The sequence below is a fragment of the Enterobacter cloacae complex sp. IR53030 genome, from assembly GCF_049238365.1.
GTDB lineage: Bacteria > Pseudomonadota > Gammaproteobacteria > Enterobacterales > Enterobacteriaceae > Enterobacter > Enterobacter kobei.
Window position 1 is genome coordinate 57,448 of record NZ_JBMKHA010000014.1, and the last position, 56,780, is coordinate 114,227.

The following is a 56,780-nucleotide window of genomic DNA, read 5'->3' on the forward strand; positions in this document are numbered from 1 at the left end:
TGGTGCCCAGCTATGGCGGTGGCGGTACGGCAGGCGCCGTGCCTCGCCAGGTGATCCGCTTTCTTAACGATCCGCATAACCGCAGGCTTATCCGTGGCGTGATCGCGGCAGGCAATCGCAATTTCGGCGATGCCTTTGGCCGCGCCGGGGATGTCATCTCTCAAAAATGCGGCGTGCCGTATCTCTATCGCTTCGAACTGATGGGGACACAGCAGGACGTAGAAAATGTGCGAAAAGGAGTGAACGAATTTTGGCAACGACAACCGCAGAACGGATAATCCAGGCAACACCTGATTACCACGCATTAAACGCAATGCTTAACCTCTATGATCGGGAGGGGCGCATTCAGTTTGGCAAAGATCATGAGGCGGTGGAGGCCTTTTTCGCCGCCCACGTCCGTCCAAACAGCGTCGTTTTTGGCAGCCAGCAGGAACGCCTCGATTTTCTGGTTAAAGAGGGCTATTACGAGGAGCGCGTGTTGACCCGCTACGACCGCGCCTTCGTGGTGAAGCTTTTCGAGCGCGCGCATGCGAGCGGTTTTCGTTTCCAGACCTTCCTCGGCGCGTGGAAGTATTACACCAGCTACACCCTGAAAACCTTCGACGGTAAACGCTACCTGGAACATTTTGAAGATCGCGTCGTGATGGTGGCGCTGACCCTTGCCCAGGGCGATGAAGCGTTGGCTGAACGGCTGATGGAGGAGATCCTCGCCGGGCGCTTCCAGCCCGCCACGCCAACGTTTCTCAACTGCGGTAAGGCCCAGCGCGGCGAGCTGGTCTCCTGCTTCCTGCTGCGCATCGAAGACAATATGGAGTCGATTGGCCGTGCGGTAAACTCGGCGCGTCAGCTTTCCAAACGCGGCGGCGGCGTGGCGTTTATGGACTCGAACCAGCGTGAAGCGGGCGCGCCGATCAAGCGCATTGAAAACCAGTCTTCCGGCGTGATCCCGGTGATGAAGATGCTGGAAGATGCATTCTCCTACGCCAACCAGCTTGGCGCACGCCAGGGCGCCGGGGCGGTTTACCTGCACGCGCATCATCCCGATATTCTGCGTTTTCTGGATACCAAACGCGAAAATGCCGACGAAAAAATCCGTATCAAAACCCTGTCGCTGGGGGTGGTGATCCCGGATATCACCTTTAAACTGGCAAAAGAGAATGCCGAGATGGCGCTCTTTTCGCCGTATGACGTTGAGCGTATTTACGGCAAACCCTTTGGCGACGTAGCCATCAGCGAGCGCTACGAGGAGCTGGTAGCCGACGAGCGCATCCGCAAAAAAACCATCAACGCCCGCGATTTCTTCCAGACGCTGGCAGAAATCCAGTTTGAGTCTGGCTATCCGTACATCATGTACGAGGATACGGTAAACCGCGCGAACCCGATTGCCGGACGCATCAACATGAGCAACCTGTGCTCGGAGATTTTGCAGGTCAACAGCGCGTCAACATACGACGAGAACCTGGACTACGCGGCTATCGGCAAGGATATCTCCTGTAACCTCGGGTCGCTGAATATCGCCCACACCATGGATTCCCCTGACGTCGGCCGCACGGTGGAGACGGCCATTCGCGGACTGACGGCGGTATCGGACATGAGCCACATCCGCAGCGTGCCCTCCATCGAAGCGGGTAACGCAGCATCGCACGCTATCGGCCTGGGGCAGATGAACCTTCACGGCTACCTGGCACGCGAAGGCATCGCCTACGGCAGTCCGGAAGGGCTGGATTTTACTAACCTCTATTTCTATACCATTACCTGGCATGCGCTGCACACCTCAATGATGCTGGCGCGCGAGCGCAACCAGCGGTTCGCGGGATTTGAACAGTCGCGCTACGCCAGCGGGGAATATTTTAGCCAGTATCTTGAAGGTGAGTGGCAGCCGAAAACCGCAAAAGTGCGCGATCTCTTTGCCCGCGCGGGGATAACCCTGCCGACGCGCGAGATGTGGCAGCAGCTGCGTGATGACGTGATGCGCCACGGTATCTATAACCAGAACCTCCAGGCCGTGCCGCCAACCGGGTCTATCTCGTATATCAACCATGCCACGTCGAGCATTCATCCGATTGTGTCGAAAATTGAAATTCGCAAGGAAGGCAAGACCGGACGCGTTTACTACCCTGCCCCGTTTATGACCAACGACAACCTGGCGCTGTATCAGGATGCGTATGAAATCGGCCCGGAAAAAATCATCGATACCTACGCCGAAGCGACAAAACACGTGGATCAGGGGCTGTCGCTGACGCTCTTCTTCCCGGATACCGCCACCACGCGGGATATCAACAAAGCGCAGATCTACGCCTGGAAGAAAGGCATCAAAACGCTTTACTACATTCGCCTGCGCCAGCTTGCGCTGGAAGGCACCGAAATCGAAGGCTGCGTGTCCTGCGCGCTGTAAGGAGAAAGGATGAAACTGTCACGCGTGAATGCCGTTAACTGGAACAAAATCCAGGACGATAAAGATCTGGAGGTATGGAACCGCCTGACCAGCAACTTCTGGCTGCCGGAAAAAGTCCCGCTCTCCAATGATATTCCGGCCTGGCAAACCCTGAGCCACGCCGAGCAAAAGCTGACGATCCGCGTCTTTACCGGCCTGACGCTCCTGGACACCATCCAGAACACCGTTGGTGCCCCGGCGTTGATGGCTGACGCGCTGACACCGCATGAAGAGGCGGTGATGTCGAACATCAGCTTTATGGAGGCGGTGCACGCCCGCTCTTACAGCTCGATTTTTTCCACGCTGTGCCAGACCAAAGACGTGGATGCGGCTTACGCCTGGAGTGAAGAGAGCGCGTCATTGCAGCGCAAGGCTGCGCTGGTGCTTGAGTATTATCGGGCCGACGAGCCGCTGAAAAAGAAGGTCGCCAGCGTGTTTCTGGAATCCTTCCTCTTCTACTCTGGCTTCTGGCTGCCAATGTACTGGTCGAGCCGGGGCAAGCTCACCAACACCGCCGACCTGATTCGGCTCATCATTCGGGATGAAGCGGTGCACGGGTATTACATCGGCTATAAATACCAGAAAGGTCTGGAGAAAATCAGTACGGAAAAACGCGATGAACTAAAAGGGTTTGCGCTCGATTTGCTGATGGATCTGTACGATAACGAGCTGAGCTATACCGAAGAGCTGTACGCCGGAACGGGCTGGGAAGAAGACGTCAAAGCGTTCCTCTGCTACAACGCCAACAAGGCGCTGATGAACCTTGGTTACGAGGCGCTGTTCCCGCCGGAGATGGCGGAAGTGAACCCGGCAATTCTGGCGGCGCTGTCGCCTAATGCCGACGAAAACCACGATTTCTTCTCCGGGTCCGGTTCATCGTATGTGATGGGCAAAGCGGTGGAGACGAAAGACGAAGACTGGGATTTTTAATGAGTGAATTAACGTTCATTAATTAAATATAAATCCCTTTATTTCTACCAGAATATTTCCCTGGGAACTACACTGTAATTCCTCCGTCATATTCGCCTGAATCATACCGATTCAGGCGAAATTCCCCGATTCAGCAGCAAAAATTTAAGAAAAACTCAAATGACGCTCAGCCCTTTACTCATGGGAAATTCAGCCGTTTCGCTTACCTGAAAATCCCCACCATAAGCAAACGCAGGGTTGTCTCAGATTCTCAGTATGTTAGGGTTATGCCCGTTAACAATTTACCATGGTAATCATATTGGCATAAACAAATAACAGGACACTCTCTATTGCATGGCAATTAAATTAGAAGTGAAAAATCTTTATAAAGTATTTGGCGAGCATCCACAGCGCGCATTCAAATATATTGAAAAAGGCCTTACGAAAGAGCAAATTCTGGAAAAAACCGGGCTATCGCTTGGCGTTAAAGACGCCAGTCTGGCCATTGAAGAAGGCGAGATTTTTGTCATCATGGGGTTATCCGGTTCGGGTAAATCCACTATGGTTCGCCTTCTCAATCGCCTGATTGAACCCACCCGCGGACAGGTGCTGATTGACGGCGTGGATATCGCCAGAATATCAGACGCAGAGCTCCGCGAGGTGCGCAGAAAGAAGATTGCAATGGTGTTCCAGTCATTCGCGCTAATGCCGCATATGACGGTGCTGGATAATGCCGCTTTCGGTATGGAATTAGCGGGCGTTGCTGCGCAAGAACGTCAGGAAAAAGCGCTTGATGCGCTGCGTCAGGTTGGGCTCGAAAATTATGCTCACGCCTACCCGGATGAACTTTCCGGCGGGATGCGTCAGCGTGTGGGTTTAGCCCGCGCATTAGCCATTAATCCAGACATATTATTAATGGATGAAGCCTTCTCCGCGCTCGACCCGTTAATTCGCACCGAGATGCAGGATGAGCTGGTAAAATTACAGGCAAAACATCAGCGAACCATTGTCTTTATTTCCCATGATTTAGATGAAGCCATGCGTATTGGCGACCGCATTGCGATTATGCAAAATGGTGAGGTGGTGCAGGTCGGCACGCCGGATGAAATACTGAATAATCCGGCAAATGATTACGTGCGTACCTTCTTCCGCGGCGTGGATATTAGCCATGTGTTTAGCGCGAAAGATATTGCCCGTCGAACGCCAAACGGCATTATCCGTAAAACGCCAGGTTTCGGCCCACGCTCCGCGCTTAAGCTTCTGCAGGACGAAGACCGTGAATACGGTTATCTGGTTGAACGCGGCAATAAATTTGTCGGCATTGTCTCCATCGACTCCCTGAAAACCGCCCTTAGCGAAAATCAGGGAATCGATGCGGCGTTAATCGACGCTCCCCTTGCCGTGGACGCCGAAACGCCGCTCAGCGAGTTGCTCTCCCACGTCGGCCAGGCACCGTGTGCCGTTCCGGTCGTCGGGGAAGAACAACAGTACGTCGGCATCATCTCAAAACGCATGTTGCTGCAGGCTTTAGATCGCGAGGGAGCAAACAATGACCGATCAATCTAACCCGTGGGGCACCACTGAAGCAGCGGACAGCGCTGCGCAATCTGCCGATGCGTGGGGCTCCACGCCAGCACCTGCCGATGGCGGTGGCGCGGCGGACTGGCTCAACAGCGCACCTGCGCCTGCGCCAGAACACTTCAACATTATGGATCCGTTCCATAAAACGCTGATCCCACTCGATAGCTGGGTCACGGAGGGGATCGACTGGGTAGTAACGCATTTTCGTCCGCTCTTTCAGGGGATCCGCGTCCCGGTGGATTACATCCTCAACGGCTTCCAGCAGCTGATGCTCGGTATGCCAGCTCCGGTCGCGATCGTTTTGTTCTCGCTGATCGCCTGGCAGTTCGGTAGCGCAGGAATGGGGATCGCCACGCTGATTTCGCTGATTGCCATTGGCGCCATTGGCGCCTGGTCGCAGGCGATGATCACCCTGGCACTGGTGCTGACCGCCCTGCTCTTCTGTATTGTCATCGGCCTGCCGATGGGGATCTGGCTGGCACGTAGCCCGCGGGCGGCGAAGATCATTCGTCCGCTGCTGGATGCGATGCAGACCACACCGGCATTCGTCTATCTGGTGCCTATCGTAATGCTGTTCGGTATCGGTAACGTGCCGGGCGTGGTGGTAACCATTATCTTCGCCCTGCCGCCGATTATTCGTCTGACCATCCTGGGCATTAACCAGGTGCCGGCCGATCTGATCGAAGCGTCACGCTCGTTTGGTGCCAGCCCGCGTCAGATGCTGTTTAAGGTCCAGCTCCCGCTGGCGATGCCGACCATCATGGCAGGCGTTAACCAGACGCTGATGCTGGCGCTGTCGATGGTGGTCATTGCCTCAATGATCGCCGTGGGCGGTCTGGGCCAGATGGTGCTGCGCGGTATTGGCCGTCTCGACATGGGGCTGGCTACCGTAGGCGGCGTGGGCATTGTGATCCTCGCCATTATTCTTGACCGCCTGACACAGGCTGTCGGTCGTGATTCACGCAGTCGCGGCAACCGTCGCTGGTATACCACCGGCCCTGTCGGGTTATTCACTCGCCCTTTCACGAAATCAAAATAAGGAACAACGATGCGACATAACGTACTTTTTGCCACAGCGTTTGCCACCCTTGTCTCCACCAGCACGTTTGCAGCTGACCTGCCGGGTAAAGGCATCACCGTGCAGCCGGTGCAGAGCACCATTTCGGAAGAGAGCTTCCAGACGCTCATCGTCAGCCGAGCCCTGGAAAAACTGGGCTACACGGTCAACACGCCGAGCGAAGTGGATTACAACGTGGGCTACACCTCGATTGCCTCCGGTGATGCCACCTTTACCGCGGTGAACTGGCAGCCGCTGCACGACGATATGTATGCCGCCGCCGGTGGCGACAAGAAATTCTATCGTGAAGGCACCTTCGTAACCGGTGCAGCGCAGGGTTATCTGATCGACAAGAAAACCGCCGATAAGTACCACATCACCAATATTGAACAGCTGAAAGATCCGAAGATCGCCAAACTGTTCGACACCAACGGTGACGGTAAAGCCGACATGATGGGTTGCTCACCGGGCTGGGGCTGTGAAGCGGTGATTAATCACCAGAACAAAGCCTATGACCTGGCGAAGACGGTTGATGTCAGCCACGGTAACTATTCGGCGATGATGGCCGACACCATTGCCCGGTTCAAAGAGGGTAAACCGGTGATCTACTACACCTGGACGCCGTACTGGGTGAGCGACGTGCTGAAGCCGGGTAAAGACGTGGTGTGGCTGCAGGTGCCATTCTCCTCCTTGCCGGGCGAGCAGAAGGATATCGACACCAAACTGCCGAACGGCATGAACTACGGCTTCCCGGTGAATACCATGCATATTGTGGCGAACAAAGCCTGGGCCGAGAAAAACCCGGCGGCAGCAAAATTGTTCTCGGTAATGAAACTGCCGCTGGCGGATATCAATGCTCAGAACGCCATGATGCATGCGGGCAAATCGTCTGAAGCGGATGTCAAAGGTCACGTCGACGGCTGGATCAAAGCCCACCAGCAGCAGTTTGACGGCTGGGTGAAAGAGGCGCTTGCGGCGCAGAAGTAAAGCACAAAGCCTTACCCCTCACCCTAACCCTCTCCCCTTTGGGGAGAGGGCCGGGGTGAGGGGGCACCAGACCGTACGATCCCCCTAAACCGCACAATCCATCACCCAACAATCCCCCCACCTTAACAATCATTCGCTATTATGGTTTCCGGAAAAATAATCACTTAACGAACGATTCCTGAAACTCATGACAAAAACAACTCCAGGGCTTAGCCCCGCACTTATCCTTTTAATGTCCGTGGCAACGGGTCTGGCCGTCGCCAGCAACTATTACGCGCAACCCCTTCTCGACACCATCGCCCGCGCGTTCAACCTTTCTGCCAGTTCCGCTGGCTTCATCGTGACGGCGGCACAGCTCGGCTACGCCGCCGGGTTGCTGTTCCTGGTGCCGCTTGGCGATATGTTTGAACGCCGGATGCTGATTGTTTCGATGACGCTGCTGGCGGCAGGTGGCATGCTGATCACCGCCAGCAGCCAGTCGCTGACGATGATGATCGTCGGTACCGCGCTGACAGGGCTGTTCTCCGTCGTCGCGCAAATCCTGGTACCCCTCGCCGCGACGCTGGCCTCACCGGACAAACGTGGCAAGGTAGTGGGCACCATCATGAGCGGCCTGCTGCTGGGGATTTTGCTGGCGCGTACCGTGGCAGGACTACTGGCAAGCCTCGGCGGCTGGCGCACCGTTTATTGGGTGGCGAGCGTGTTAATGGTGGTGATGGCGCTGGCGCTGTGGCGCGGCCTGCCGAAGGTGAAGCAAGAGAACCACCTTAACTATCCGCAGCTTCTGGCCTCCGTGTTCAGCCTGTTCACTCAGGATAAACTCCTGCGCACCCGCGCTCTGCTTGGATGTTTGACCTTCGCCAACTTCAGTATTCTCTGGACCTCAATGGCGTTTCTGCTCGCGGCACCGCCGTTTAACTATTCTGAAGGCGTCATTGGTCTGTTCGGCCTGGCCGGTGCTGCGGGCGCGCTGGGTGCGCGTCCGGCGGGTGGGCTGGCCGACAAAGGCAAATCACATTTGACCACCACCGCCGGGCTGGTTTTGCTCCTGCTCTCCTGGGCGGCGATCTGGTATGGACACGTCTCGGTGCTGGCGCTGATCGTCGGTATTCTGGTACTCGACCTCACCGTACAGGGTGTCCACATTACTAATCAGACCGTGATTTATCGCGTGAAACCCGAAGCGCGTAACCGCCTCACCGCCGGATACATGACCAGCTACTTCATTGGTGGTGCTGCTGGTTCATTAATTTCAGCGTCGGCGTGGCAGCATGCCGGCTGGTCGGGCGTGTGTGGGATTGGGGCCATCGTTGCCGCGCTCAACCTTCTTGTATGGTGGCGCGGCTACCATCGCCAGGAGGCGATTCACTAAGTTTTACATTGCTTTGGGCCTCTTAGGGTATAAAGGGGCCCTGCAGTCTGTTAATGTAAACGTAATCATTTATCCCAGAAATTTTAATGTGGGTGACATATCTACAATTGGCATGAATAGTTCAGACCCCCGTCCTCACATCCTCTCTTCTACGGGTTCACACCCTACTCTTTCTGTGCTCACCGGGTCACGGACTTACCCGGCGCTTTCTGACGGTGACATTCATTTGGCGGATATAACCGCACAAATAATTCATTTACATTATTTGTCACTGTCGTTACTATATCGGCTGTAATTAATGAGGTTATGCCCAAATGGATAGTTCGTTTACGCCCATTGAACAAATGCTTAAATTCCGCGCCAGTCGCCATGAGGACTTCCCGTATCAGGAAATCCTGCTGACTCGCCTGTGCATGCACATGCAGGGTAAGCTTCTGGAAAACCGTAATAAGATGCTGAAAGCTCAAGGGATTAACGAGACGTTGTTTATGGCGTTGATTACGCTGGAGTCTCAGGAAAACCACAGTATTCAGCCTTCTGAGCTGAGCTGCGCGCTGGGCTCTTCCCGTACCAACGCAACCCGTATTGCCGATGAGCTGGAAAAGCGCGGCTGGATTGAACGCCGTGAAAGCGACAACGATCGTCGTTGCCTGCATCTGCAACTGACCGACAAAGGTCACGAATTCCTGCGTGAGGTACTGCCACCTCAGCACAATTGCCTGCACAAACTCTGGTCTGCCCTCAGCACCGCCGAGCGCGACCAGCTTGAGCACATCACGCGCAAGCTGCTCACCCGTCTGGATCAGATGGATGAAGATGGCGCCATTCTTGAGGCGCTGCGCTAACGCGACGACACGCTCAACAATCCAGATTCATAAGAAAACCGACAGGCCAGCACGTCACACTGCTGGCCTTTCTGACAACAGGTCGGCTCAGCCGATGTGAAAATAAGAAGATCGTGGAGAACAACAATGAGCGCAAATGCGGAGAGCACTAACCCGCAGCAACCGGCCAACAAGAAAGGCAAACGTAAAAGTGCCCTTCTTCTGTTGACCTTGCTCTTTATTATTATTGCCGTGGCATATGGGATCTATTGGTTTTTAGTATTGCGTCATGCTGAAGAGACAGACGACGCCTACGTGGCAGGGAACCAGGTACAGATTATGGCGCAGGTGTCGGGCAGCGTGACGAAAGTCTGGGCTGACAATACCGACTTTGTGCAAAAAGGCGATGTGTTGGTCACCCTCGATCCGACTGACGCGCAGCAGGCATTTGAGAAAGCCCAGACCGCGCTGGCCTCCAGCGTTCGTCAGACCCGCCAGCTGATGATCAACAGCAAACAGCTGCAGGCCAATATCGACGTGCAGAAAACTGCACTCGCCCAGGCGCAGAGCGACCTCAACCGCCGCGTACCGCTCGGCACCGCCAACCTGATTGGCCGTGAAGAGCTGCAACACGCCCGCGATGCCGTTGCCAGCGCTCAGGCGCAGCTGGATGTGGCGATTCAACAGTACAATGCCAACCAGGCAATGGTGCTGGGCACCAGCCTTGAAAACCAGCCCGCCGTGCAGCAGGCGGCGACTGAAGTGCGTAACGCATGGCTAGCCCTGCAGCGTACCAAAATCGTCAGCCCGATGACCGGCTATGTCTCCCGCCGTTCCGTTCAGCCTGGGGCGCAGATCAGCCCGACCACGCCGCTGATGGCGGTCGTTCCGGCAGACAATCTGTGGGTAGACGCTAACTTTAAAGAGACGCAACTTGCCCATATGCGTATCGGCCAGACCGCGACGGTTGTCAGCGACATCTACGGCGATGACGTGAAGTACACCGGGAAAGTGGTTGGCCTGGACATGGGTACCGGCAGCGCCTTCTCCCTGCTGCCTGCGCAGAACGCCACCGGTAACTGGATCAAAGTGGTTCAGCGTCTGCCTGTGCGTATTGAACTGGATGCAAAACAGCTGGCGGATCACCCGCTGCGTATCGGCCTCTCAACGCTTGTGACGGTTGACACCGCGAACCGCGACGGTCAGATCCTGGCAAGCCAGGTGCGTAGCAGCCCGGCTTATGAAAGTAACGCCCGTGAAATTAGCCTCGATCCGGTCAACAAGCTGATCGATGACATCGTGAAGGCAAACGCCGGTTAATCCGAAGGTGAGCGTTATGCAACAGCAAAAGCCGCAAAAACCGCTGGAAGGCGCGCAGCTGGTCATTATGACCATTGCGCTGTCGCTGGCGACATTCATGCAGGTGCTGGACTCCACCATCGCAAACGTGGCGATCCCGACCATCGCCGGTAACCTTGGCTCGTCGCTGAGCCAGGGGACCTGGGTCATTACCTCATTCGGGGTGGCAAACGCCATCTCCATTCCGATCACCGGCTGGCTGGCAAAGCGTGTCGGTGAGGTGAAGCTGTTCCTGTGGTCTACGGTGGCGTTTGTGCTGGCCTCCTGGGCATGCGGCATGTCAAACAGCCTGACGATGTTGATTTTCTTCCGCGTCATTCAGGGGATTGTCGCCGGGCCGCTGATCCCGCTTTCCCAGAGTTTGCTGCTGAGCAACTATCCCCCTGCGAAACGCTCCGTCGCGCTGGCGCTCTGGTCAATGACCGTGATCGTCGCGCCTATCTGCGGACCCATTCTCGGCGGATACATCAGCGATAACTATCACTGGGGCTGGATCTTCTTCATCAACGTACCGATTGGCGCCGTCGTGGTATTAATGACGCTGCAATCGCTGCGGGGACGAGAGACGCGCACCGAACAGCGGCGTATTGACAGCATCGGGCTGGCGCTGCTGATCCTGGGTATCGGTAGCCTACAGATCATGCTCGACCGGGGTAAAGAGCTCGACTGGTTCAACTCGCAGGAGATCGTCATCCTGACCATTGTCGCGGTGGTGTCGCTCAGCTTCCTGATTGTCTGGGAGCTGACGGACGACAACCCGATAGTCGATCTCTCGCTGTTTAAGTCGCGAAACTTCACCATCGGCTGTCTGTGTATCAGCCTCGCCTATATGCTCTACTTCGGCGCGATTGTTCTGCTGCCACAGCTGTTGCAGGAGGTGTATGGCTATACCGCAACCTGGGCGGGGCTGGCGTCTGCACCTGTTGGGGTGATCCCGGTCCTGCTGTCGCCGATCATTGGCCGCTTCGCCCATAAGCTCGACATGCGTCGTCTGGTGACGTTCAGCTTCATCATGTACGCGGTGTGCTTCTACTGGCGTGCGTATACCTTCGAGCCAGGAATGGACTTTGGCGCCTCGGCGTGGCCGCAGTTTATTCAGGGCTTCGCGGTCGCGTGCTTCTTTATGCCGCTAACCACCATCACGCTCTCCGGCTTACCCCCTGAGCGTCTGGCGGCGGCGTCGAGCCTGTCGAACTTCACCCGAACGCTGGCGGGCTCCATCGGGACGTCGATCACCACCACCCTGTGGACGAACCGTGAATCGATGCACCATGCCCAGCTGACCGAAGCGGTGAATCCGTACAACCCGAATGCCCAGCAGATGTACAGCCAGCTGCAGGGCATGGGGATGACGGAGCAGCAGGCATCCGGCTGGATTGCCCAGCAGATCACCAGCCAGGGACTGATTATCTCGGCCAACGAGATTTTCTGGATTTCGGCAGGGATCTTCATCGTCCTGCTGGGGCTGGTGTGGTTTGCCAGACCACCGTTTGGTGCCGGTGGCGGGGGCGGTGGCGCGCACTAGTCCTCTGCGGCGGTTGCCGGGTGGCGGCTACGCCTTACCCGGCCTACGATAACCGGGCCGCCATCCGTAGGCCCGGTTGTCCAAAACGCGATAGCAATTGTCATTTCCGATAAAGCAGCGCGCCTGAAATCTCGTCACGATAGTGAAAAGACAACAGGAGCGCACCATGCTGAACACACCCGCAGACAAATACACGCCTTACCCTACTCTCTCTCTGCCCGATCGCCGCTGGCCGGAGCAGCGCATCACCCGCGCGCCGCGCTGGCTCTCAACCGACTTACGCGACGGCAACCAGGCGCTGGCCGAGCCGATGGACAGCGCCCGCAAACTCCAGTTTTGGGGACTTCTGCTGAGCTGCGGCTTTAAGGAGATTGAGGTCGCCTTTCCTTCCGCCTCACAGACGGACTTCAACTTTGTTCGCCAGCTGATTGAAGAGAACCGCATCCCGGATGACGTCACCATTCAGGTGCTCACGCAGGCGCGGGAAGATCTGATCGTCCGCACCTTTGAGTCCCTGCGCGGCGCAAAGCAGGCCACGGTACATCTTTATAACGCCACCGCCCCGCTGTTCCGTCGTCTGGTGTTTGGCATGGAGAAGGCGCAAATCGTCGAGCTGGCTACGCGCTCCACCCGCCTTATTCGTCAGCTGTGTGAAGAGAACCCGGATACCCACTGGCAGTATGAATATTCACCGGAAACCTTCTGTTTTACCGAGCCGGAGTTTGCGCTGGAAATTTGTGAGGCCGTGGCAGAGATCTGGCAGCCGTGCGATGCGCGTCCGATGATCATCAACTTACCGGCCACCGTTGAAGTCAGTACGCCAAACGTCTATGCCGATCAGATTGAATATTTCTGCCGTCACTTCAGCCGCCGCGCCGACGTCTGCATCAGCGTGCATCCGCATAACGACCGCGGCACCGGCGTCGCCAGCGCGGAGCTGGCCGTCATGGCCGGGGCTGACCGCGTCGAGGGCTGTCTGTTTGGTAACGGCGAGCGGACGGGCAACGTCTGCCTGGTGACGCTGGCGATGAACCTCTACAGCCAGGGCGTTAGCCCCGACCTGGACTTTAGCGATATGAACCGGGTGGTGGAAGTGGTGGAAACCTGCAACCAGCTGCCGGTACACCCGCGCCATCCGTGGGCAGGACGGCTGGCCTATACCGCCTTCTCCGGTTCGCACCAGGACGCGATCAAAAAAGGCTTTGATGCCCGCAAGCCTGGCGAGCGCTGGGAGATGCCCTACCTGCCTGTTGACCCTCAGGATATCGGCTGCACCTATGAAGCGGTGATCCGCGTGAACAGCCAGTCAGGGAAAAGCGGTAGCGCGTGGCTTATCGAGCAAAATCATGGGCTGAAACTGCCCCGCGCCCTGCAGCAGGATTTCAGCCAGCACGTGCAGCAGGAAACCGACCGCCACGGAAAAGAGATGACGCAAAATGCACTGTGGCAGCTGTTCCGCACCCGCTACGGTCTGGTGGAAACACCGCAGTTTGCGCTGCAATCGTACCGCAGCGACAGTCAGCAGGATGGCCAGTTGCGTTTAACGGCAAGCGTCACAACGCAGGGGGGGACGCGTCAGCTTGAGGGACACGGGAATGGCTTGCTGTCCGCTGCCGCTCATGGCCTGAGCCGCTGGATCAACGCGCCGTTTGTAATTAAGGATTATCACGAACACACGCTGGGTGAACGCAGCGACAGCCGCTCGGTGGCATACATTCGCTGTCTGTTCCAGGACGGTACCAGCCGCTGGGGCGTAGGCATTGATAGCGACGTTGCACGCGCATCGCTTCAGGCGCTCTTTAATGCGGTCAGTCGTTCTTAAAATAATCGCTGGGTGAGATACCCATCACCCGGCGGAACATGGCCGTAAAGGCGCTGTGGCTGCCGTAACCCAGATCCAGCGCCACACCTAATACCGGCTGGCCCTGCGCCAGCCGCACTAAGGCTTCCAGCAGCCGCGCCCTTCTCACCCACTCGCTGTAGCGTAATCCCGTCTGCTGCTGAAAATGACGGTTCAGCGTGCGCTCGCTCATGCCAAGCGCGCTCGCGCTCTGTTGACTGTTCCAGCTCTCTCCTGGCGACTGACGGATCTGTCGGCACAGCTGGCGTAACGGTTCACTTTCCGGCTCCGGCAGATGAAACGGCAGCACCGGCATGATGCGAAGCTCATCCAGAATGAGTTCATACACGCGCTCGTCACGGCTTCCCGGTGAGTACGATTCAGGCAGTGAGAGGGCGGAGAGGATCAGCTCGCGCAACAGGGGCGAGATCTGCACGATCTGGCACGTGGCCGGGAGATCGGCTCGCGCCAGTGGATCAATAAACAGCGTCCGCGCCGCTACGCTACCGGTGATGCGCAGGGCGTGTTGTGTCCCCGCAGGAAGCCAGACGCCGCGTCCGGGGGGTACCACCCAACAGCCAGATGCCGTTTCGACCCGCACGACGCCCGTCAGGCTGTGCAGCAGCTGCGCGCAATCGTGCTGGTGCCATGGCTCACTGTCGCCATGAACGTAATCATGGGCAAACGGAACAAGGGGACGATGGGTAAAGGAGAACGTTGAGGTTGTGGTCATGGGCTAAACAACCCTCACCCTACCCTCTCCCGGAGGGAGAGGGAAAAGGTGCACTAGATGTGCAGTTCCTGCAGTTTTTCTTTCGGCAGGGCCAGCTCTTCGTTGCTGTTCACGCGAACATCACGCTCGATGATGTGACGAGCGATGTCCTGCGCTTCTTCCAGAGAGTGCATCTGGTAAGTCCCGCACTGGTAAACGTTCAGCTCTGGGATCTGGTTCTGCTCTTTCACCTTCAGCACGTCTTCCATGGCTGCTTTCCACGCGTCTGCAACGCGTTTCTCTTCCGGCTGACCGATCAGGCTCATGTAGAAACCGGTACGGCAGCCCATCGGAGAGATATCGATAATCTCAACGCCGTTACCGTTCAGGTGGTCGCGCATAAATCCGGCGAACAGGTGCTCCAGCGTGTGAATGCCTTTCTCTGGCATCACTTCTTTGTTCGGCACGCAGAAGCGCAGATCGAAGACGGTGATTGTGTCGCCGTGCGGGGTGTGCATGGTCTTTGCCACGCGGACTGCAGGTGCTTCCATACGGGTATGGTCGACAGTAAAGCTATCTAATAACGGCATACGTCACCTCCGATAGTGATTTTTTTTAAAATAAACTGAACTCTTCTACACAATGCGCGTCTGAGTATATGAAAGACGCGCATTTGTTATCATCATCCCTGAATTCAGAGATGTATATTTTGGCCACAGCGATGTGGCCTTTTTCTTTTGGTTCAAGCCTGTTTCGCCAGAAACGCTTCAAACGACTCCGTATCCGCCGCTTCAACTTCTTTCTGACGCACCACGGACGCATCGCGTTCTGCTTCAAAATCCGCTTCGCGCAGGATCTGTAATGGCTCCTGCATCAGCATCTCACGGTACTCCGCGGAGAGTGCACGCCCGGTACCACCAATGCCCTGATCAATCATAGAACGCAGAATGCGTGCTGAGAATGTCAGTTCCGGGTTATCGAAGCACTCTACCAACTGGTCGCAGATCTGTTGGTAGGCGTCGCCGCCGTCAATGCTGTCCAGAGTCCGGGCAACACGCTTCAGGTCACGGAACAGATCTTTACCCACTTTGGTCAGCGGGAACTGTGCCGTTTCGCAGCCAATACCCAGCGTCAGACCCGGCTTACGCCCTTCCAGAATCACGCGATTCCAGTTTGTACGGGTGCAAAGCAGTTCGTCTGCACTCATTTCCGGCGCATCCGCCAGCGCACACCAGACCATAAACAGATCCAGGAAGCGAACCTGCTGCTCATCAACGCCAATCGGTGAGAACGGGTTGATATCCAGCGAACGTACTTCAATGTATTCAATGCCGCCGCGCTGTAGCGCATCCGACGGGGTTTCACCGCTGCGCGTCACGCGCTTAGGACGAATCGGCGCATACAGTTCGTTTTCAATCTGCAACACGTTGCTGTTGATTTGCAGGCGTTTGCCGTCTTTTTCGAGGCCGATTTTCGCGTACTCTTCCGACGGGGTTTTGATCGCCCGCTTCAATCCTGCCACATATTCGTGCAATTCGTTAAACGTAATACCGAGATTGCTTTGCGATTTATTGGTATAGCCCAGATCGCTCATGCGAAGAGACGTCGCGTACGGGAGATAGTACATGCCGCACTCAGTCTTTTCGAACGGCAGCGTGGTGGGTTTCCCCTGCAGGAACGAAGAGCAAATGGCAGGTGACGCGCCAAAGAGATACGGGATCACCCAGCCGAAACGGTAATAGTTGCGGATCAGACGGAAATACCCGGCTGAGATCGCTTCTTTGTCCGTTTCTCCCCCTTTCGCCTGCCAGAACGCCATCGGCAGCGAGAAATTGTAGTGCACGCCAGAGATGGTCTGCATCAATGCGCCGTAGCGATTTTTCAGACCTTCACGATAGAGCGTTTTCAGCCGACCGATATTTGACGTGCCGTACTGCGCCAGCTCAATCTCCTGGCCCTGTTCGATATAGCACGGCATGCTGAGCGGCCACATACGCTCGTCACCAAGATTGCGCGCCGTATAGCGATGAATATCGCGCAAGATTGTCAGCATGTGATCAATATCGCCGTCCACCGGCGTGATGAACTCCAGCAGCGCTTCAGCGAAATCGGTTGTGATCCATTTATGTGTCAGCGCCGAGCCTAACGCCTTCGGGTGACCCGTCGTCGCTAAGCTACCGTCCGCGTTAACGCGCAGCGTTTCACGCTCAAGACCACGCTGAATACCCTTCAGAGCCTGAGGGTGGTTTTCCAGCCAGGCCAGCGCCTGAGATACGTCCGGGATCAAATTGACCTCCCGCCTGTCAAAGTAATGTTACTCAGCATAATTGTAATGGTTGACGATTGAAGGTCGCGTATTCATTCCACCAATTAGTGCCACCACGTCATACCCTGTAGTGTTGCCCACGCCACGAGAACATAGCGCAACGCCTTGCCAAGGCATAAAAAAAAGAGCACCGGTCCCCAGGAGATGCGCATCCATCCCGCCAGCAGACACAGTAAATCGCCTATTACAGGCATCCAGCTTAATAACAGCGTGGCAGCGCCATAGCGTTTTAGCCAGCCAACTGCCTTTTCCTGCCAGCGCGACGTTTTGCGCAGCGGAAAGAAACGCCCAAGAATAACGTTAGTCAGCCCTCCAAGGCTATTACCCATTGTTGCTATTAATACAAGTAGCCAGGGCTGACTGACGCCGGACAACAACATCGCCACCAGCACCACTTCCGAATTTCCCGGTAACAGCGTGGCGCTTAAAAAACTGCTGGCGAATAATGAGGCAAGTGACAATGCGTCACTCACAGTAAGCGCACATCCACCGCATCCATTCCGGCATCACGTGCGGCCTGGATACCAAAATCGGCATCCTCAAACACGACGCATTTTGCCGCCGGTACGCCCATTAATTCTGCGCAGAGCAGGAAGGTGTCCGGTGCTGGCTTGTGACGCTTAACATGATCGGCAGCGACGACAGCTGAAAAATAGTGGCGCAGGCCAAGATGGTTGAGCAAGGCTTCTGCAATCGCGCTCTCGCTGCCCGTGCCGACAGACATAGGGCGACGTCCGTGCCACGCTTTAACCACGTCGATAAGGGGTAAAGGTTGTACGGTGTCTAACAGTATGGCTTTAACCGCATCGGTTTTTTCGCGCGCAAGCAGGTAGGGGTCGAGATCGGCCTGATTCAGTTCAATCACGGCCTGCGCAATACGCCAGGTTGGGGATCCGTTGAGGGCTATCATCGCCTGCAGGTCGAAACGCATACCGTAGCGGCCCAGGACCTCGGTCCAGGCTTGACGATGCGTGGGTTCGGTATCCAGCAGGGTGCCATCCATATCGAAGATCAAACCGTCATACTGTGCGTACATCGTGCTCTCGCTAAACGATTAACAAAGCATTACTTTATCGTAAATGGTGGTTTTTGTCGCTGATTGCGAGTGTCATTGCTGAGGGAACGTCGAAGGAATAAACAAAGAAGGAGAAGATGGTGCATCCGGGAGGATTCGAACCTCCGACCGCTCGGTTCGTAGCCGAGTACTCTATCCAGCTGAGCTACGGATGCATCAGGGAAATGCTTTTAGAAACAGTAAATGGTGCATCCGGGAGGATTACTCGGCTGCGCCTCGCCCTTCGGGCCGTTGCTGAAGCAACGTTATCCTCCCTGGTGCTCGCGATTCATTCGCAGAACTTGAAACAACAGTATGGCTGTTATCTCGGAGAATATGGTGCATCCGGGAGGATTCGAACCTCCGACCGCTCGGTTCGTAGCCGAGTACTCTATCCAGCTGAGCTACGGATGCATCAGGGAACTGCTTTCAGAAATAGTAAATGGTGCATCCGGGAGGATTCGAACCTCCGACCGCTCGGTTCGTAGCCGAGTACTCTATCCAGCTGAGCTACGGATGCATCAGGGAACTGCTTTCAGAAATAGTAAATGGTGCATCCGGGAGGATTCGAACCTCCGACCGCTCGGTTCGTAGCCGAGTACTCTATCCAGCTGAGCTACGGATGCATCAGGGAACTGCTTTCAGAAATAGTAAATGGTGCATCCGGGAGGATTCGAACCTCCGACCGCTCGGTTCGTAGCCGAGTACTCTATCCAGCTGAGCTACGGATGCATCGGGATTTACTACTGTACTGCTCGATATTCATATCACTTCGAAAGCAATATGAAGTAATAGATGGTGCATCCGGGAGGATTCGAACCTCCGACCGCTCGGTTCGTAGCCGAGTACTCTATCCAGCTGAGCTACGGATGCAAAATGGCGGTGAGGCGGGGATTCGAACCCCGGATGCAGCTTTTGACCGCATACTCCCTTAGCAGGGGAGCGCCTTCAGCCTCTCGGCCACCTCACCACACAACGCCTCTTTCGAGTGCTTCGAGTAACTCGTTAAGAGCTTCTCGTCGCTGCGTGGCGCATATATTACTTTCTGGGACTTATAAGTCAAACAATTTTCCAAAAGCTTTTATCGTTTGCACAAATCACACGCAATTCGCATGTAAAACCCGCAAAGAGGGTGTTTTATAAGCGGATTTTGCATCGAACTTCTCAAAAAACGTTTGTAGAAAGGCTGGTGTTGGGGCGCGTTAAGAATAGTAGAGTGGTTAAAAAGAGAGCGGTTGAAATGAAACGGTAACGTTGAGCAGGAAAAATGACAGGAGGGTTGCGTCTCGCCCGACAGCGAGACGCGACAATATCAGTAACTGGACTGCTGGGATTTTTCAGCCTGGATACGCTGGTAGATCTCTTCACGGTGGACAGATACTTCTTTAGGAGCGTTAACAGCAATACGTACCTGGTTACCCTTTACCCCTAAAACTGTCACGGTGACCTCATCCCCAATCATGAGGGTCTCACCAACTCGACGAGTCAGAATCAGCATTCTTTGCTCCTTGAAAGATTAAAAGAGTCGGGTCTCTTGTATCCCGGCATTATCCATCATATAACGCCAAAAAGTAAGCGATGACAAACACGTAAAGTGTAAGCAGTCACGGCATCACATTCTGTTAAACGTAAGTTTAGCCGATATACACAAACTCAACCTGACTTTATCGTTATCGATAGCACAGTGAACAAGACGCCATAACGTTGCCGCTATGGCGTCTGATTGTGCTTTGTAGTTATTACAGTTTCGCGCTCACCCAGCTTTCTACGCTGGCCAAAGCTTGCGGAAGTGCCGCCGCATCCGTACCACCGGCTTGCGCCATGTCCGGACGACCGCCTCCCTTGCCACCCACCTGCTGGGCGACCATACCAATCAGTTCCCCTGCTTTTACGCGGTCGGTCACATCCTTAGAGACGCCCGCAATCAGAGAAACCTTACCTTCTGCCACTGTCGCCAGCACGATAACGGTAGAACCAAGCTGGTTCTTGAGATCGTCGACCATAGTACGCAGCATCTTAGGCTCAACGCCCGCCAGATCGCTGACCAGCAGTTTGACGCCCTTAATGTCTACCGCTTTGCTGGAGAGGTTTGCACTCTCCTGCGCCGCAGCCTGTTCTTTCAGCTGCTGGAGCTCTTTTTCCAGCTGACGGGTTCGCTCCAGCGCAACACGCACTTTCTCGCCCAGATTCTGGCTATCGCCTTTCAGCAGCTGCGCGATGTCGTGCAACTGATCGCTCTGCGCATGCAGGCTGGCAATTGCGCCTTCACCGGTTACCGCTTCAATACGACGCACGCCAGCCGCCGTACCCGACTCGGAAACGATGCGGAACAGGCCGATGTCACCGGTGCGCGATGCGTGAGTACCACCGCACAGTTCGGTCGAGAAGTCGCCCATGCTCAGTACGCGAACACGTTCGTCATATTTCTCACCAAACAGCGCCATCGCACCTTTTTTCTTCGCGTCCTCGAGGTCCATGATATGGGTCTCGATCGGCAGGTTACGACGGATCTGAGCGTTCACCAGATCCTCCACCGCACGGATTTCCGACGGTTTCATCGCTTCAAAGTGCGAGAAGTCGAAACGCAGCACTTTGTCATTAACCAGAGAACCTTTCTGTGCAACATGGGTGCCCAGCACGTCGCGCAGGGCAGCGTGCATCAGGTGGGTTGCAGAGTGGTTCAGACGAATACGCGCACGGCGTGCTTCATCAACATTCGCCTGCACGCCCTCGCCCACTTTCAGCGAACCGGAAACCAGTTTGCCCTGGTGACCAATCGCCTGACCGAATTTCTGGGTGTCGCTTACGCTGAAGCTGAAACCATTGCCTTTCAGTTCGCCCTTATCGCCAACCTGGCCGCCGGACTCAGCGTAGAACGGCGTTTTGTCCAGAATGACAACCGCATCCTGACCTGCACTGATGCTGTCTACGGCTTTACCGTCAACAAACAGGGCGGTCACTTTACCGGTCAGTTCCAGTGCGTCGTAGCCTTTGAATTCAGACGCGCTATCAACGCGGATCATCGCGTTGTAGTCTGCGCCGAAACCGCTGGATTCACGCGCACGACGACGCTGTTCTTCCATCGCGGCTTCGAAGCCCGCTTCGTCAACTTTGATGTTACGCTCACGGCAAACGTCCGCCGTCAGGTCAACCGGGAAGCCGTAGGTGTCGTACAGGCGGAAAGCGGTTTCGCCATCCAGCGTGTCGCCCTTCAGTTTTGCCAGTTCTTCATCCAGCAGCGCCAGACCGCGCTCCAGCGTACGGGCAAACTGCTCTTCTTCGGTTTTCAGAACCTGCTCGACCTGCGCCTGCTGGCGTTTCAGCTCGTCACCGGCTGCACCCATCACGCCAATCAGTGGCCCAACGAGTTTGTAGAAGAAGGTGTCCTTCGCGCCCAGCATGTTGCCATGACGGATCGCACGACGAATGATACGACGAAGCACGTAGCCACGATTTTCATTCGACGGGATTACGCCGTCGGCAATCAGGAACGCACAGGAACGAATGTGGTCTGCAATCACGCGCAGCGATTTGTTGTTCAGATCGGTCGCACCGGTCACTTCCGCAACGGCTTTGATCAGGGTGCTGAACAGGTCAATTTCGTAGTTGGAGTTAACGTGTTGCAGAACGGCGGCAATACGCTCCAGGCCCATACCGGTATCAACGGACGGTTTCGGCAGCGGCTCCATGGTACCGTCTGCCTGACGGTTGAACTGCATGAAGACGATGTTCCAGATCTCAATATAGCGATCGCCGTCTTCTTCCGGGCTGCCAGGAGGTCCACCCCAGATGTGGTCGCCGTGATCGTAGAAGATCTCGGTGCACGGACCGCAAGGACCGGTATCACCCATCTGCCAGAAGTTGTCAGACGCGTATGGCGCGCCTTTGTTATCACCGATGCGAATAATGCGCTCGCGCGGGATACCGACCTCTTTTTCCCAGATTTCGTAGGCTTCGTCATCGGTTTCATAGACGGTAACCCACAGACGCTCTTTCGGCAGGTTGAACCAGTTTTCACCGGTCAGCAGTTCCCACGCATATTGAATGGCATCGTGTTTGAAATAGTCGCCGAAGCTGAAGTTACCCAGCATTTCGAAGAACGTGTGGTGACGCGCGGTGTAACCGACGTTTTCCAGGTCGTTGTGTTTACCGCCCGCACGTACGCAACGCTGTGAGGTTGTGGCGCGGGAATAATTACGCTTGTCGAGACCAAGGAACACATCCTTGAACTGGTTCATCCCGGCGTTGGTAAACAGTAAAGTCGGGTCGTTGTTCGGTACCAGGGAGCTGCTGGCAACAACCTGGTGTCCCTTACTATGGAAAAAATCGAGAAACGCCTGACGGATCTCAGCGGTGCTCTTGCTCATAATTATCCTGAAATCAAGCTAACGAAATGTCGCAGCCAGCCTGTATCGATAAACCGTTGGACAGACCAGCTACTGGAAAAAGTGGGAATAAGATAAGTTTTCTTTGGTGGGAAGTAAAATCCCGCATGCGTTCAATCCACAAAATTGCGCCAGATATCCTGAATATCTTCCATCAGAAAGCCGCGGTAGAGCAAAAAGCGCTGGATTTTGACTTTATCTGAAAAATCACGCGGCAGCGGTTCGCCGTACTTTCGAATCGCCTGCTTTTTCGCCAGTTCACACCAGTCTGTGTCGCATTCACGCATCGCTTTTTCAATCGATTCCCGGGCCACCCCTTTCTGATTCAGTTCCTGACGGATGCGTGCAGGACCGTAGCCTTTACGTCCGCGGCTGGCGAGAAAGCGGGCGGCAAAGCGTTCGTCATCGAGGTAATGATGTTCATAGCACCAGGCAACCACGCGGTCATAATCTTCGGCAGTGGCATCAATCTCTTCCGGCCCGTTTTTGCTCATGACAGGCGCTGACAGTTTTCGTCTTAGCTCCTGTTCGCTGTGGTCACGCACGGCAAGTATACGTACGGCACGGTCCAGCAAGCGCGAGTAGGCGGGTCGGCGTGTGGTCGGTTCACTCATATAAAACCTGCAGATTCAGAAATGCAAAAAGGGCCGCATCAGCAGCCCTTCATCTTTACACGAGAGACTTAAAAGTCTTCGTTGGTTTCTTCAGCATCCGCAGCATCCACCACGAAATCAGGTTTAGAGTCCTGGTTGCTCAGCAGAAGCTCACGCACCTTCTTCTCAATCTCTTTCGCCGCAGCCGGGTTCTCTTTCAGCCAGGAAATCGCATTCGCTTTACCCTGACCAATTTTGTCACCGTTATAGCTATACCAGGCGCCCGCTTTTTCAATCAGCTTCTCTTTCACGCCCAGGTCAACCAGCTCACCGAAGAAGTTAATCCCTTCGCCGTAGAGGATCTGGAATTCAGCCTGTTTGAACGGTGCGGCGATTTTGTTCTTCACAACCTTCACGCGCGTTTCGCTACCAACGACGTTTTCACCCTCTTTCACCGCGCCGATACGGCGGATATCCAGACGGACAGAGGCGTAGAATTTCAGTGCGTTACCACCGGTTGTGGTTTCCGGGTTACCGAACATCACACCAATTTTCATACGGATCTGGTTGATGAAGATCAGCAGCGTGTTGGACTGCTTCAGGTTACCTGCCAGCTTACGCATCGCCTGGCTCATCATACGTGCCGCGAGGCCCATGTGAGAGTCGCCGATTTCACCTTCGATTTCCGCTTTTGGCGTCAGTGCAGCAACGGAGTCGACCACGATAACGTCAACAGCACCAGAGCGCGCCAGCGCGTCACAAATTTCCAGCGCTTGCTCACCGGTGTCCGGCTGAGAACACAGCAGGTTGTCGATGTCCACGCCCAGTTTACGCGCATAAACAGGATCCAGCGCGTGCTCGGCATCGATAAACGCACAGGTTTTACCTTCGCGCTGTGCCGCAGCAATCACCTGCAGCGTCAGGGTGGTTTTACCGGAGGACTCTGGCCCGTAGATCTCTACGATACGGCCCATTGGCAGACCGCCCGCGCCCAGCGCGATGTCCAGAGAAAGCGAACCGGTGGAGATCGTTTCAACATCCATGGTACGGTCTTCACCCAGGCGCATGATGGAGCCTTTACCGAATTGCTTTTCGATCTGGCCCAGTGCTGCCGCCAACGCTTTCTGTTTGTTTTCGTCGATAGCCATTATTACTCCTGTCATGCCGGGAGAAGCGACTGTGCTTCACCGTGGATTTCTGTTCTGTTGGTGCAATTATACTGTATAGTCATACAGTATCAAGTGTTTTGTAGAAATTGTTGCCAGAGCGTTTTTAACGCATATTCCGTTGCCTGACGACGCACGCTTTCACGGTCGCCGCTAAAGCACTCCCGGCGAGTGATACCTTCACCTTTTGAGGTCGCAAAACCAAACCAGACGGTGCCTACAGGCTTCACGTCACTGCCGCCGTCCGGGCCCGCGATGCCGCTGATTGAAATCGCGTAATCTGCCCGCGCCTCTTTTAGCGCGCCAATGGCCATCTCGATCACCACCGGCTCGCTGACCGCGCCGTGCTGTTCCAGCGTGGATTCACGCACGCCAATCATCTGTGCTTTAGCTTCGTTACTGTAGGTCACAAAGCCGCGTTCAAACCAGGCGGAACTGCCGGCAATATCGGTAATCGCTTTCGCCACCCAGCCGCCGGTGCAGGATTCCGCGGTGGTAAGGGTCGCCCCGCGTTGCTTAAGCGCCAGTCCGACTATCTCGCTAAGCTGCATCAATTCATGGTCAGTCATTCTCGCTCCAGGCTTCAGAAAAACGTGCAGCACAAGATAGCACTTTCTCGTCAAATATGGGGATGCGCTTCGGGTTTTACGAGGGGGCTTCAGAAAAAAGCCGATGCGGGCGCACCGGCTATGGGGGAGGTTATTTCATACTGTCAGCGAGGGTGTTCACGTTGTGGCGAAATGCCTTAACGTAGGTATCAGCAACCCCACCTTTTGCCGACAGGGCTTCCGGGTAAAGTTCGCCTCCCGGCTGCGCGCCTGTCGCCGTCGCAATTTGCTTCACCAGACGCGGATCGAGCTGGTTTTCCATAAACCAGGTTTTCACGCCATCGGCTTTGATCTGATTGATAATCTCAGCGACCTGCGCTGCGCTGGCCTCGCTCTCTGAAGAGAGCCCTTGCGGTGCCATGAAGGTGACGCCATACGCGCGGCTAAAATAGCCGAATGCGTCATGGCTGGTCAGCACGTTACGTTTTTCCTGTGGGATCTGGCTAAAGCGGGTTTTGGCCCAGCCGTCCAGTTGCGTCAGTTGCGCGATATACGGCTGGCCTGAAGCCTCCAGTGCCGCTTTATCCTCTGGATCTGCTTTCACCAGCCCGTTCAGAATATTTTGTGCATACAGCGCACCGTTCGCCGCGCTATTCCAGGCATGCGGGTCGGTCACGGTCTTTCCATCTTCCTCGAGCGTGTGCGTTTTTACCCCGGTTGAGGCCACAACCAGCTGCCCTTTGAAACCGGAGGCTTTCACAAGACGGTCGAGCCACCCTTCCAGCCCCAGGCCGTTGACCACCACCACGTCAGCCTTGCTCAGCGCCGCGCTGTCTTTAGGTGACGGTTCGAAGGTATGCGGATCGCCGTCCGGCCCGACCAGCGTCGTCACGTTCACATGGTCGCCGCCCACTTCCTGCGTAATATCTCCCAGTATCGAAAAGCTGGTCACCACATTCAGCGTTTTCGCCATCACGCCGTTCGACAGCATACCCAGCGCAAGCGCCATCACTAATCCTGTATGTTTCATCGTTTCCCCTTGCCTTAAAAAAGCGCGCGCAGACTGCCAGCCAGCCTGCTTCGCGTGCCAAATAAAACAGAAATAAAGAACAACGCGCTGGCGGTCAGCACAATGGACGGTCCGGCGGGCAGACTGATTGCCCAGGACAAACTTAAGCCCAGCCACGCGCAGAAAATTCCGCTGATGCCGGCCATCAAAAGCAAACCTGGCAATGTGCGCACCCAGCAGCGTGCCGCCACCGCCGGGAGCATCATCAGCCCGACGGCCATCAGCGTGCCGAGCACCTGAAAACCGGCCACCAGGTTAAGCACCAGCAGCGCCAGAAACAGTCCGTGGAGCAGGCCGGGCAACCCGCGGGCATTGACCTGCAACCAGGCGGTATCAAAGGCTTCGGTCACCAGCCCACGATAGAAAATCGCCAGCGTTATCAGGGTGAACATGCAAACGCCCGTGACAAACAGCGCCGCATCGTTGTCCACCGCAAGAATGGAACCAAACAGCAGATGCAGCAGATCGACATTCGACCCGCGCAGCGACACCAGCGTGACGCCCAGTGCCAGTGAGCCAAGGTAAAATCCGGCAAAGCTGGCATCCTCTTTAAGCGGCGTGCGTCGGCTGACCAGGCCGGCCACCAGCGCCACGGTAATGCCGGCAATAAAACCACCGATACTCATCGCCAGCAGCGACATACCGCTGAGCAAATACCCTACGGCGACACCGGGTAAAATGGCGTGAGAAAGGGCATCACCCATCAGGCTCATCCGGCGCAGCTGGAGGAATACGCCGAGTGCGGTTGTACTGACAGAAAGGGCCAGGCAGACCACCAGCGCACGACGCATAAAGCCGTACTCAATAAACGGCTGGAAAAAGAGATGCCAAATCATGCCACCCTCACCCGCTCGGTTTTCCAGTGGGGAATGTCAGCATCCAGCATTAATGTTTGCGGGAAGTGGCGTGCCACACGCTCGCTGTCATGCAATACCGCAAGCAGAGTCTGGCCCTGCATATACATCTCCAGCATTAGATCCATCAGCACGTTGCAGGTCGCTTCGTCGACGCCGGTGAAAGGCTCATCGAGCATCACAAGCGGTGCCTGCTGCACTAAAACGCGGGCAAATAACATGCGCTGAAACTGCCCACCGGAGAGTTCATCAATGGTGGAAAGCGCCATCGACGCCAGCCCGACCCGCTCCAGCGCGCTGGCAATGCGTAACCGCGTTTCCCGACGAAACCCGGATAAGAGCGATATGCCCGGCCAGCAGCCCATACTCACCACGTCCTGAACGGTGAGCGGAAATTGCGCCTCGAGTGCGTGGCGCTGTGCCAGCCAGCCAATCACCGGGCGCTTACCCTGCCAGCGAAAGCTGCCGCCCACGGGAGGAATAAACCCGGCGAGCGTTTTCAGCAGCGTGGATTTTCCGCAGCCATTGGCGCCGACGATAGCCGTCATACTGCCGCGCTCAATCGTGCCTGAGAGGGGCCGCGTTACAGGCTGGCGGTCATAGCCCGCGACCAGTTCGTTCATCAGGATCATGGCAGCGCCACCGCCCAGCGCACGGCCAGCCCGATAAAAACAATAAGCACCAGCGCCAGTAAAAGCCGAACCGGAGCAGACAGAGAGAAAAGGGACGTTGACATCTCGACACCACGTTAAATGTTATAACATAACAATAATGAAAGGTGATTGAGATGTAAATGGCGGGTTTGAAAAGGGAGTGTGGCGAAATGTTTCTGTAAAACGACCCTCTCCCGTGGGAGAGGGTCAGGGTGAGGGCATCAGGCCTGCCCGTCAGAGCGACTTACTGACTAAACGGTGACGCCGCCGGCACGCGGGCCTGCGAGACCGCCAGCCCCAGCTGCCATACGGCCATGGCATAATGAGTGCTGTGGTTATAACGGGTGATGGTGTAGAAGTTCGGCATGCCGTACCAGTACTGATAACCGGTTCCCACGTCCAGACGCAGCAGGCTTACCTGGTCAACATTGCCCAGCGGCTGCGTTGGCGTTAAGCCTGCCGCCGTCAGCTGCGCGACGCTGTATTTGGTTTTAAAGCCGTTTTCCAGACCAAATGCCTCGCCGTTCGCCTGCACGGCTACCTGACCACCTGGCGTCCAGCCGTGCGCTTTGAAGTAGTTTGCCACGCTGCCGATGGCATCCACCGGATCCCACAGGTTGATATGACCATCGCCATTGAAGTCGACGGCATATTGTTTATAGGAGGATGGCATAAACTGGCCGTAGCCCATCGCACCGGCAAACGAACCTTTCAGATCGAGCGGGTCGTCCTGCTCGTTGCGCGCCATCAGCAGGAAGGTTTCCAGCTCGGAAGAGAAATACTCCGCGCGGCGCGGGTAGTTAAAGGAGAGCGTCGCCAGCGCATCGAGGATGCGGGTTTTGCCCATTACGCGGCCCCAGCGGGTTTCCACGCCGATAATCCCGACGATGATCTCCGGCGGCACGCCGTATACCTGCCACGCGCGATTAAGGGCATCTTCATACTGATTCCAGAACACCACGCCGTTTTGCACGTTGTCCGGGGTAATAAACTGTTTGCGATAGCGCAACCATGCGCCGTTTGGCCCGGTAGGGACCTGTGCCGTCGGTGCCTGTCTGTCCATCAGGCGCAGCACGTAGTCCAGACGCTTTGCCTGGGACAAAATTTCGTGCAGCTGCTGGCGGTCAAAGCCGTGTTTGCTCACCATTTTATCAATGAACTGCTCGGCCGCCGGGTTATTCGCGAAGTCGCCACCCATCTGCATCATATTGTGCTGCGGCTCCAGCAGGAACCCTCCGGAAGGGGCGCCAGCCGTTTGCTGAACAGCTTCGGTCTTAGGTTTGCTACTGCAGGCAGACAGCAGAATAAGCGCTGGCAACAGCGCTGCATAACGACGCTTGAACATGAGACATCCATTTAACGGGTTCGATAAGAACCCAGTATGGTAAAGCATCCGTAACACCTCAAGGAAGCGGTACGCACCTCCCCAACGCAAATCCGTGCTTTTTCCACCGGAAATCATTCATCACATCAATTAACTTTCAAAATAATCCATTTTTCTTTCATTGTGAGATCCAACTAACACTTTAAAACCTTTCAAAGTGATTATTATTAGCCCCAGTAATACAAAACAAAAAAGCCCCACAGGAGAGAAGAATGATAGAAACCATCACCCACGGCGCCGAGTGGTTCATCGGGCTGTTTCAGAAAGGCGGAGAAGTGTTCACCGGCATGGTGACCGGGATCCTGCCCCTGCTGATCAGCCTGCTGGTGATCATGAACGCGCTGATTAACTTTATCGGCCAGCATCGCATTGAACGCTTCGCTCAGCGCTGCGCCGGGAACCCGCTGTCCCGCTACCTGATTTTGCCGTTCATCGGCACCTTCGTGTTCTGCAACCCGATGACCTTAAGCCTCGGCCGCTTTATGCCAGAAAAGTACAAGCCGAGTTATTACGCCGCCGCCTCCTACAGCTGCCATTCGATGAACGGCCTGTTCCCGCACATCAACCCCGGAGAGCTGTTTGTTTACCTCGGTATCGCCAGCGGCCTTACCACCCTTGGTCTGCCGCTCGGCCCGCTGGCGGTCAGTTACCTGCTGGTTGGCCTGGTGACCAACTTCTTCCGCGGCTGGGTCACAGATCTCACCACCGCCATTTTCGAGAAAAAAATGGGTATCCAGCTTGAACAAAAAGTCCATCTTTCAGGAGCCACAGCATGAACCGGATCCGCATTGAGAAAGGCACGGGTGGCTGGGGCGGCCCGCTGGAGTTCGACGCCAACGAAGGCAAAAAGATCGTTTACATCACCGCAGGCACGCGCCCGGCGATCGTCGATAAGCTGCGTGAGCTGACCGGCTGGGAAGCCGTCGATGGCTTTAAAGAGGGTGAGCCGCCGGAAGCGGAAATCGGCGTGGCAGTGATCGACTGCGGCGGCACGCTGCGCTGCGGCATCTATCCGAAGCGGCGTATTCCGACGGTGAATATCCACTCCACCGGCAAATCCGGCCCGCTGGCACAGTACATCCTTGAAGACATCTATGTGTCAGGCGTGAAGGAGGACAACATCACTCTGGTGAATGGCAGTCCCGCGCCGCAAAAAGTGGCCCCGCGAGATTACGACACCAGCAAGAAAATCACCGAGCAGAGCGACGGCCTGCTGGCGAAGGTCGGGATGGGGATGGGCTCCGCCGTGGCGGTGCTGTTCCAGTCCGGGCGCGACACCATCGACACGGTACTGAAAACCATTCTGCCGTTTATGGCGTTCGTCTCGGCGCTGATCGGCATCATCATGGCGTCCGGCCTGGGCGACTGGATTGCCCACGGCCTCGCCCCGCTCGCCAGCCACCCGCTCGGGCTGGTGACGCTGGCCCTGATCTGCTCCTTCCCGCTGCTGTCGCCGTTCCTCGGCCCGGGCGCGGTGATCGCTCAGGTCATCGGCGTACTGATTGGCGTGCAGATTGGCCTCGGCAATATTCCGCCACACCTCGCCCTGCCCGCCCTGTTTGCCATTAACGCCCAGGCCGCGTGCGACTTCATCCCCGTCGGACTGTCACTGGCCGAAGCGCGCCAGGACACCGTGCGCGTAGGCGTGCCGTCCGTACTGGTCAGCCGCTTCCTGACGGGCGCGCCGACGGTGCTGATTGCCTGGTTTGTCTCCGGCTTTATCTATCAATAAGAGGTTCCTGCGATGACCGTGATTTATCAGACCACCATTACCCGCATCGGCCAGAGCGCAGCGGATGCGCTCAGCGACCAGATGCTGATTACTTTCCGCGAAGGTGCCCCGGCGGATATCGAAGAGTTTTGCTTTATTCACTGCCACGGCGAGCTTAACGGCGAGCTGAAAGCAGGAAGCCAGCTGGAGCTGGGCGAGACGCGCTATGCGGTAACCGCCGTCGGCGATGTCGCCGAGCAAAACCTGCGCGAACTGGGCCATATCACCCTGCGTTTTGACGGACAGCCGCAGGCGGAGTATCCCGGTACGGTTCACGTAGCGGGCCCGGTTCCGCAGGCTGTCACCCCAGGCTGCACGTTAAAATTTGTTGCGTAATTAAGGAGAAACACATGAGTCAGGTTGCCGTTGTCATTGGTGGAGGACAAACCTTAGGTGAGTTCCTTTGCCGTGGGCTTGCCGCAGAAGGCTACCGCGTGGCGGTCGTGGATATTCAGAGTGAAAAAGCCGCCCGCGTGGCGGACACCATCAACACCGAATTTGGTGAAGGGATGGCGTACGGGTTTGGTGCCGACGCCACCAGCGAGCAAAGCGTAATGGCGCTCGCCCGCGGCGTGGACGAGATTTTTGGACGTACCGACCTGCTGGTCTACAGCGCGGGAATTGCGAAAGCGGCGTTTATCAGCGATTTCGAACTGGGGGATTTTGACCGCTCGCTGCAGGTCAATCTGGTGGGTTATTTCCTCTGCGCCCGCGAGTTTTCCCGCCTGATGATCCGCGACGGTATTCAGGGGCGCATTATTCAGATCAACTCGAAATCCGGGAAAGTGGGCAGCAAGCACAACTCCGGCTACAGCGCGGCCAAGTTTGGCGGCGTGGGGCTGACGCAGTCTCTGGCGCTGGATCTGGCTGAATACGGCATTACCGTTCACTCGCTGATGCTGGGCAACCTGCTGAAATCGCCAATGTTCCAGTCCCTGCTGCCGCAGTACGCCACCAAGCTCGGCATCAAGGCTGAAGAAGTGGAGCAGTACTACATCGATAAAGTGCCGCTGAAGCGCGGGTGCGATTATCAGGACGTGCTGAACATGCTGCTGTTTTACGCCAGCCCGAAAGCGTCGTACTGCACCGGGCAGTCGATTAACGTCACCGGCGGGCAGGTGATGTTCTGATCGAGCGGTTTTGCCCGGTGGCGCTAACGCTTACCGGGCCTACAAAAACCTTCAAACCGTAGGCCGGGTAAGGCGCAACCGCCACCCGGCAATTAAAGGAGTCAATATGGTCACCGCACTCATCACCGTCGCCGCCCTCGCCTGGATCTGCCAGATGGCGTTTGGCGGCTGGCAGATCCATCAGTTCAACCGCGCGTTTGATGCCCTGTGTCAGAAAGGTCGCGTGGGCGTCGGACGTTCCGGCGGACGCTTTAAACCGCGCGTGGTGGTCGCCGTTGTGTTGGATGAACACGATCGCGTATGCGATTCCCTGATCATGCGTGGCATGACGGTGTTTGCTCGTCCGACTAAAATCCAGGCAATCAACGGCATTTCACTGCAGGAATTACGGCCTGATGTGATCTTTCCCCATGATTCAGGCTGTCAGAATGCACTATCATTAGCGCTTAATCTGAAACATGGATAATTTCGTTGTGAAAGCTATAGACTTGCGAAATTATCATTTCGCAACCTAAGGAACGAAGCGCCTATGAAACCACGTCAGCGGCAGGCGGCCATTCTCGAGTATCTGCAAAAGCAGGGGAAATGCTCGGTGGAGGATCTGGCCCACTACTTTGACACCACCGGCACGACAATACGCAAGGACCTGGTATTGCTCGAAAACTCTGGCGCCGTCATCCGAACTTACGGCGGGGTGATGCTGAATAAGGACGAAGCTGACCCGCCTATCGATCACAAAACGCTGATCAATACCCACCAGAAAGCGCTTATTGCCGAGGCTGCCGTTAAATTTATTCACGATGGTGATTCCATCATCCTCGACGCAGGCAGCACCGTCCTGCAAATGATCCCCCTGCTCAGCCGCTTTAACAACATCACGGTGATGACCAACAGCCTGCATATCGTCAACGCCCTGTCGGAATTTGACAGCGAGCAGACTATCCTGATGCCCGGCGGCACCTTTCGCAAAAAATCGGCGTCGTTTCACGGTCAGCTGGCCGAGAACGCTTTCGACCACTTCAGCTTCGATAAGCTGTTTATGGGCACCGACGGCATCGATCTGAACGCAGGCGTCACGACCTTCAATGAGGTATTCAGCGTCAGTAAAGCGATGTGCAACGCCGCACGGGAAGTGATTTTGATGGCAGACTCGTCGAAGTTTGGCCGCAAAAGTCCCAACATTGTCTGTAGCCTTGAAAGCGTTGATAAGCTGATTACCGACGCGGGGATTGATCCGGCGTTCAAAAAGGCGCTGGAAGAGAAAGGTATCGACGTGATCGTAACCGGAGAGAGAGATGAGTGATTTTCTGTTAGAAACGGGCCGCCAGACGCTGATGCTGGAGCTGCAGGAAGCCAGCCGCCTGCCAGAACGTCTGGGCGAGGATTTTGTCCGCGCCGCCAACACGATTATCCACTGCGAAGGCAAAGTGATCGTGGCGGGCATCGGTAAATCCGGCCATATCGGCAAAAAAATTGCCGCGACGCTGGCGAGCACCGGCACCCCGGCCTTCTTCGTGCATCCCGCCGAGGCGCTGCATGGCGATCTGGGGATGATTGAAAGCCGCGATGTGATGCTGTTTATCTCCTACTCCGGTTCGGCCAAAGAGCTGGATCTTATTATTCCGCGCCTGCAGGAGAAATCGGTCGCTCTGCTGGCGATGACCGGCAAATCCCGCTCGCCGCTGGCGCTGGCCGCTAAAGCGACGCTGGATATTTCCGTTGAGCGTGAAGCCTGCCCGATGCACCTTGCCCCGACCTCCAGCACCGTCAACACCCTCATGATGGGTGACGCGCTGGCGATGGCGGTGATGCAGGCGCGCGGATTTAACGAAGAAGATTTTGCCCGTTCGCATCCGGCGGGCGCGCTCGGCGCGCGGCTGCTCAATAAGGTTCATCATCTGATGCGCACTGACGATGCCATTCCCCAGGTCAAGCTCGATACCAGCGTGATGGACGCGATGCTGGAACTGAGCCGCACCGGGCTGGGGCTGGTCGCGGTGTGTGACGACAACGGTAGCGTCCAGGGCGTATTCACTGACGGCGACCTGCGGCGCTGGCTGGTGGGGGGTGGCAAACTGGAAACGAAAGTGTCTGACGCGATGACCAAAGGCGGGCTGACGCTGAATGCCGACAGCCGCGCCATTGAGGCCAAAGAGGTGCTGATGAAGCGCAAAATCACCGCCGCACCGGTGGTGGATGACGCCGGCAAGCTCTGCGGTGCCATCAACCTGCAGGATTTCTACCAGGCGGGGATTATTTAACCCTTCAGCCCAAGACGCTTCGCCAGCCGGTGCAGGTTGGCGACGTCCATCTCCAGCGCCCGCGCGCACGCCGCCCAGCTGCGGTTGTTCTGCTCCAGCGCGCGGGTAATCATCTGACGCTGGAACGCTTGCGTCGCCTCGCGCAGGTTTTCATTTGCATTCTCCGGCACACGCTGAGCCACCGCCTGCACGGCGTCATCGTGCAACGCAAAATGACGCGCGTGGATCACAACCTCATCACCCGCACGCGTCGCACGCGCCAGCACCACCGCACGGTGAATCGCATGCTCGAGCTCCCGCACGTTGCCCGGCCAGCCGTAGCTCAACAGATGCGCCCTTGCCCCCGGGCTGAGTACCACGCGGGAAAGCCCCATTCTGAGACGGCATTGCTCGCAGAAATAGCCCGCCAGCAGAACCACATCTTCTCCGCGCTCGCGCAGCGGCGGCACGGTAAGCGGGAACACGCTCAGACGGTGGAAAAGATCCGCGCGGAAATGCCCGGCCAGCACCGCTTCTCGCAGGTCGCGGTTGGTCGCCGCCAGCACGCGCACGTCCACCCGTAAGCTGCGGTCATCCCCCACGCGCTGGATGTCACCGTACTGCAATACGCGCAGCAGTTTGGCCTGGAGCGAAAGCGAAAGCTCTCCAATCTCATCGAGAAACAGCGTCCCGTTATCGGCCATCTCAAACTTACCGCTGCGGTTACTGATGGCCCCGGTAAATGCCCCTTTGACGTGACCAAACAGCTCGCTTTCCGCCACGCTCTCCGGCAATGCGGCACAGTTAAGGTATACGAGCGGGTTGGCCGCGCGTGGTGAGGCTTCATGAATTGACTTCGCCACCAGCTCTTTACCGGTGCCGGTTTCACCGAAGATCAGCACGTTCAGGTCGGACGCGGCGACAATCTCAATCTCTTTTTTAAGCTGCGCTATGCCCGGCGACAGGCCGATCATCTCCGTGTGCGCCACCGGCTCAAACGCCGACGGGCTGCCGGGAAGAATATTCTGGCTTTCCAGCTGTTCTATCAGCAACGCGTTATTGAGCGCCCCGGAGGCCAGCGCGGCAATCAGCCTTAACTCTTCATCACTGAAGGTGTCGAACTGGTCCGGCGACATACCGTCGAGGGTTAATGCGCCAATCAGGTGTTGTCCGGCAAACAGCGGCAGACCGATACAGGCGTGCACCTTCAGGCTCTCCTGCCCCGGGATCAGACCGTCGTAGGGATCCGGCAAGTCGCTGTCCGCCGGGAAACGTACCACGTCACCCGCACGGGCAATGGTTTCCAGCCGCGGATGCCCTTCAAGAGTAAACCGCCGCCCGAGAACATCTTTCGCGAGCCCGTCGATAGCCAGCGGAATAAATTGTCTCCCCTCGTAGCGCAACAGCGCCGAGGCATCGCACGCCAGCACGTGACGCAGCGTGGAGATAAGCCGCTGAAAACGGTCCTGATGACCGATACCGGTTTGCAGTTCAATGGCGATCTTCGCCAGCACATCTACGGAAAAACTCATGGCTGCCTCGCTGTCATTTTGACAATAAATAGTGTCATATTGACCGTCATCAGGATAGTCATAATGACTACTCATCACGAGGTATATAAATAATAATCCATTAAAATCAATAAAATAAAAGTTGGCACGCAATGTGATATAGGCAAATCATCTTATTCAAAAACGCTGTATTACGTTGAGGTTGCTATGTCTATTCTGGTTAAAAATAACATTCATTGGGTGGGTCAACGTGACTGGGAGGTGCGTGATTTCCACGGGACGGAATACAAAACGCTGCGCGGCAGCAGCTACAACAGCTATCTTATCCGTGAAGGCAAAAACGTACTGATCGATACCGTCGATCATAAATTCAGCCGCGAGTTCGTGCAGAACCTGCGCAGCGAAATCGATCTCGACGCAATCGACTACATCATCATCAACCACGCTGAAGAGGATCACGCCGGTGCGTTGACCGAGCTGATGTCGTACATTCCGAATACACCGATCTACTGCACCACCAACGCCATCGACTCGATCAACGGTCATCACCATCATCCGGAATGGAATTTCCACACCGTGAAAACCGGCGACTCGCTGGATATCGGCAACGGCAAACAGCTGATCTTCGTTGAAACCCCGATGCTGCACTGGCCGGACAGCATGATGACCTACATGACCGGCGACGCGGTATTGTTCAGCAACGACGCCTTTGGCCAGCACTACTGTGACGAACGCCTGTTCAATGATGAAGTGGATCAGACCGAACTGTTTGAGCAGTGCCAGCGCTACTACGCCAACATTCTGACCCCGTTCAGCCGTCTGGTGACGCCAAAAATCACCGAGATCCTCGGCTTTAACCTGCCGGTGGACATGATTGCCACCTCCCACGGCGTGGTGTGGCGTGAAAACCCCACCCAGATCGTTGAGCTGTACCTGAAATGGGCGGCGGATTATCAGGAAGACCGCATCACGATTTTCTACGACACCATGTCCAATAACACCCGCATGATGGCGGACGCCATAGCCCAGGGCATCAACGAAGTGGATCCGAACGTGGCGGTGAAAATCTTCAACGTGGCGCGCAGCGATAAAAACGAGATCCTCACCAATGTCTTCCGCTCAAAAGGCGTGCTGGTGGGCACCTCCACGATGAACAACGTGATGATGCCGAAAATTGCTGGCCTGGTGGAAGAGATGACCGGCCTGCGTTTTCGCAACAAACGCGCCAGCGCGTTTGGCTCTCACGGCTGGAGCGGCGGCGCGGTAGATCGCCTCTCTACCCGTCTGCAGGATGCAGGTTTTGAGATGTCCCTGAGTCTGAAAGCGAAATGGCGCCCGGATATCGACGCGCTGGAAATTTGCCGTCAGCATGGCCGCGACATTGCCCGTCAGTGGGCGCTCGCACCGCTTCCTGAGGCGTCTGCAAAACCTACCGAACAGCAGGAAGCCTGTGCCTGTGCAGCTGCCGCTGCTGCACACCTCGGCCCACGCATGCAGTGCAGCGTTTGCCAGTGGATATATGACCCGGAACGGGGCGAACCCCTTCAGGACGTTGCCCCGGGCACACCGTGGTGCGACGTGCCGGATACCTTCCTCTGCCCGGAATGTTCCCTCGGTAAAGACGTCTTTGACGAACTGGGTACGGAGGCAAAATGAATCACGGAATCGTCATCATCGGTTCGGGCTTCGCCGCCCGCCAGCTGGTGAAAAATATCCGCAAACAGGACGCTAACGTGCCGGTGACGGTGATCGCCGCCGACAGCATGGATGAGTACAACAAGCCTGATTTAAGCCATGTCATCAGCCAGAATCAGCGCGCCGAAGACCTCACCCGCCAGACGGCGGGGGAGTTCGCGGAACAGTTTAACCTGCGCCTGTTTCCCTACACCTGGGTTACCGATATCGACGCCGCCGCGCACGTCGTGAAGGCGAAAGACAAAATCTGGCAGTACGACAAGCTGGTGCTGGCCACGGGGGCCTCTGCCTTTGTGCCACCCGTTGAAGGGCGAGAGCTGATGATCACCCTAAACAGCCAGCAGGAGTATCAGGCAAGCGAAACGGGGCTTCGCGATGCGCAACGCGTGATGATCGTCGGCGGTGGGCTGATTGGTACCGAGCTGGCGATGGATTTCTGCCGCGCGGGAAAAACCGTTACCCTGGTTGACCACGCGGCGAGCATTCTGTCGGCGCTGATGCCCGCAGAAGTAAGCAGCCGCTTACAGCATCGACTGACCGACATGGGCGTCCATCTGCTGCTCAAATCGCAGTTACAGAGTCTGAGCAAAACCGCAGGCGGCATTCGTGGGGCGCTCGACCGCAACCGCAGCGTTGAGGTGGATGCGGTGGTTGCCGCGACGGGTCTGCGCCCGGAAACCGCGCTGGCACATCGCGCAGGCGCCGAAACAGACCGCGGCGTAAAGGTCGACAGCTACCTGCAAACCTCACAGCCGGACATTTATGCCCTGGGCGACTGCGCGGAAATTAACGGCCGGGTGCTGCCGTTCCTGCAACCGATCCAGTTGAGCGCCATGATCCTGGCGAAAAACCTGATCGGCGTCAGCGCGCCGCTAAAGCTTCCGCCGATGCTGGTGAAGGTGAAAACGCAGGACCTGCCGCTGCACCTTGCGGGAGAAACGCAGCGACAGGATCTGAGCTGGCAAATCGCCATTGAATCACAGGGGATGGTGGCGCGCGGCATCGACGCAGATGACCAACTGCGCGCCTTTGTGGTGAGCGAAGAGAGAATGAAGGAGGCGTTCGCGCTGCTGAAATCGCTACCTGCTTAACCGTCGTATTGCCGGGTGGCGCTGCGCTTACCCGGCCTACAAAACAACAAAAAGAGAGTTGAGGCAAAAATTCAGGAGCGCACCACCAGCGCATCGTAGCCTCGCCAGCGGTAGTTGGCCATGGAGATCAGCCAGCAGGCGACAAACAGCCCGACCACCACAAATCCGGCGTTGCCGAGGTTATCGTTCACCGCGCCCACCACATCCCAGACGCCGCCGCTAAGGGCAAATTTATCCATCAGCAGACCCAGCGCTTCCAGCCCACCAATGAACAGCGCCACCACCACGGAGGTACCGGTAATGGTCATGTTGTAGTAGAGCTTGCGCTGCGGTTTGTTAAACGCCCAGCCGTAGGCACCGACCATCAGCAAATTGTCGAGGGTATCCACCAGCGCCATACCGCTGGCGAAGAGCGCCGGGAAGATCATGATTGACCACACCGACATCCCGCTGGAGGCGCTGGCGGCAGAAATCCCCAGCACGCCAATTTCAGTGGCGGTATCAAACCCGAGACCAAACAGGAAGCCCACCAGGTACATCTGCCAGCTTTTATTGACGAGGCGGAAGGTTTTGCCAAACAGCCAGCTCATCACCCCACCCTGGGCGGGAAGCTCCACGTCGCTGCGGGCCGCATGCCCCTTTTTCAGCGCCTGGAAACTGCACCATACGCCGCGCAAAATCACCATATTCACCAGCGCCATCGCCAGCAGGAAGGTGGCGGAAACGGCGGTGCCAATCAGGCTCCCGGTCTCGTGGAACCATGCCATATTTTTCTGAAACGCCGTGGCGGTGGCGGCGATAGCGATGGAAGCCAGCACCACGATAGTGGAGTGCCCCAGCGAGAACCACGCCCCCACGCCGGACGGGCGTTTGCCCTGCTGCATCATCTTACGCGTCACGGTATCAATGGCAGCAATGTGGTCGGCATCCACCGCATGACGCAGCCCGTAACACCAGGCCAGCAGGCTTGCCGCCATCAGCGCCGTACTGCCGCTGAAGGTGTGCCATGCCCAGCCCCAGGCCAGCAGGTTTGCCATTACCAGTGCCAGCAGCAGAAGCGCGGCGCGAGGTTCATTGCGTAACAGTCGTAACATTTTAAATCCTTTGTGAACATGACCGGGCAGCGGCGACCACCGCCTGCCCGAAGGAGATCGCTCCGTCACCTGCAGGCAGGCGCGAAGGAAAAAGAAGCGTAAAGTCAGAAAGATAATGCCGCAGGCGCGCGCGCAGCAGGCGGTTATGTAACACACCGCCACTGAGGCAGATTGTTGAAAGCGATAAGCGTCGGGCATGGGATGCGGCATGCTCCGACAGCCCTCTGGCCAGCGCATCGTGAAACGCCCACGCGCGCTCGCAGGGCTCCGCCTGCCAGGCAAGCCACTGTTGCCAGAAAAGTGCAAGGTCGTCCACCGACAGCGTAACCGGGTGTTTCACACCGTTGCACCGTGCCGCCAGCGCCTCCAGCCTGCAGGCCGCTTCGCCTTCGTAGCGCTGCGTATCGATGCCCAGCGCACAGGCAACCGCATCAAACAGGCGTCCACAGGACGAGGCCCGCGGCGCGTTGATGCCACGCTGGATCGCCGTCGCCAGTAGCGGCCAGTTCTGGCCCTGCACTGCCCGCGTTTCCGGGAACTGCTGCCAGTCAGGCACAAAGGCCAGGCAGTGGGCGAGCAAATTGCGCCACGGCTGTTTCGCTGCCAGATCGCCCCCCGGCAGCGCAACGGCAGGCAGGCCACCCAAATGTTCGCAGTCGACATAGTTCACCCGCAGGCACTCTCCGCCCCACAGCGCGCCGTTCTCGCCCATGCCGATCCCGTCCAGCGTCAGGGCGATAACGTCCCCACCGCCGAGCGGCCAGCCATTTTCAGCCAGACACGCCGCCGCATGGGCATGATGATGCAGCACGGTTTCAACGGGCAGCGCCTGCTCCAGCGCCCACTGACGGGCGTGATACGCCGGATGGGCATCGCACACGACACGCGCGGGCTTAAAGGCATAAACCTGTTGCATCATTGCCAGCGCCGAACGCCACTGTGCGTCGACCCCCTCGTCACTGAGATCGCCAAAATGCGGGCTCAACACAGCCTGATTTCCGCGCACCAGGCAGAAGGTATTTTTCATCTCTGCCCCGGTTGACAATATGGCAGGGATATCGTCAAACCCGGCGGGTAACGTGATGGCATCCGGCACAAAACCGCGCGCGCGACGCAGCATCGCGCCATCCCGATCCACCACCGAATCATCCATCCGTTGCAGAATATCGCGGTTGTGCAGCAGGAAGCCGTCAGCCATGTCGCGGAGCGCATCCAGCGCTTCCTGATTCGTCATCGCAGGCGGGTGGCCGCTGAGGTTACCGGAGGTCATCACCAGCGGACGCTGGCAGTCCATCATCAGTAAATGCTGAATCGGATTCGCAGGCAGCATCACGCCGACACAATCTAGCCCCGGCGCAATGGCCTCAGGCAGCGCGGGAAGCGAGGCTTTGGGCGTCAACACAATGGGCGCAGCAGGAGAGCGTAGCAGGGTCTGCATCGCCTCCGGCAGGTCATCCGCATCGGGGATCATCACCGCCAGCGGCTTCGTCGGGCGCTGTTTGCGTGCCCGTAGCGTCGCCACCGCCTGCGGGTTAAGCGCGTCGCAGGCAAGGTGAAAGCCTCCCAGCCCCTTGATGGCGACAATACCGCCGCTTTTTAGCTTCTCCACTGCGGCGCGTAATGCCGGTTCGCGCGTGGCAACGCTGTCCCCGGCTCGCCACATCAGCGCTGGCCCGCAGTCCGGGCAGGCCACCGGCTGAGCGTGAAAACGCCGATCGGCCGGGTTGCGATACTCGGCTTCACACGGTGCGCACAGCGGGAAGTCGGCCATTGACGTGGCCGGGCGATCGTAGGGCATGGCGCGGATGATGGTGAAGCGCGGGCCGCAATGGGTACAGTTGATAAACGGGTAACGATAACGGCGCTCGCGGGGATCGCGCATCTCCGCCAGGCACGCCGGACAGGTGGCGGCATCCGGCACGATTTGCGTGTCCATCGCCCCGCTCTCGCTCTGGCGGATGGTAAAATCCGTCGGCAGAGCGGACCAGCTAAAGGGCTGCGTGTCTACGTCGTCAATCCGCGCCAGCGGTGGGCAGTCCTGGCGCAGCCTCGCGGTAAAGTCCCCCCCATTACCCGCGAGACGCACCAGGACACCCTCTCCGTCGTTACAGACGTCGCCCGTCAGCATCATCTGGTGCGCCAGCTGCCAGACAAAGGGACGAAACCCTACGCCCTGCACTTTGCCACGCACCCGAAGCTGTACGCCGTTAACGCGCATTGCGACTTAAAACAGCAGCGATGACGAGGTGTCAAACGCTGCGCGACGGCGTTTTTCTGCGCTCATCTGCTCGAGCTTGTCGCGATCCACGCAGACCAGCGCGTGGGTCGGGCAGGCTTCCATACAGGCCGGGCCAGCTTCACGGTGGTAGCAAAGGTCGCATTTGTTGGCCTCGGCTTTCTCCGCCCGCACGCTCAGGCCCATACCGCTGTTGCGTACTACCGGACGGACAACCACTTCCATCGCGCCATACGGGCAGGCGACCACGCAGGTTTTACAGCCAATGCAGCGCTCCTGCATCACATGCACAAAGCCCTTCTCGCGTTTAATCGCCCCGTTCGGGCAGACGTTCGCGCACGGTGCGTCTTCGCACTGGCGACAAATAGCGGCGGTGGAAATATTCACGCCTTTAATGACGTGGATGCGTGGCAAAAACGTGTCGGGGGTAAGTGATGCGCAATCCTGCTCCGCCTGATGGGAAACCACGCACGCCACTTCACAGGTACGGCAACCAATGCACTTACTGGCATCGGCCATAATAAAACGGTTCATCTGCTTCTCCAGCATTACAGTTATGCGCGGAGCTATTCATAAACCGTGCCAATTATTAAACAATTGATTTTAAACGACTTTAAAAATCACAGTCGCGCTGTCATCGTCACTTATGACGATGACAGCTGTCGACATCAGCAGTGGGGGCCGTCAGTCACGGAGTCGCGCAGGATAAGCTCGCCGGAGAACGTTTGCTGATATTTGAATTTACCGCCGTCGAGCATGAAAATCAGACGACTGATGGTTTCCTGGATCATCTCCGTGACCGGAATACGCACGCTGGAGAGCGAAGGCACAATGTACGGCGCTATCGCCACGTCGTCGAAGCCGATGACTGACACCGCGTCCGGCGTGGCAACGCCGCTCTCGTGCAGCTGTTTAATGGCGCCAATCGCCATGTCGTCATTGCTCGCCACCAGCGCCGTAAAGCGTTCGCCGCGTGCGAGCAGTTCGGATACCGCCGCCGCGCCGCTGGCCGGGTTCCACTTCCCTTCGGCGATAAGCTCGTCGCGCAGGGCAATACCGTGCTGCGTCAGCGCATCTTTGTAACCGGACAGTCGCTCAACGCCGGTCGGGGAATCCAGCGAACCGGTGATAAACGCAATCTCCCGGTGCCCTTTTGCAATCAGCTGCGACACCGCGTCCTGACAGGAAGCTTTATGATCGGACCAGACGCTGTGGCTGCTGTTTTTCCGCAGGCGGCGGTTGAGCACCATAATCGGCTGCTCACACTTCTCGACGATCGCATCCAGTTCATCCACGTTCAAAAAGCGCGGGTAGATGATCACCGCGTCGCAGCGCATATCGAGCAGATACTGGATCGCCTCGCGCTCTTCATCCGCGCTGTGCTTGCCGTCCGCGAGGATCAGCTGCCGCCCTTTCTCTTCCGTCATTCGTGCGGCATGAAACAGCAGTTCGCTAAAGTAGACGCCGTGATAAAGGGTGTTCGTCACCACCAGCCCCAGGGTCTGGGTACGTTTGGTCGCCAGGTTTCGCGCCAGTAAATTCGGGCGATAACCGCTCTCTTCAATGGCCTGAAAAACCCGGTCTTTGGTCTCCTGGCTGACATAGCCATTTCCCGACAGCACGCGGGATACCGTCGCTTTCGAAACGCCTGCCCGCTTCGCCACTTCAAGCATCGTGGTCATGTTGTTATTCCATCTGAATCTGATGAAGCGCAGTGTACTGCACTGCAGAAAAATTGTCGCAGCGGCGAAATCACGCTTTCGCTACCGACCAGTGATCATCATCACGAATTGAAAAAATGACCAAAAAGCGATCTTGTTTCACTCAAAGAAACTCATGATGATTATGTGGAACCGGTTTCCTACATTTCACACAACGATAACAGGATCACATCCGATGGCCAAAAATTACGCTGCGCTGGCGAACGACGTTATCAGCGCGCTGGGCGGCAAAGAGAACATCGTCGCCGTCACCCACTGCATGACGCGACTGCGTTTCGTTCTGAAAGACGAAACCCTCACCGACGCCGCGCGCCTGAAAAGCATCAGCGGCGTGCTTGGCGTAGTGCGTAACGACAACCAGTGCCAGGTGATCATTGGCAACACGGTTTCTCAGGCCTACCGCGAAGTGGTAAGCCTGCTGCCCGTTGACCTGCAGCCCGCGGTGCCGGAAGGCCCGCAGAAGCTGACGTTACGCCGCATTGGCGCCGGGATCCTCGACGCGCTGATCGGCACCATGTCGCCGCTGATCCCCGCGATCATCGGCGGTTCGATGGTCAAGCTGCTGGCGATGATCCTTGAGATGACCGGCGTGCTGCCAAAGGGTGCGCCAACGCTTACCATTCTGACGGTGATTGGCGACGGGGCATTCTTCTTCCTGCCGCTGATGGTGGCCGCCTCGGCGGCAGTGAAATTCAAAACCAATATGTCGCTGGCGATCGCCATTGCGGGCGTGCTGGTGCACCCGAGCTTTATCGAGCTGATGGCGAAAGCCGCGCAGGGCGAGCATGTTGAGTTCGCCTTTATCCCGGTGACGGCGGTGAAATACACCTACACCGTTATCCCCGCGCTGGTGATGACCTGGTGCCTGTCTTACATCGAACGCTGGGTCGATCGCATTACCCCGGCGGTGACGAAAAACTTCCTCAAGCCGATGCTGATCGTCCTGATTGCCGCCCCGCTCGCCATCGTGCTGATTGGGCCGCTCGGGATCTGGATCGGGAGCGCTATCTCCGCACTGGTTTACACCATTCACGGCTATCTGGGCTGGCTCTCCGTCGCCATCATGGGCGCACTCTGGCCGCTGCTGGTCATGACGGGGATGCACCGCGTCTTTACGCCAACCATCATTCAGACCATTGCCGAAACGGGTAAAGAAGGGATGGTCATGCCGTCAGAAATCGGCGCCAACCTGTCGCTCGGCGGTTCGTCTTTAGCGGTGGCATGGAAAACCAAAAACCCGGAACTGCGCCAGACGGCGCTGGCTGCGGCGGCTTCTGCCATCATGGCGGGGATCTCTGAACCGGCACTGTACGGTGTGGCGGTACGTCTCAAGCGTCCGCTGATTGCGAGCCTGATCAGCGGCTTTATCTGCGGCGCGGTGGCCGGCATCGCGGGTCTTGCCAGCCACTCCATGGCGGCGCCGGGGCTGTTTACCAGCGTGCAATTCTTCGACCCGGCCAACCCGATGACCATCGTCTGGGTATTCGGCGTGATGGCGCTGGCAGTTGTGCTGTCGTTTGTTCTGACCCTGCTGTTAGGGTTTGAGGATATCCCGGTCGAAGACGAGGCCGAAAAAGCGCGCGCTCTGCAGACCGCGGCGGTACAGAACAACGCAGCAAAAGCATAAATTGAAAGCGAGGTAAGAATGTCTGTTTTTCCACAAGGATTTTTATGGGGCGGCGCGCTTGCCGCTAACCAGAGTGAAGGTGCTTACCGTGAAGGCGGCAAAGGACTGACGACGGTCGATATGATCCCCCACGGCGCCAATCGTCTGGCGGTGAAGCTCGGCAAGGAAAAGCGTTTTTCGCTGCGTGACGACGAGTTTTACCCGAGCCACGAGGCGATTGATTTTTACCATCGCTATAAAGAAGACATTGCCCTGATGGCGGAGATGGGCTTTACGGTATTCCGCACCTCGATTGCCTGGAGCCGCCTCAACCCGAACGGTGACGAACCGCTGCCGAACAAAGAGGGCATAGCCTTTTACCGCGCGGTATTTGAGGAGTGCAAAAAGTACAACATCGAGCCGCTGGTGACGCTCTGCCACTTCGACGTGCCGATGCACCTGGTGACGGAATACGGCTCCTGGCGCAACCGCAAGATGGTCGACTTCTTCGCCCGCTACGCCCGCACCTGCTTTGAGGCATTTAACGGGCTGGTAAAATACTGGCTGACTTTCAACGAAATCAACATCATGCTGCACAGCCCGTTCTCCGGTGCCGGGCTGGTGTTTGAGGAAGGTGAAAACGAAGATCAGGTAAAATATCAGGCCGCGCACCACGAGCTGGTGGCGAGCGCGCTGGCAACCAAAATCGCTCACGAGGTGAACCCGGAAAATCAGGTGGGCTGCATGCTGGCGGGCGGTAACTTCTATCCGTACTCCTGCAAACCGGAAGACGTGTGGATGGCGCTGGAGAAAGACCGCGAGAACCTGTTCTTTATCGACGTGCAGGCACGCGGCCGCTATCCGGCCTACTCCGCTCGCGTGTTCCGTGAGAAAGGCGTGGTCATTGTCAAAGACCCTGGCGATGACGAGCTGCTGAAAAACACCGTCGATTTTGTCTCGTTCAGCTATTACGCCTCGCGCTGCGCGTCGGCGGATATGAACGCGGGCAACACCAGCGCGGCAAACATCGTGAAGTCCCTGCGTAACCCGCACATTCAGGTGAGCGAATGGGGCTGGGGCATTGACCCGCTTGGCCTGCGCATCACCATGAACATGATGTACGACCGCTACCAAAAGCCGCTGTTCCTGGTGGAAAACGGCCTGGGTGCGAAAGATGTCATTGATGAAAACGGCGAGATTAACGACGACTACCGCATCAGCTATCTGCGCGAGCATATCCGCGCGATGGGTGATGCGATTGAGGACGGCGTGCCGCTGATGGGCTACACCACCTGGGGTTGTATCGACCTGGTTTCAGCGTCTACCGGCGAAATGAGCAAACGCTACGGGTTCGTGTACGTTGACCGCGACGATGCGGGGAACGGCACGCTGGACCGAAAGCGCAAGAAATCGTTCTGGTGGTATAAGAAGGTGATTGCGAGTAACGGGGGCGATCTCGAGTAGCCTGTTGCCCTCACCCCGGCCCTCTTCCACAGGGAGAGGGAACGGGTTTGGTAGGCCGGGTAAGGCGAAGCCGCCCCCCGGCACTGCTCAGAGCGGAGAAAACCCCCCGTCTCCAACCCACCCTTCAAGCCGTGAATAAACCACTTCCACCGCCTCTTTTACCGGCGGCGTCATCGGGTAATAAAACCCAACAATGTCCGGCTGAATCCCCAGGAACAGCACCTCGCCCACGTCGTCCTTGATCTGATCCACGAGGTAATTCAGCGGCATATTGTGGGTCGTCATCATAAACATCCCGGCAATGTCGTCCGGGTCAATGAGTCGGATCTCTCCGGGGTTGAGCCCCATATCGGTAGCATCGACAATCAGCAGCCTCTCCGGGCGCAGCTCGCGGATGGCGACCACGTCATTTTCTGGCGCGCTACCGCCGTCAATCACCACCCAGTTGCCCTGAGGGTTCGCGGCGCACATCTCTGCCAGCAGCGGGCCCGCGCCGTCGTCGCCCATCATGCTGTTGCCGACACACAGTAAAACGTCAGTCACGTAATCTCCTCACCATCAGGTAGATGGCACTCTCCTGATGAATATCATGCAGCATGCCGAGCAACGTTTTGCTCCACGCCTGCTGTTCGGCGGATTGCCTGCTCAGCGCCGCATCAAAGGCGTTGGCGAGTATCGCAATGTGGTTGGCATCGATGACGATCTCACCGTACTTTGGCACGCCTTCCATTTTACGCCGTGCCGTGCTGCCCTCCTCCAGCGTGGCGATCCACGCCAGGTACTCAGGCCAGGGGCAGCTCAGCGCGGCCTCCAGACAGTCAATCACCCCGAGGTGATGCCCAATCGCCAGGCTGTAATAGACCACCTGCTGCGCCGCATCCGGCGTGGCATCGTTCTCATCAATAAACTTACGGCTCAGTTGACTGAACACCACCGTTTCACTCATCGGATACGCGCCTCGTCCACAATGCTGTTCAGGTTCGCCACAATCTCATTCAGACGCGGATCGTTTTCCGCCTCCAGCCAGCGGGCTACCTGCTGCTCGCCCTGACTCAGCAAACGCAGATAATCGTCGGCAATCTGACGACCATAACGGTAGCCCGCCAGCCTGCGCGCCGTGCGGTCGACCTTCACCCGCAGCGGCTGCACCATATCCGGATGGAGGAGCATCGCGGGCTGGTTGTCGAGCTCGCCCGGTTCACGGGCGTGGATTTTCTGCTCCAGCAGGCCAAGCGCCATCGCAAAGCCGTACAGCGTGGCGGCAGGCGTCGGCGGGCAGCCCGGAATGTAAACATCCACCGGTACGATTTTGTCGGTGCCGCCCCAGACGCAGTAGAGATCGTGGAAGATGCCGCCGCTGTTGCCGCAGGCACCGTAGGAGATGCAGATTTTCGGGTCTGGCGCAGACTGCCAGGCACGTAGCGCGGGCGAACGCATGGCACGGGTGACCGCCCCGGTAAACAGCAGAATATCCGCATGGCGCGGAGACGGCACCACTTTGATACCGAAGCGTTCAGCGTCAAACAGCGGCGACAGCGTAGCGAAGATCTCGATCTCGCAGCCGTTACAGCCGCCGCAGTCCACGCGGTAGACGTAGGCCGAACGTTTGATTTTTTTCAGCAGCGACGCCTTCATGCTGGCAATGGATTCCTCCACCGTCATTGGCACCGGTATGCCATTGTCGTCGCGCGGGCCGAGTAAGTGTTCCATCAGCTGACCTCTCTCATATGGCGGGTGATATCAATCCGGTCGGACGGCAGCAGGCATTTCTGACGCTTACACTCCGGGCAGGTTTCAAAACTTTCACGGTGATGCTCCGCCCGGACGTCACCGTTGTGCTGCAGCAGCGCGATGGCGTAGTCGATCTCTTTTTGCACGGCGAACGGACGCTTGCAGACGCGGCAGTGACACAGCGCGAAACGCGACTGCTGGAGGAAATCGGCTTTCTTCCACACTGCCAGCTCGTACTCCTGCGACAGGCGAATGGCGACCGTCGGGCAAACTTCCTCGCAGCGGCCGCAGAAAATGCAGCGTCCGAGGTTAAACTGCCAGGCCAGTTCGCCGGTTTTGAGATCCGTTTCCACCGTCAGGGCATTCGACGGGCAGGCATTGACGCAGGCCGCGCAGCCGATGCACTGCTGCGGGTTGTGCTCCGGCTTGCCGCGAAAGTTTTTATCGACCGGCATCGGCTCCAGCGGATAACGGCTGGTCTGCGTGCCGGTTTTGATCACTTTTTTGATAAAGGTAAACATGACGAGTCCTTATTTCAGCGGCGAGTTCTTACGCTCGATGCTGTAGCGCTCAAGCTCTTTGTACGGCACCACCTGACTTTTCTTCTTGCGCACGTCCACCACGGTCATGCGGTCGGTGCAGGAGTAGCACGGGTCGAGGCTACCGATGATCAGCGGCGCATCGGAGACCGTATTGCCGCGCAGCATGTAGCGCAGCGTTGGCCAGTTGGCGTAGGTCGCCGCACGGCAGCGCCAGCGGTAGAGCTTCTGGTTGTCGCCAGTCATGCTCCAGTGGATATCGTCCCCGCGCGGCGCTTCTGCAAAGCCGAGCGCGAAGCGGTTCGGGATGTAGGTGAAGCCCTCTACCATCAGCGGACCGCCCGGCAGGTTATCGAGGCCAAAGTCGATCATGTTCAGGGCAGTGAACACCTCGTTAATGCGGACTTTCAGACGTGAGATGACGTCGCAGCCCTGCTCGCTGTGCACGGTCATGGGCAGCAGGCCGTAGCCGACGAACGGGTGATCGGCGCGGGTGTCGCGGGCGTGGCCGCTGGCGCGCACCATCGGGCCGACGTTGCTGAAGTCGCGGGCAATTTCCGGATCAAGACGGCCAATCCCTACGGTGCGCTGCTCGATGTTTGGCGTGCTGAGCAGCATATCCACCAGCTCCTGCACGTCCCGGCGCATCTGCTGCGCCAGCTGACGGGTCTGGATCATGTCATCTTTCAGCAGGTCGCGGCGGATCCCGCCGATCAGGTTCAGCCCGTAGGTTTTACGCGCCCCGGTGAGGATCTCCGCCATCTTCATCGAGGCTTCACGCACGCGGAAGAACTGCATAAACCCGGAGTCAAAACCGACGAAGTGGCAGGCCAGGCCGAGGTTTAGCAGGTGCGAGTGCAGACGTTCCACCTCCAGCAGAATGGCGCGGATCATCTGCGCACGTTCCGGCACCACGATCCCCATGCCGTTCTCTACCGACGTGGTGTAAGCGGTGCTGTGGGCAAAGCCGCAGATGCCGCACACACGGTCAGAAAGGAACGTCACTTCGTTGTAGCCCATGCGGGTTTCCGCCAGCTTTTCCATGCCGCGATGGACGTAGAAGAGGCGGTAGTCGGCGTCGATAATGTTTTCGCCGTCGACGAACAGGCGAAAATGGCCCGGTTCGTCGGAGGTGACGTGCAGCGGGCCAATCGGCACCACGTTGTTCTTTTTACTGCCCAGCTCGTTAATGAACTCGTAGGTTTCGCTGTCGGTGGTCGGCGCCGGGCGCTGGCGGTAGTCCATGCTGTCTTTACGCAGCGGATAGAGTTCATCCGGCCAGTCGTCCGGCAGCACCAGACGGCGCTCGTCCGGCAGGCCGACCGGCACCAGGCCGTACATGTCGCGCACTTCGCGTTCGCCCCAGACGGCAGCAGGCACCCGCGGCGTAACGGACGGATATTCCGGCTTATTCGGATCGACTTCGACGCGCACGGTCAGCCAGCACTTCTCGCCCTGCTCCATCGACATCACGTAGTACACGGCGTGATTGCCACATAGCTGGCGCTCGTCGTTACCGAACAGCACCGACAGCCAGCCGCCCTGCTGGTAGTAAAGAAACTCCACCACCTCCGGCAGGTAGTTCACCTTTATGGTGACGGTGATCTGGTCTTTGGTTTGCCAGGACTCTTCCAGCACCACGCCGGGGAAAGCCTGGTGCAACGCGGCGAGATACTGCTGACCTTTCTTTTCTTCAGACATAAACACTCTCTTTAATCACGCCACCAGCAAGGAGACGAACGCTAAAAATGCAAAGCCAAAACCGGCCCAGGTGATGCGCGAGGTCGCCACAAAACGCAGACGCGCCATGCTGTTCTCGAACAGCGCAATCACCAGCACGCCGATAAGCAGCTTGATTGCAGCAACCACGACGGCCAGCACCAGGCCGCCCGCGGAAAAGTGCGTCATCTGCCCCCACGGGAAGAAGACGCCGACAAACATCTGCAACACCACCAGCTGCTTGAGGCTGATCCCCCACTTCAGTACCGCAAAGCCGTAGCCGCTGTATTCGGTGAGTGGCCCCTCCTGTAATTCCTGCTCGGCTTCCGCGAGATCGAACGGCAGTTTGCCCATCTCAATAAACGTGGCGAACGCGCAGGCGCAGAGTGCCAGCACCAGCGGAATGGAGCGGCTTACCGGCCAGTGATAAACGGTATGGGTGATAAAGCTGATATGGGTGGAGCCTGCGACCTGCGCGGCGACCCACAGCCCCAGCAGCAGGATCGGCTCAACCAGCACACCCAGCATCGCCTCGCGGCTGGCACCGAGGCCGGTAAACGGACTCCCGGTGTCCAGACCCGCAATCGCAAAGAAGAAACGGGCGATGGCGAAGAGGTAGATAAGCGTGATCAGATCGCCGAGCGCAGGCAGCGGTGAGCCCACCGTGACGACGGGCAGCGCGGTGGCGATGGTGAGCATCACGCCAACCATCACAAACGGCGTCAGGCGAAAGACCCAGCCTGCGGCATCGGGCGCCACGCTCTGGCGAGAGAGCAGCTTGAAGAGATCGCGATACTCCTGGAGCACGCCAGGCCCGCGACGGTTGTGCATCCGGGCGCGCGCCACGCGCGTGATGCCCGAGAGCAGCGGCGCAACGGCAAACAGCACCAGCGCCTGAAGAATTGCCAGTAACAGACTCATGTCAGGCTCCTCGTGAAATCACAATGACCACCAGCACCGACAGCTCAATCAGCGCCAGACGGCGGAACAGTGCGGGCGCGGCAGCACTCTGCCAGCCCGGAACCCAACCCTGCGGGTTGAGCCAGTGGCGCAGCTTCAGCACGGCGGCGAAGTTCTCTTTTACCGGCATGGCGAAACCGTGGGCGGTGATGACCATTGACTGCTCGTGTTTGTAGCCGCAGGCCCAGGCTGCGCCGCGCGCACGGGAGGCGAGTCGATCGCGTTTAAAGAACAGCATCAGCACGAACGGCAGTAGCGGAGAGGCAATCAGCAGCAGGGCTATCATCGGTTGGGAAACGGTGGTTTGTGCCGTCTCAAGCGGCAACGGAATAGCGTTTCCGAGCAGCGGCAGCAGCCACGGCGCGGCAACCCCACCCGCGATGCAGCACAGCGCCAGCGCAACCACGCTGGTGGCCATCAATACCGGTGCACAGCAGGCATTTTCAGCCTCACGCGTGCGCGGTGCGCCAAGGAAGGTAACGCCGTAGACTTTCGCCATACACATCACCGCCAGCGCCCCGGTAATCGCCAGGCCGACCGCCAACAGCGGCCCCAGCAAACGGCCGATAAACGCATCGCTCTGACCGAGCGCGAAGAAAGACTGGTAGATCACCCACTCGCCGGCAAAACCGTTCAGTGGCGGCAGCGCGGCCATCGCCATCAGCCCCACCAGCATCGCCAGGGAAATCACCGGCATCTTTTTGCCAATGCCGCCGAGCTTTTCGATATCCCGATGACCGGTGCGGAACCAGACGCTGCCCGCGCCGAGGAACAGGGTGCTTTTAAACAGGCTGTGGTTGACGAGGTGATACAGACCACCGATAAACCCGGCGGCAATCAACGCGGGCTGATTCAGCGCCAGACCGGTGACGCCCGCGCCAAGACCGAGCAGGATAATGCCGATATTTTCGAGCGTGTGGTACGCCAGCAAACGCTGGATGTTGTGCTCCATCAGCGCGTACAGGCCACCCACGAACGCGGTGATCATCCCGGCCAGCAGCAGAACGACACCCCACCACAGCGGCGGTTGCCCGCTGGTCAGCGTGAGTACCAAAATCCCGAATAAACCCACTTTCATCACCACCACAGAGAACAGCGCGGCGGCGGGCGCGGAGGCATTGGCATGCGCCTGCGGCACCCAGCCGTGCAGCGGGATGATCCCGGCGAGCAGGCCAAAGCCCACAACGCCCAGCAGCCAGACGTCATTCCCCAGCGGATGGCCGTTGAGCGCAGAGAAATCCAGCGTGCCAAAGCGTTGCCACACCAGCCAACTGGCCAGCGCCAGCAGCAGCGTGCCGAGGCGACCGAGAGCAAACCATAGCTTGCCGGAGGCGCTACAGCCCGTCAGGAACACGCCGCACAGGGCCATAATTTCGGCCATCACCACCAGCGCGCCAAGATTGCTGGCGATAACGGTGCAGACCGCCGTCGCCATGAGCAGGTTTACCAGCAGACCATTAGCTCTGGTGTGCTGGTGGCGGTGCCAGTCGATATTGAACAGGCTGACAAACAGCCCGCACAGACCGAACGTCACCAGCCAGATGGCATTCAGCGGCGTAATCTCAACGCTGTGACGAATCAGCGGCATCACGGCCTCTGTGGATTGCCCCCCCAGCAAAACGACACCGCCTGCCGCGAGCGTCATCAGGCTGCCGAGCGCCCCGCCGATACCGGCTATCCAGCCGCTCAGGATTTTATGGAAAGAGAAGAGCAGCGCCAGCACGGCGGCGGCCGCAAAGTACGCTACGGCGCTGTTAATCATGTCTATCGCGTTCATTTCGCCCCCTCGTTAAGCGCCTGCAGAAGCGAAAGATCGCCGACGTCGGTATTAATGGTCAGCTCGCGCTTGCGTTTGCTGGTACGGGCGATATCGCGGATGTTAACCAGAATGAGCGCCTTGGTCGGACAGGTCCGCACGCAGGCCGGTCCCTGTTCATCAAAGCTGCACAGGTCACACTTCACCGCCACGGCGCGGATGCCGGGAACCCAGTCCAGTAGCGTACTTACGCGTGCCGGAGCCGGTGGCGCGGGCGGCGCTTTCGGGGAGTTGGCATTGGCCGGAATGTGCAGCGGACGGCTGCCGGAAAATTCAATGGCGCCGAACGGGCAGGCAATGCCGCACAGCTTGCAGCTGACGCACAGGCTTTCGTTCAGCTGGACCGCGCCATCAACGCGGGTGATGGCATTCACCGGACAAACACCCGCGCAGGGGGCATCTTCACAGTGGTGGCAGAGCTGCGGAGCAGACTCTTTTTCATTACGCATGACGCGAAGGCGCGGCATGGACTGCAGCCCGTGCAGGCGGTGGGTTTCCGAACACGCCGCCTCACAGGTTCGACAGCCAATACAGACCGTCGAGTCAGCAATTACAAAACGGTTCACCGGGCAATCCTCAGGTGATGGTCATTTTTGACGACGAAAAGCTGTCTTCTCGACACTTTTCGACACTCGGTTCTCAGGCAACGTTTGCGGAAGGGTTTCCGGCGATCAGCTGTTTCAGGTCGACCGGTAAGTCGTGTTCAACCGCGTGATAAAGCCCGTTGTAAACCGGCGCGATTTTCTCCAGATAGTGTTCAAGCACCTGCTGGCGATCGCGGTTGCTGACGTAGCCATCGACCATGCCGTCAGCCATCAGTTGCGCTTGCGCAATACACTGTTTTTCACCCTCTTTGTTCTCGACGTAGTACTCAATGGTGTGGCTGTTAAAGCTGTCTGCCAGGGTGACAAAGACCGTGAAGTGGCCGAAGAGGACAAAGCGCATATCGCCTTGCGCCGCACAACTCATCGCATGATGCAGACGCGCTTTTGACAGGGTGATCCCCTGAACCAGAGAGTTGCAGTAGAGGTGCCACTGCTCCTGTAGCTGCTGGTGGCGCTGCGCGATGTAATCCGCTTTTTCGCTGATTTCCCAAATAGTCATAAAAGGTATCCGGTTAATGGAGATAGCGGCTGTTAAGCAGATTCCGTGCCAGTTTTTAATCAACTGATTTTATTGATCTTTAATTTCAAAACTGCTGTCAACGCGGCGGTGTCGACGTGTCATTTCGACAGCATTGACATCGTCACGCCCTGACAAAATCCAGGCTGGCACTGTTATTGCATTACCGGGGCAATTCATTGAGGAGGCGTCATGCACGAAATCACCCTCTGCCAGCGAGCGCTTGAACTTATCGAACAGCAGGCAGTGCAAAACCACGCGAAACGCGTCACCGGCGTCTGGCTGAAGATCGGGGCATTTTCCTGCGTCGAGACCAGCGCCCTGACCTTCTGTTTTGAGCTGGTATGCCGCGGCACGCTGGCGGAAGGCTGCGAGCTGCATATCGACGAGCAGCAGGCGGAGTGCTGGTGCGAGCACTGTCAGCAGTACGTCACGCTGCTCTCCTCAAAGGTTCAGCGCTGTCCGCAGTGCCAGCGTACCGGGCTGCGGATCGTGGCGGATGACGGTATGCAGATCCAACGCCTCGAAATCGAGAAGGAGTAATGTATGTGTAGTACCTGCGGTTGCGCCGAAGGCAACCTGTATATAGAAGGGGACGAACACCGCCCCCACTCCGCGTTTCGCTCCGCGCCCTTTTCCCCTGCCCCGCGTCCTGCGGCAGTTCTGACCGGCATTACCTTTGCGCCGCAACGCTCCGACGCGGGCGACCTGCACTACGGCCAGGGCGAAGCGGGCACTCATGCGCCGGGTATGAGCCAGCGGCAGATGCTGGACGTCGAGATCAACGTGCTGGACAAAAATAACCAGCTCGCGGCCCGCAATCGCGCGCGCTTTGCCGCCCGCAAACAGCTGGTGCTGAACCTGGTCTCCAGCCCGGGTTCAGGCAAAACCACGCTGTTAACCGAAACACTCAAGCGCCTGAACAAACGCGTCTCTTGCGCGGTGATCGAGGGCGATCAGCAGACCGTAAACGATGCCGCGCGCATTCGTGAAACCGGCACCCCGGCGATTCAGGTCAACACGGGCAAAGGCTGCCATCTGGATGCGCAGATGATTGCCGATGCCGCACCGCGTTTGCCGCTTGAAGAGAGCGGCATCCTGTTTATTGAAAACGTCGGTAACCTCGTGTGCCCGGCGAGCTTTGACCTCGGCGAGCGCCACAAAGTCGCGGTGCTCTCCGTCACCGAAGGGGAAGACAAGCCGCTGAAGTACCCGCATATGTTTGCCGCCGCCTCCCTGATGTTGCTGAACAAAGTCGACCTGCTGCCGTACCTGAATTTCGACGTGGAGAAATGCCTGGCGTATGCCCGCGAAGTGAATCCGGAGATTGCGATCGTGCTGGTCTCCGCCACGCGCAGCGACGGCATGGACGCATGGCTAAACTGGCTGGAGAGCGAACGATGTGCATAGGCGTACCCGGACAAATTCAGGCAATCGACGGTAACCAGGCCAGGGTGGAGGTCTGCGGTATATTGCGCGATGTGGATCTGACGCTGGTGGGCTGTACCGATGAAACCGGCGCGTCACGTCTCGGCCAGTGGGTGCTGGTCCATGTGGGCTTTGCAATGAGCGTGATTAACGAAGCGGAAGCCCACGACACGCTGGATGCGCTGCAAAACATGTTTGACGTGGAGCCTGACGTGGGCGCCCTGCTGTACGGCGAGGAGCGGTAGCACATGCGTTACGTTGATGAATACCGCGCGCCAGAACAGGTACTGCAGCTTATCGGGCACCTGAAAACACGGGCGGCGCTGCTGAACAACACGAAAGAAAGGCCGCTGCGGATCATGGAGGTATGCGGCGGACACACGCACGCCATCTTCAAATTTGGCCTCGACCAGCTACTGCCAGATAACATCGAGTTTATCCACGGCCCCGGCTGCCCGGTCTGCGTGTTGCCAATGGGCCGCATCGACAGCTGTATTGAAATTGCCAGCCTGCCTGAAGTCATTTTCTGTACCTTTGGCGATGCGATGCGCGTGCCGGGGAAAAATGGCTCGCTGCTGCAGGCGAAAGCGCGCGGTGCGGACGTGCGGATCGTCTACTCGCCAATGGATGCCCTGACGCTGGCGAGGGATAACCCTGAGCGCAACGTCGTCTTTTTTGGGCTGGGTTTTGAAACCACTATGCCCGCGACGGCCATTACGCTGCAGCAGGCCAAAGCCCGCAACGTCACTAATTTTTTCTTTTTCTGTCAGCACATCACGCTCATTCCCACGCTGCGCAGCCTGCTGGAGGAGCCGGATAACGGTATCGACGCCTTTCTGGCGCCGGGACACGTCAGCATGGTGATTGGCACAGACGCCTACGGTTTCATCTCTGAACAGTACAATCGTCCGTTAGTGGTCGCTGGTTTCGAGCCACTTGATCTACTGCAAGGTGTGACCATGCTGGTTGAGCAGAAAATAGCGGCCCTGAGTGCGGTCGAAAACCAGTACCGCCGCGTGGTGCCCGATGCGGGAAATGAACGGGCCCAGCAGGCCATTGCCGACGTGTTTAGCGTTGAAGGCGACAGCGAGTGGCGCGGTCTGGGGCTGATTGCCGAATCCGGCGTGCGCCTCACGCCAGCCTATCGCGCGTTTGATGCAGAAACACATTTCCGCCCGCAGCCGCAGCAGGTGTGCGACGATCCCCGTTCTCGCTGTGGCGACGTGCTCACCGGTAAGTGTAAACCTCATCAATGCCCGTTATTTGGCAACACC

Annotated in this window: 54 protein-coding genes and 7 tRNA genes (2 of these 61 only partly in view); 26 read left to right on the plus strand and 35 right to left on the minus strand. The window is 57.5% G+C overall.

Annotated features, from left to right (window positions below; translation table 11 throughout):
- The 11 genes from nrdI to leuA form a co-directional block, all read left to right on the plus strand.
- Positions 1-278: the 3' portion of a class Ib ribonucleoside-diphosphate reductase assembly flavoprotein NrdI gene (gene nrdI / locus ACOTXR_RS15115; protein ID WP_058690784.1), read on the plus strand. The gene continues 133 nt to the left of window position 1, outside the view; the window shows 278 of its 411 coding nt (coding positions 134-411); its start codon lies beyond the left edge, outside the window; its stop codon occupies positions 276-278.
- Positions 251-2,395, plus strand: a complete 2,145-nt coding sequence (gene nrdE / locus ACOTXR_RS15120) for a class 1b ribonucleoside-diphosphate reductase subunit alpha (protein ID WP_421767050.1) — start codon at positions 251-253, stop codon at positions 2,393-2,395. Before nrdI ends, nrdE begins: the two co-directional genes overlap by 28 nt.
- Positions 2,396-2,404: 9 nt before the next feature.
- Positions 2,405-3,364 carry a class 1b ribonucleoside-diphosphate reductase subunit beta gene (nrdF, locus tag ACOTXR_RS15125; RefSeq protein ID WP_058690786.1) on the plus strand — a complete coding sequence of 320 codons (960 nt, stop codon included), beginning with the start codon at positions 2,405-2,407 and terminating at the stop codon, positions 3,362-3,364.
- 333 nt (positions 3,365-3,697) lie between these two features.
- A complete protein-coding gene (gene proV, locus ACOTXR_RS15130; protein ID WP_014884963.1) occupies positions 3,698-4,909 on the plus strand; it encodes a glycine betaine/L-proline ABC transporter ATP-binding protein ProV in 1,212 nt (403 codons plus the stop codon).
- Positions 4,893-5,963 (plus strand): glycine betaine/L-proline ABC transporter permease ProW, encoded by a 1,071-nt coding sequence (gene proW / locus ACOTXR_RS15135; RefSeq protein ID WP_014884964.1) that lies wholly within the window; start codon positions 4,893-4,895, stop codon positions 5,961-5,963. Before proV ends, proW begins: the two co-directional genes overlap by 17 nt.
- 9 nt (positions 5,964-5,972) lie before the next feature.
- Complete coding sequence (proX, locus tag ACOTXR_RS15140; RefSeq protein ID WP_023331143.1) at positions 5,973-6,968, plus strand: glycine betaine/L-proline ABC transporter substrate-binding protein ProX; 996 nt, start codon at positions 5,973-5,975, stop codon at positions 6,966-6,968.
- Positions 6,969-7,155: 187 nt separating this feature from the next.
- Positions 7,156-8,340, plus strand: a complete 1,185-nt coding sequence (locus ACOTXR_RS15145; RefSeq protein ID WP_014884966.1) for an MFS transporter — start codon at positions 7,156-7,158, stop codon at positions 8,338-8,340.
- Between the two features lie 314 nt (positions 8,341-8,654).
- On the plus strand, positions 8,655-9,185 hold the full coding sequence (mprA, locus tag ACOTXR_RS15150) for a transcriptional repressor MprA (RefSeq protein WP_014884967.1): 531 nt from the start codon (positions 8,655-8,657) through the stop codon (positions 9,183-9,185).
- 126 nt (positions 9,186-9,311) lie between these two features.
- Complete coding sequence (gene emrA, locus ACOTXR_RS15155) at positions 9,312-10,484, plus strand: multidrug efflux MFS transporter periplasmic adaptor subunit EmrA (RefSeq protein ID WP_014884968.1); 1,173 nt, start codon at positions 9,312-9,314, stop codon at positions 10,482-10,484.
- 16 nt (positions 10,485-10,500) lie between these two features.
- Positions 10,501-12,048, plus strand: a complete 1,548-nt coding sequence (gene emrB / locus ACOTXR_RS15160; RefSeq protein ID WP_014884969.1) for a multidrug efflux MFS transporter permease subunit EmrB — start codon at positions 10,501-10,503, stop codon at positions 12,046-12,048.
- 166 nt (positions 12,049-12,214) lie between these two features.
- On the plus strand, positions 12,215-13,870 hold the full coding sequence (gene leuA, locus ACOTXR_RS15165; protein ID WP_050862079.1) for a 2-isopropylmalate synthase: 1,656 nt from the start codon (positions 12,215-12,217) through the stop codon (positions 13,868-13,870).
- On the opposite strand, the gene ACOTXR_RS15170 is transcribed toward leuA, so the two are convergent.
- From ACOTXR_RS15170 to mltB, 21 genes are all read right to left on the minus strand, one after another.
- Positions 13,857-14,621 carry an AraC family transcriptional regulator gene (locus ACOTXR_RS15170; RefSeq protein WP_014884971.1) on the minus strand — a complete coding sequence of 255 codons (765 nt, stop codon included), beginning with the start codon at positions 14,619-14,621 and terminating at the stop codon, positions 13,857-13,859. The two genes, leuA and ACOTXR_RS15170, sit on opposite strands and share 14 nt — an antisense overlap.
- 53 nt (positions 14,622-14,674) lie before the next feature.
- Entirely contained in the window at positions 14,675-15,190 is a 516-nt protein-coding gene (gene luxS / locus ACOTXR_RS15175) for an S-ribosylhomocysteine lyase (protein WP_014884972.1), read from the minus strand.
- A 152-nt stretch (positions 15,191-15,342) separates the two neighbouring features.
- Positions 15,343-16,887, minus strand: coding sequence for a glutamate--cysteine ligase (gshA, locus tag ACOTXR_RS15180; RefSeq protein WP_023331146.1), 1,545 nt, complete (start codon positions 16,885-16,887; stop codon positions 15,343-15,345).
- Positions 16,888-16,970: 83 nt separating this feature from the next.
- On the minus strand, positions 16,971-17,399 hold the full coding sequence (locus tag ACOTXR_RS15185) for a YqaA family protein (protein WP_014884974.1): 429 nt from the start codon (positions 17,397-17,399) through the stop codon (positions 16,971-16,973).
- Positions 17,396-17,962: a fructose-1-phosphate/6-phosphogluconate phosphatase gene (gene yqaB / locus ACOTXR_RS15190; RefSeq protein ID WP_014884975.1), complete on the minus strand. Its 567-nt coding sequence runs from the start codon at positions 17,960-17,962 to the stop codon at positions 17,396-17,398. The genes ACOTXR_RS15185 and yqaB overlap by 4 nt, the downstream gene beginning before the upstream one ends.
- Positions 17,963-18,079: 117 nt before the next feature.
- Positions 18,080-18,156, minus strand: a tRNA-Arg gene (locus tag ACOTXR_RS15195).
- Between the two features lie 161 nt (positions 18,157-18,317).
- Positions 18,318-18,394, minus strand: a tRNA-Arg gene (locus ACOTXR_RS15200).
- 29 nt (positions 18,395-18,423) lie between these two features.
- Positions 18,424-18,500: transfer RNA gene (locus ACOTXR_RS15205), tRNA-Arg, on the minus strand.
- Positions 18,501-18,529: 29 nt separating this feature from the next.
- A tRNA-Arg gene (locus tag ACOTXR_RS15210) sits at positions 18,530-18,606 on the minus strand.
- 29 nt (positions 18,607-18,635) lie between these two features.
- Positions 18,636-18,712: transfer RNA gene (locus ACOTXR_RS15215), tRNA-Arg, on the minus strand.
- 64 nt (positions 18,713-18,776) lie between these two features.
- Positions 18,777-18,853 (minus strand) — tRNA-Arg (locus tag ACOTXR_RS15220).
- Positions 18,854-18,857: 4 nt separating this feature from the next.
- Positions 18,858-18,950, minus strand: a tRNA-Ser gene (locus ACOTXR_RS15225).
- A gap of 342 nt (positions 18,951-19,292) precedes the next feature.
- Positions 19,293-19,478 (minus strand): carbon storage regulator CsrA, encoded by a 186-nt coding sequence (gene csrA / locus ACOTXR_RS15230; protein WP_128350746.1) that lies wholly within the window; start codon positions 19,476-19,478, stop codon positions 19,293-19,295.
- Between the two features lie 241 nt (positions 19,479-19,719).
- Positions 19,720-22,347 (minus strand): alanine--tRNA ligase, encoded by a 2,628-nt coding sequence (alaS, locus tag ACOTXR_RS15235; protein ID WP_023331147.1) that lies wholly within the window; start codon positions 22,345-22,347, stop codon positions 19,720-19,722.
- A gap of 131 nt (positions 22,348-22,478) precedes the next feature.
- A complete protein-coding gene (gene recX / locus ACOTXR_RS15240; protein ID WP_058690633.1) occupies positions 22,479-22,979 on the minus strand; it encodes a recombination regulator RecX in 501 nt (166 codons plus the stop codon).
- Positions 22,980-23,047: 68 nt separating this feature from the next.
- The gene (recA, locus tag ACOTXR_RS15245) at positions 23,048-24,106 is read right to left on the minus strand and encodes a recombinase RecA (protein WP_014884978.1); all 1,059 of its coding nucleotides are present in this window, start codon (positions 24,104-24,106) and stop codon (positions 23,048-23,050) included.
- A gap of 89 nt (positions 24,107-24,195) precedes the next feature.
- Positions 24,196-24,693 carry a nicotinamide-nucleotide amidase gene (gene pncC, locus ACOTXR_RS15250; protein ID WP_023331148.1) on the minus strand — a complete coding sequence of 166 codons (498 nt, stop codon included), beginning with the start codon at positions 24,691-24,693 and terminating at the stop codon, positions 24,196-24,198.
- A 130-nt stretch (positions 24,694-24,823) separates the two neighbouring features.
- On the minus strand, positions 24,824-25,702 hold the full coding sequence (locus ACOTXR_RS15255) for a metal ABC transporter substrate-binding protein (RefSeq protein WP_032629455.1): 879 nt from the start codon (positions 25,700-25,702) through the stop codon (positions 24,824-24,826).
- A gap of 14 nt (positions 25,703-25,716) precedes the next feature.
- Entirely contained in the window at positions 25,717-26,577 is an 861-nt protein-coding gene (locus tag ACOTXR_RS15260; RefSeq protein WP_014884981.1) for a metal ABC transporter permease, read from the minus strand.
- Complete coding sequence (locus tag ACOTXR_RS15265) at positions 26,574-27,227, minus strand: metal ABC transporter ATP-binding protein (RefSeq protein WP_023331152.1); 654 nt, start codon at positions 27,225-27,227, stop codon at positions 26,574-26,576. Before ACOTXR_RS15265 ends, ACOTXR_RS15260 begins: the two co-directional genes overlap by 4 nt.
- A gap of 265 nt (positions 27,228-27,492) precedes the next feature.
- Positions 27,493-28,593, minus strand: a complete 1,101-nt coding sequence (mltB, locus tag ACOTXR_RS15270; RefSeq protein WP_023331153.1) for a lytic murein transglycosylase B — start codon at positions 28,591-28,593, stop codon at positions 27,493-27,495.
- Positions 28,594-28,844: 251 nt separating this feature from the next.
- Here mltB and srlA point away from each other — a divergent pair, with 251 nt between their 5' ends.
- The 7 genes from srlA (at position 28,845) to gutQ (ending at position 33,794) form a co-directional block, all read left to right on the plus strand.
- A complete protein-coding gene (srlA, locus tag ACOTXR_RS15275; RefSeq protein ID WP_023331154.1) occupies positions 28,845-29,408 on the plus strand; it encodes a PTS glucitol/sorbitol transporter subunit IIC in 564 nt (187 codons plus the stop codon).
- A complete protein-coding gene (srlE, locus tag ACOTXR_RS15280) occupies positions 29,405-30,364 on the plus strand; it encodes a PTS glucitol/sorbitol transporter subunit IIB (RefSeq protein WP_032635718.1) in 960 nt (319 codons plus the stop codon). Before srlA ends, srlE begins: the two co-directional genes overlap by 4 nt.
- A gap of 12 nt (positions 30,365-30,376) precedes the next feature.
- Positions 30,377-30,739, plus strand: a complete 363-nt coding sequence (gene srlB, locus ACOTXR_RS15285; protein WP_014884987.1) for a PTS glucitol/sorbitol transporter subunit IIA — start codon at positions 30,377-30,379, stop codon at positions 30,737-30,739.
- 14 nt (positions 30,740-30,753) lie between these two features.
- A complete protein-coding gene (srlD, locus tag ACOTXR_RS15290) occupies positions 30,754-31,533 on the plus strand; it encodes a sorbitol-6-phosphate dehydrogenase (protein WP_023294411.1) in 780 nt (259 codons plus the stop codon).
- Positions 31,534-31,639: 106 nt separating this feature from the next.
- Complete coding sequence (gene gutM / locus ACOTXR_RS15295; RefSeq protein ID WP_014884989.1) at positions 31,640-31,999, plus strand: transcriptional regulator GutM; 360 nt, start codon at positions 31,640-31,642, stop codon at positions 31,997-31,999.
- A gap of 63 nt (positions 32,000-32,062) precedes the next feature.
- Positions 32,063-32,836 (plus strand): glucitol operon DNA-binding transcriptional repressor SrlR, encoded by a 774-nt coding sequence (gene srlR / locus ACOTXR_RS15300; protein WP_014884990.1) that lies wholly within the window; start codon positions 32,063-32,065, stop codon positions 32,834-32,836.
- Positions 32,829-33,794, plus strand: coding sequence for an arabinose-5-phosphate isomerase GutQ (gene gutQ / locus ACOTXR_RS15305; protein WP_014884991.1), 966 nt, complete (start codon positions 32,829-32,831; stop codon positions 33,792-33,794). Before srlR ends, gutQ begins: the two co-directional genes overlap by 8 nt.
- Here gutQ and norR read toward each other — a convergent pair.
- Positions 33,791-35,305 carry a nitric oxide reductase transcriptional regulator NorR gene (gene norR, locus ACOTXR_RS15310; RefSeq protein WP_023338744.1) on the minus strand — a complete coding sequence of 505 codons (1,515 nt, stop codon included), beginning with the start codon at positions 35,303-35,305 and terminating at the stop codon, positions 33,791-33,793. The two genes, gutQ and norR, sit on opposite strands and share 4 nt — an antisense overlap.
- A gap of 186 nt (positions 35,306-35,491) precedes the next feature.
- On the opposite strand from norR, the gene norV reads away from it, so the two are divergent.
- Both norV and norW read left to right on the plus strand, forming a co-directional pair.
- Positions 35,492-36,940 carry an anaerobic nitric oxide reductase flavorubredoxin gene (gene norV / locus ACOTXR_RS15315; RefSeq protein ID WP_023331158.1) on the plus strand — a complete coding sequence of 483 codons (1,449 nt, stop codon included), beginning with the start codon at positions 35,492-35,494 and terminating at the stop codon, positions 36,938-36,940.
- Entirely contained in the window at positions 36,937-38,070 is a 1,134-nt protein-coding gene (norW, locus tag ACOTXR_RS15320) for an NADH:flavorubredoxin reductase NorW (protein ID WP_058690634.1), read from the plus strand. Before norV ends, norW begins: the two co-directional genes overlap by 4 nt.
- A 71-nt stretch (positions 38,071-38,141) precedes the next feature.
- Here the strand turns inward: norW and ACOTXR_RS15325 are convergent, their stop codons facing one another.
- The 4 genes from ACOTXR_RS15325 to ACOTXR_RS15340 form a co-directional block, all read right to left on the minus strand.
- On the minus strand, positions 38,142-39,164 hold the full coding sequence (locus ACOTXR_RS15325) for a HoxN/HupN/NixA family nickel/cobalt transporter (RefSeq protein ID WP_048997132.1): 1,023 nt from the start codon (positions 39,162-39,164) through the stop codon (positions 38,142-38,144).
- Between the two features lies 1 nt (position 39,165).
- Entirely contained in the window at positions 39,166-41,382 is a 2,217-nt protein-coding gene (hypF, locus tag ACOTXR_RS15330) for a carbamoyltransferase HypF (protein WP_058690635.1), read from the minus strand.
- Positions 41,383-41,388: 6 nt separating this feature from the next.
- Entirely contained in the window at positions 41,389-41,934 is a 546-nt protein-coding gene (gene hydN, locus ACOTXR_RS15335) for an electron transport protein HydN (RefSeq protein WP_008499565.1), read from the minus strand.
- Between the two features lie 134 nt (positions 41,935-42,068).
- On the minus strand, positions 42,069-43,082 hold the full coding sequence (locus ACOTXR_RS15340) for a LacI family DNA-binding transcriptional regulator (RefSeq protein ID WP_058690636.1): 1,014 nt from the start codon (positions 43,080-43,082) through the stop codon (positions 42,069-42,071).
- Between the two features lie 214 nt (positions 43,083-43,296).
- Here ACOTXR_RS15340 and ascF point away from each other — a divergent pair, with 214 nt between their 5' ends.
- A complete protein-coding gene (ascF, locus tag ACOTXR_RS15345; RefSeq protein ID WP_023331163.1) occupies positions 43,297-44,748 on the plus strand; it encodes a PTS cellobiose/arbutin/salicin transporter subunit IIBC in 1,452 nt (483 codons plus the stop codon).
- 18 nt (positions 44,749-44,766) lie between these two features.
- Positions 44,767-46,191, plus strand: a complete 1,425-nt coding sequence (locus ACOTXR_RS15350; RefSeq protein ID WP_421767051.1) for a 6-phospho-beta-glucosidase — start codon at positions 44,767-44,769, stop codon at positions 46,189-46,191.
- A gap of 87 nt (positions 46,192-46,278) precedes the next feature.
- Here the strand turns inward: ACOTXR_RS15350 and hycI are convergent, their stop codons facing one another.
- The 9 genes from hycI to hycA all read right to left on the minus strand — a co-directional run bounded on the left by hycI (position 46,279) and on the right by hycA (position 54,060).
- Positions 46,279-46,734 carry a hydrogenase maturation peptidase HycI gene (gene hycI / locus ACOTXR_RS15355; protein WP_014884999.1) on the minus strand — a complete coding sequence of 152 codons (456 nt, stop codon included), beginning with the start codon at positions 46,732-46,734 and terminating at the stop codon, positions 46,279-46,281.
- Positions 46,727-47,137: a formate hydrogenlyase maturation HycH family protein gene (locus tag ACOTXR_RS15360; protein WP_023338751.1), complete on the minus strand. Its 411-nt coding sequence runs from the start codon at positions 47,135-47,137 to the stop codon at positions 46,727-46,729. The genes hycI and ACOTXR_RS15360 overlap by 8 nt, the downstream gene beginning before the upstream one ends.
- On the minus strand, positions 47,134-47,901 hold the full coding sequence (locus tag ACOTXR_RS15365) for an NADH-quinone oxidoreductase subunit B family protein (RefSeq protein WP_045134148.1): 768 nt from the start codon (positions 47,899-47,901) through the stop codon (positions 47,134-47,136). Before ACOTXR_RS15365 ends, ACOTXR_RS15360 begins: the two co-directional genes overlap by 4 nt.
- Positions 47,901-48,443, minus strand: coding sequence for a formate hydrogenlyase complex iron-sulfur subunit (locus ACOTXR_RS15370; RefSeq protein WP_045134147.1), 543 nt, complete (start codon positions 48,441-48,443; stop codon positions 47,901-47,903). The genes ACOTXR_RS15365 and ACOTXR_RS15370 overlap by 1 nt, the downstream gene beginning before the upstream one ends.
- A gap of 9 nt (positions 48,444-48,452) precedes the next feature.
- The gene (gene hycE / locus ACOTXR_RS15375; RefSeq protein WP_058690638.1) at positions 48,453-50,162 is read right to left on the minus strand and encodes a formate hydrogenlyase subunit HycE; all 1,710 of its coding nucleotides are present in this window, start codon (positions 50,160-50,162) and stop codon (positions 48,453-48,455) included.
- Positions 50,163-50,177: 15 nt separating this feature from the next.
- Positions 50,178-51,101: a respiratory chain complex I subunit 1 family protein gene (locus ACOTXR_RS15380; RefSeq protein WP_023331167.1), complete on the minus strand. Its 924-nt coding sequence runs from the start codon at positions 51,099-51,101 to the stop codon at positions 50,178-50,180.
- A 1-nt stretch (position 51,102) separates the two neighbouring features.
- The gene (gene hycC / locus ACOTXR_RS15385) at positions 51,103-52,917 is read right to left on the minus strand and encodes a formate hydrogenlyase subunit 3 (RefSeq protein WP_058690639.1); all 1,815 of its coding nucleotides are present in this window, start codon (positions 52,915-52,917) and stop codon (positions 51,103-51,105) included.
- On the minus strand, positions 52,914-53,522 hold the full coding sequence (locus ACOTXR_RS15390; RefSeq protein ID WP_023331169.1) for a 4Fe-4S dicluster domain-containing protein: 609 nt from the start codon (positions 53,520-53,522) through the stop codon (positions 52,914-52,916). The genes hycC and ACOTXR_RS15390 overlap by 4 nt, the downstream gene beginning before the upstream one ends.
- Before the next feature lie 73 nt (positions 53,523-53,595).
- Positions 53,596-54,060 (minus strand): formate hydrogenlyase regulator HycA, encoded by a 465-nt coding sequence (gene hycA / locus ACOTXR_RS15395; RefSeq protein WP_014885007.1) that lies wholly within the window; start codon positions 54,058-54,060, stop codon positions 53,596-53,598.
- Positions 54,061-54,270: 210 nt separating this feature from the next.
- Here hycA and hypA point away from each other — a divergent pair, with 210 nt between their 5' ends.
- The 4 genes in view from hypA to hypD are tightly spaced (at most 3 nt apart) and all read left to right on the plus strand, a layout consistent with a single transcriptional unit that may run on beyond the window.
- Positions 54,271-54,621 carry a hydrogenase maturation nickel metallochaperone HypA gene (gene hypA / locus ACOTXR_RS15400; protein WP_014885008.1) on the plus strand — a complete coding sequence of 117 codons (351 nt, stop codon included), beginning with the start codon at positions 54,271-54,273 and terminating at the stop codon, positions 54,619-54,621.
- Between the two features lie 3 nt (positions 54,622-54,624).
- On the plus strand, positions 54,625-55,488 hold the full coding sequence (hypB, locus tag ACOTXR_RS15405; RefSeq protein WP_058690640.1) for a hydrogenase nickel incorporation protein HypB: 864 nt from the start codon (positions 54,625-54,627) through the stop codon (positions 55,486-55,488).
- Positions 55,479-55,751 (plus strand): HypC/HybG/HupF family hydrogenase formation chaperone, encoded by a 273-nt coding sequence (locus ACOTXR_RS15410; RefSeq protein ID WP_058690641.1) that lies wholly within the window; start codon positions 55,479-55,481, stop codon positions 55,749-55,751. The genes hypB and ACOTXR_RS15410 overlap by 10 nt, the downstream gene beginning before the upstream one ends.
- Positions 55,752-55,754: 3 nt before the next feature.
- Positions 55,755-56,780, plus strand: the 5' portion of a protein-coding gene (hypD, locus tag ACOTXR_RS15415) for a hydrogenase formation protein HypD (RefSeq protein ID WP_058690642.1). The gene runs 96 nt beyond the window's last position; only the first 1,026 of its 1,122 coding nucleotides appear in the window; it begins with the start codon at positions 55,755-55,757; the stop codon falls past the right edge of the window.

Bases quoted from the DNA above. Each gene is read 5' to 3' on its own strand.
- ACOTXR_RS15350 (WP_421767051.1), top strand. From the start codon at position 44,767: ATGTCTGTTTTTCCACAAGGATTTTTATGGGGCGGCGCGCTTGCCGCT.
- srlA (WP_023331154.1), top strand. From the start codon at position 28,845: ATGATAGAAACCATCACCCACGGCGCCGAGTGGTTCATCGGGCTGTTT.
- srlE (WP_032635718.1), top strand. From the start codon at position 29,405: ATGAACCGGATCCGCATTGAGAAAGGCACGGGTGGCTGGGGCGGCCCG.
- csrA (WP_128350746.1), bottom strand. From the start codon at position 19,478: ATGCTGATTCTGACTCGTCGAGTTGGTGAGACCCTCATGATTGGGGAT.
- luxS (WP_014884972.1), bottom strand. From the start codon at position 15,190: ATGCCGTTATTAGATAGCTTTACTGTCGACCATACCCGTATGGAAGCA.
- ACOTXR_RS15370 (WP_045134147.1), bottom strand. From the start codon at position 48,443: ATGTTTACCTTTATCAAAAAAGTGATCAAAACCGGCACGCAGACCAGC.
- norW (WP_058690634.1), top strand. From the start codon at position 36,937: ATGAATCACGGAATCGTCATCATCGGTTCGGGCTTCGCCGCCCGCCAG.
- srlB (WP_014884987.1), top strand. From the start codon at position 30,377: ATGACCGTGATTTATCAGACCACCATTACCCGCATCGGCCAGAGCGCA.
- ACOTXR_RS15265 (WP_023331152.1), bottom strand. From the start codon at position 27,227: ATGATCCTGATGAACGAACTGGTCGCGGGCTATGACCGCCAGCCTGTA.
- recX (WP_058690633.1), bottom strand. From the start codon at position 22,979: ATGAGTGAACCGACCACACGCCGACCCGCCTACTCGCGCTTGCTGGAC.
- ACOTXR_RS15365 (WP_045134148.1), bottom strand. From the start codon at position 47,901: ATGGAACACTTACTCGGCCCGCGCGACGACAATGGCATACCGGTGCCA.
- hydN (WP_008499565.1), bottom strand. From the start codon at position 41,934: ATGAACCGTTTTATTATGGCCGATGCCAGTAAGTGCATTGGTTGCCGT.
- gutM (WP_014884989.1), top strand. From the start codon at position 31,640: ATGGTCACCGCACTCATCACCGTCGCCGCCCTCGCCTGGATCTGCCAG.
- norV (WP_023331158.1), top strand. From the start codon at position 35,492: ATGTCTATTCTGGTTAAAAATAACATTCATTGGGTGGGTCAACGTGAC.
- emrB (WP_014884969.1), top strand. From the start codon at position 10,501: ATGCAACAGCAAAAGCCGCAAAAACCGCTGGAAGGCGCGCAGCTGGTC.
- yqaB (WP_014884975.1), bottom strand. From the start codon at position 17,962: ATGTACGCACAGTATGACGGTTTGATCTTCGATATGGATGGCACCCTG.
- ACOTXR_RS15325 (WP_048997132.1), bottom strand. From the start codon at position 39,164: ATGTTACGACTGTTACGCAATGAACCTCGCGCCGCGCTTCTGCTGCTG.
- hycC (WP_058690639.1), bottom strand. From the start codon at position 52,917: ATGAACGCGATAGACATGATTAACAGCGCCGTAGCGTACTTTGCGGCC.
- proX (WP_023331143.1), top strand. From the start codon at position 5,973: ATGCGACATAACGTACTTTTTGCCACAGCGTTTGCCACCCTTGTCTCC.
- nrdF (WP_058690786.1), top strand. From the start codon at position 2,405: ATGAAACTGTCACGCGTGAATGCCGTTAACTGGAACAAAATCCAGGAC.
- leuA (WP_050862079.1), top strand. From the start codon at position 12,215: ATGCTGAACACACCCGCAGACAAATACACGCCTTACCCTACTCTCTCT.
- mltB (WP_023331153.1), bottom strand. From the start codon at position 28,593: ATGTTCAAGCGTCGTTATGCAGCGCTGTTGCCAGCGCTTATTCTGCTG.
- ACOTXR_RS15340 (WP_058690636.1), bottom strand. From the start codon at position 43,082: ATGACCACGATGCTTGAAGTGGCGAAGCGGGCAGGCGTTTCGAAAGCG.
- srlD (WP_023294411.1), top strand. From the start codon at position 30,754: ATGAGTCAGGTTGCCGTTGTCATTGGTGGAGGACAAACCTTAGGTGAG.
- proW (WP_014884964.1), top strand. From the start codon at position 4,893: ATGACCGATCAATCTAACCCGTGGGGCACCACTGAAGCAGCGGACAGC.
- hypF (WP_058690635.1), bottom strand. From the start codon at position 41,382: ATGCGCGTTAACGGCGTACAGCTTCGGGTGCGTGGCAAAGTGCAGGGC.
- hypA (WP_014885008.1), top strand. From the start codon at position 54,271: ATGCACGAAATCACCCTCTGCCAGCGAGCGCTTGAACTTATCGAACAG.
- norR (WP_023338744.1), bottom strand. From the start codon at position 35,305: ATGAGTTTTTCCGTAGATGTGCTGGCGAAGATCGCCATTGAACTGCAA.
- hycA (WP_014885007.1), bottom strand. From the start codon at position 54,060: ATGACTATTTGGGAAATCAGCGAAAAAGCGGATTACATCGCGCAGCGC.
- hypB (WP_058690640.1), top strand. From the start codon at position 54,625: ATGTGTAGTACCTGCGGTTGCGCCGAAGGCAACCTGTATATAGAAGGG.
- recA (WP_014884978.1), bottom strand. From the start codon at position 24,106: ATGGCTATCGACGAAAACAAACAGAAAGCGTTGGCGGCAGCACTGGGC.
- hycE (WP_058690638.1), bottom strand. From the start codon at position 50,162: ATGTCTGAAGAAAAGAAAGGTCAGCAGTATCTCGCCGCGTTGCACCAG.
- emrA (WP_014884968.1), top strand. From the start codon at position 9,312: ATGAGCGCAAATGCGGAGAGCACTAACCCGCAGCAACCGGCCAACAAG.
- ACOTXR_RS15380 (WP_023331167.1), bottom strand. From the start codon at position 51,101: ATGAGTCTGTTACTGGCAATTCTTCAGGCGCTGGTGCTGTTTGCCGTT.
- alaS (WP_023331147.1), bottom strand. From the start codon at position 22,347: ATGAGCAAGAGCACCGCTGAGATCCGTCAGGCGTTTCTCGATTTTTTC.
- proV (WP_014884963.1), top strand. From the start codon at position 3,698: ATGGCAATTAAATTAGAAGTGAAAAATCTTTATAAAGTATTTGGCGAG.
- ACOTXR_RS15410 (WP_058690641.1), top strand. From the start codon at position 55,479: ATGTGCATAGGCGTACCCGGACAAATTCAGGCAATCGACGGTAACCAG.
- gutQ (WP_014884991.1), top strand. From the start codon at position 32,829: ATGAGTGATTTTCTGTTAGAAACGGGCCGCCAGACGCTGATGCTGGAG.
- ascF (WP_023331163.1), top strand. From the start codon at position 43,297: ATGGCCAAAAATTACGCTGCGCTGGCGAACGACGTTATCAGCGCGCTG.
- srlR (WP_014884990.1), top strand. From the start codon at position 32,063: ATGAAACCACGTCAGCGGCAGGCGGCCATTCTCGAGTATCTGCAAAAG.
- pncC (WP_023331148.1), bottom strand. From the start codon at position 24,693: ATGACTGACCATGAATTGATGCAGCTTAGCGAGATAGTCGGACTGGCG.
- ACOTXR_RS15170 (WP_014884971.1), bottom strand. From the start codon at position 14,621: ATGACCACAACCTCAACGTTCTCCTTTACCCATCGTCCCCTTGTTCCG.
- ACOTXR_RS15255 (WP_032629455.1), bottom strand. From the start codon at position 25,702: ATGAAACATACAGGATTAGTGATGGCGCTTGCGCTGGGTATGCTGTCG.
- mprA (WP_014884967.1), top strand. From the start codon at position 8,655: ATGGATAGTTCGTTTACGCCCATTGAACAAATGCTTAAATTCCGCGCC.
- ACOTXR_RS15145 (WP_014884966.1), top strand. From the start codon at position 7,156: ATGACAAAAACAACTCCAGGGCTTAGCCCCGCACTTATCCTTTTAATG.
- ACOTXR_RS15360 (WP_023338751.1), bottom strand. From the start codon at position 47,137: ATGAGTGAAACGGTGGTGTTCAGTCAACTGAGCCGTAAGTTTATTGAT.
- ACOTXR_RS15260 (WP_014884981.1), bottom strand. From the start codon at position 26,577: ATGATTTGGCATCTCTTTTTCCAGCCGTTTATTGAGTACGGCTTTATG.